Annotated in this window: 28 protein-coding genes (2 of these 28 cut by a window edge); 23 read left to right on the top strand and 5 right to left on the bottom strand. The window is 72.7% G+C overall.

Features of this window, described 5'->3' with window-relative positions; translation table 11 throughout:
* From QSK25_RS02175 to QSK25_RS02205, 7 genes are all read left to right on the top strand, one after another.
* A protein-coding gene (locus tag QSK25_RS02175; protein ID WP_285631709.1) for a roadblock/LC7 domain-containing protein crosses the window boundary here: on the top strand, window positions 1-298 show its 3' portion. The gene continues 131 nt to the left of window position 1, outside the view; 298 of the gene's 429 nt are visible here — the last part of the coding sequence; its start codon lies off the left edge, out of view; the stop codon is at window positions 296-298.
* Entirely contained in the window at window positions 295-624 is a 330-nt protein-coding gene (locus QSK25_RS02180) for a DUF742 domain-containing protein (protein WP_285631712.1), read from the top strand. Before QSK25_RS02175 ends, QSK25_RS02180 begins: the two co-directional genes overlap by 4 nt.
* Window positions 608-1,198 (top strand): GTP-binding protein, encoded by a 591-nt coding sequence (locus QSK25_RS02185; RefSeq protein ID WP_285631714.1) that lies wholly within the window; start codon window positions 608-610, stop codon window positions 1,196-1,198. Before QSK25_RS02180 ends, QSK25_RS02185 begins: the two co-directional genes overlap by 17 nt.
* 169 nt (window positions 1,199-1,367) lie before the next feature.
* The gene (locus QSK25_RS02190; RefSeq protein ID WP_285631717.1) at window positions 1,368-2,870 is read left to right on the top strand and encodes a tryptophanase; all 1,503 of its coding nucleotides are present in this window, start codon (window positions 1,368-1,370) and stop codon (window positions 2,868-2,870) included.
* A gap of 111 nt (window positions 2,871-2,981) precedes the next feature.
* On the top strand, window positions 2,982-3,989 hold the full coding sequence (locus QSK25_RS02195; RefSeq protein ID WP_285631720.1) for a beta-ketoacyl [acyl carrier protein] synthase domain-containing protein: 1,008 nt from the start codon (window positions 2,982-2,984) through the stop codon (window positions 3,987-3,989).
* Entirely contained in the window at window positions 3,905-6,010 is a 2,106-nt protein-coding gene (locus QSK25_RS02200; protein WP_352235705.1) for a cytochrome P450, read from the top strand. Before QSK25_RS02195 ends, QSK25_RS02200 begins: the two co-directional genes overlap by 85 nt.
* Before the next feature lie 333 nt (window positions 6,011-6,343).
* Window positions 6,344-6,940, top strand: a complete 597-nt coding sequence (locus QSK25_RS02205; protein WP_285631723.1) for a helix-turn-helix transcriptional regulator — start codon at window positions 6,344-6,346, stop codon at window positions 6,938-6,940.
* A gap of 81 nt (window positions 6,941-7,021) precedes the next feature.
* Here QSK25_RS02205 and shbA read toward each other — a convergent pair whose 3' ends face one another.
* Window positions 7,022-7,693, bottom strand: coding sequence for an RNA polymerase sigma factor ShbA (shbA, locus tag QSK25_RS02210; RefSeq protein ID WP_285631726.1), 672 nt, complete (start codon window positions 7,691-7,693; stop codon window positions 7,022-7,024).
* A gap of 394 nt (window positions 7,694-8,087) precedes the next feature.
* Between shbA and QSK25_RS02215 the strand changes: the two genes are divergently transcribed.
* From QSK25_RS02215 to QSK25_RS02230, 4 genes are all read left to right on the top strand, one after another.
* A complete protein-coding gene (locus tag QSK25_RS02215) occupies window positions 8,088-8,687 on the top strand; it encodes a response regulator transcription factor (protein WP_285631729.1) in 600 nt (199 codons plus the stop codon).
* Between the two features lie 17 nt (window positions 8,688-8,704).
* Window positions 8,705-9,748, top strand: coding sequence for a methyltransferase (locus QSK25_RS02220; protein WP_285631732.1), 1,044 nt, complete (start codon window positions 8,705-8,707; stop codon window positions 9,746-9,748).
* A 102-nt stretch (window positions 9,749-9,850) separates the two neighbouring features.
* On the top strand, window positions 9,851-9,961 hold the full coding sequence (locus QSK25_RS02225) for a SapB/AmfS family lanthipeptide (protein WP_285631735.1): 111 nt from the start codon (window positions 9,851-9,853) through the stop codon (window positions 9,959-9,961).
* A gap of 238 nt (window positions 9,962-10,199) precedes the next feature.
* The gene (locus tag QSK25_RS02230) at window positions 10,200-17,498 is read left to right on the top strand and encodes a WXG100-like domain-containing protein (protein WP_285631738.1); all 7,299 of its coding nucleotides are present in this window, start codon (window positions 10,200-10,202) and stop codon (window positions 17,496-17,498) included.
* Here QSK25_RS02230 and QSK25_RS02235 read toward each other — a convergent pair.
* Complete coding sequence (locus QSK25_RS02235; RefSeq protein ID WP_285631741.1) at window positions 17,476-18,717, bottom strand: FAD-dependent oxidoreductase; 1,242 nt, start codon at window positions 18,715-18,717, stop codon at window positions 17,476-17,478. The genes QSK25_RS02230 and QSK25_RS02235 overlap by 23 nt on opposite strands.
* A gap of 579 nt (window positions 18,718-19,296) precedes the next feature.
* On the opposite strand from QSK25_RS02235, the gene QSK25_RS02240 reads away from it, so the two are divergent.
* The 9 genes from QSK25_RS02240 (at window position 19,297) to QSK25_RS02280 (ending at window position 47,173) form a co-directional block, all read left to right on the top strand.
* Entirely contained in the window at window positions 19,297-41,184 is a 21,888-nt protein-coding gene (locus QSK25_RS02240) for a WXG100-like domain-containing protein (RefSeq protein ID WP_285631744.1), read from the top strand.
* Window positions 41,181-42,125 (top strand): hypothetical protein, encoded by a 945-nt coding sequence (locus tag QSK25_RS02245; RefSeq protein WP_285631747.1) that lies wholly within the window; start codon window positions 41,181-41,183, stop codon window positions 42,123-42,125. Before QSK25_RS02240 ends, QSK25_RS02245 begins: the two co-directional genes overlap by 4 nt.
* Window positions 42,122-42,727 (top strand): type VII secretion system-associated protein, encoded by a 606-nt coding sequence (locus tag QSK25_RS02250; protein WP_285631750.1) that lies wholly within the window; start codon window positions 42,122-42,124, stop codon window positions 42,725-42,727. The genes QSK25_RS02245 and QSK25_RS02250 overlap by 4 nt, the downstream gene beginning before the upstream one ends.
* 176 nt (window positions 42,728-42,903) lie before the next feature.
* A complete protein-coding gene (locus QSK25_RS02255; RefSeq protein ID WP_285631753.1) occupies window positions 42,904-44,274 on the top strand; it encodes an FNR domain-containing protein in 1,371 nt (456 codons plus the stop codon).
* Window positions 44,275-44,376: 102 nt separating this feature from the next.
* The gene (locus QSK25_RS02260; protein WP_285631756.1) at window positions 44,377-44,613 is read left to right on the top strand and encodes a hypothetical protein; all 237 of its coding nucleotides are present in this window, start codon (window positions 44,377-44,379) and stop codon (window positions 44,611-44,613) included.
* Complete coding sequence (locus QSK25_RS02265) at window positions 44,613-45,332, top strand: response regulator transcription factor (protein WP_285631759.1); 720 nt, start codon at window positions 44,613-44,615, stop codon at window positions 45,330-45,332. The genes QSK25_RS02260 and QSK25_RS02265 overlap by 1 nt, the downstream gene beginning before the upstream one ends.
* Window positions 45,333-45,378: 46 nt before the next feature.
* Window positions 45,379-45,855, top strand: a complete 477-nt coding sequence (locus tag QSK25_RS02270; protein ID WP_285631762.1) for a hypothetical protein — start codon at window positions 45,379-45,381, stop codon at window positions 45,853-45,855.
* A 98-nt stretch (window positions 45,856-45,953) separates the two neighbouring features.
* Complete coding sequence (locus tag QSK25_RS02275) at window positions 45,954-46,667, top strand: hypothetical protein (protein ID WP_285631764.1); 714 nt, start codon at window positions 45,954-45,956, stop codon at window positions 46,665-46,667.
* Window positions 46,664-47,173, top strand: coding sequence for a type VII secretion system-associated protein (locus QSK25_RS02280; RefSeq protein ID WP_285631767.1), 510 nt, complete (start codon window positions 46,664-46,666; stop codon window positions 47,171-47,173). Before QSK25_RS02275 ends, QSK25_RS02280 begins: the two co-directional genes overlap by 4 nt.
* Here QSK25_RS02280 and QSK25_RS02285 read toward each other — a convergent pair whose 3' ends face one another.
* Window positions 47,174-47,542, bottom strand: coding sequence for a cold shock domain-containing protein (locus QSK25_RS02285; RefSeq protein ID WP_285631770.1), 369 nt, complete (start codon window positions 47,540-47,542; stop codon window positions 47,174-47,176).
* Window positions 47,535-50,234, bottom strand: coding sequence for an ATP-binding protein (locus QSK25_RS02290; protein ID WP_285631773.1), 2,700 nt, complete (start codon window positions 50,232-50,234; stop codon window positions 47,535-47,537). Before QSK25_RS02290 ends, QSK25_RS02285 begins: the two co-directional genes overlap by 8 nt.
* Window positions 50,235-50,433: 199 nt before the next feature.
* Here QSK25_RS02290 and QSK25_RS02295 point away from each other — a divergent pair, with 199 nt between their 5' ends.
* From QSK25_RS02295 to mycP, 3 genes are read left to right on the top strand one after another with little or no spacing between them, the layout of a single operon-like run.
* Window positions 50,434-52,830, top strand: coding sequence for a right-handed parallel beta-helix repeat-containing protein (locus tag QSK25_RS02295; protein ID WP_285631776.1), 2,397 nt, complete (start codon window positions 50,434-50,436; stop codon window positions 52,828-52,830).
* 45 nt (window positions 52,831-52,875) lie between these two features.
* A complete protein-coding gene (locus tag QSK25_RS02300; protein ID WP_285631779.1) occupies window positions 52,876-55,557 on the top strand; it encodes a hypothetical protein in 2,682 nt (893 codons plus the stop codon).
* Window positions 55,554-56,729 carry a type VII secretion-associated serine protease mycosin gene (gene mycP / locus QSK25_RS02305; protein WP_285631782.1) on the top strand — a complete coding sequence of 392 codons (1,176 nt, stop codon included), beginning with the start codon at window positions 55,554-55,556 and terminating at the stop codon, window positions 56,727-56,729. The genes QSK25_RS02300 and mycP overlap by 4 nt, the downstream gene beginning before the upstream one ends.
* 40 nt (window positions 56,730-56,769) lie before the next feature.
* Here mycP and eccCa read toward each other — a convergent pair whose 3' ends face one another.
* A protein-coding gene (eccCa, locus tag QSK25_RS02310; RefSeq protein ID WP_285631785.1) for a type VII secretion protein EccCa crosses the window boundary here: on the bottom strand, window positions 56,770-57,671 show its 3' end. The gene runs 3,073 nt beyond the window's last position; only the last 902 of its 3,975 coding nucleotides appear in the window; the start codon falls outside the window, past its right edge — the gene reads right to left on this strand; its stop codon occupies window positions 56,770-56,772.

Genomic DNA, 57,671 nt, shown 5'->3' on the forward strand with positions numbered 1-57,671 from the left:
GGGGCTCGACCGTGCCGAGGGCGATCGGCTCGCGGCGGTCATCTCAGGGCTCGCCAGCCTCGCGCGCAGTGCCGCGCGCAGCTACGAGTTCGACGGCCTGAAGCTGATCATGGTCGAGATGCAGCGCGGGTTCCTGCTCGCCTCCGCGGTGGGGGACGGGAGCTGTCTCGGCGTCATCGCGGACGACGGCTGCGACGTCGGGACCGTCGGTTACGAGATGGCGAGCCTGGCCGAGCGCGCGGGCCGGATGCTGTCCCCGGTCCTGATCGGTGAGCTCCGCGAGAGGCTGCCGGGGTGAGCGACGCCGACGCCTTCGTCCGTCCCTTCATGGTCACCGGGGGCCGGACCCGGCCGACGGGTGCGGAGCTGCGGGTCGAAGCCCTCGTCGTCGCGTCGCCGGGGACGCCGGTGGCCTCCCTGCAGTTCGAGCACGCGGCGGCCGTCCGGTTGTGCGTGACCCCGATCTCGGTGGCGGAGCTGGGTTCCCGGCTGAACCTGCCGCTGGGGGTCGTGCGGGTGCTGGTCGGTGACCTGGTCGCCGAGGGGCACGTCCGGATCCACCAGGCGGCAGAACTCTCCATCGAACTCCTCGAAAGGATCAGGGACCGTGTCCGGGCGCTCTGAGCACCAGCCGACCTCCACCAAGATCGTCATCAGCGGCGGTTTCGGCGTGGGCAAGACCACCTTCATCGGTGCGATCTCCGAGATCGAACCGCTGGTGACCGAGGCGGCGATGACCGAGAGATCGGTCGGTGTCGACGACCGGGGTGAGCGCACTGGCAAGACCACGACCACCGTCGCCCTGGACTTCGGTCGCATCACCCTCGACCCCGGGCTCGTGCTGTACCTGTTCGGGACACCGGGTCAGGAGCGGTTCGTGTTCCTGTGGGACGACCTCGTCGACGGCGCGCTCGGCGCCGTCGTCCTGGTGGACACCGGACGCATCGAGGACTGCTTCCCGGTGATGGACTACTTCGAGCAGGCCGGGCTGCCGTTCGTGGTCGCGGTCAACCGGTTCCCGGACGAGCGGGAGTTCGACGCCGCCGAACTGCGCGAGGCGCTCGACCTCGACCCGCACGCCCCGCTCGTCTTCTGCGACGCGCGCGACCGCGCGTCGGTCAAGGACGTCCTGCTGTCCGCCGTGGAACAGGCGATCCTGCACCGCACGGGCCGGGTGGGGCACGCGGTCCCGCGGTGATCGTTCGGGTCCGATGTGGACGATCGGTCGGCGACGCTTCGTACACGGATGTTGCCCCCGCGTCCCCGAATGGGTGACCGGGGGCGAAAAGCCCTGATAGATCAGAGCGGTAACCCCCGCTGACCACGTCGTGTGGCCGGCGCCTGCCTACCGAAGTCGGGTGTGTCCGATGCTCATGGAACCGTACCGGATCAAGGTGGTCGAACCGATCACGCTGACGGATCGTCCCGAGCGCGAGAAGTTCATGGCCGCCGCCGGGTACAACCCGTTCAACCTGCGCGCCGAGCAGGTGATGATCGACCTGCTGACGGACTCCGGCACCGGCGCGCTCTCCGCCGCGCAGCAGGCGGCCGGCATGGGCGGCGACGAGACCTACGCGGGTTCGCCGTCGTTCTACCGGTTCCGGGCCGAGGTCGAGGACCTGACGTCCTACCCGCACATCTTCCCCGTCCACCAGGGGCGGGCGGCCGAACGCATCCTGTTCGGCACCCTCCTGCGGCCCGGCCAGATCTCGTTGAGCAACACGCACTTCGACACCACCAGGGCGAACGTCGAGCTGCTCGGGTGCGAGGCACGGGACATCCCGTGCGAGGAAGCCGGCGACATCCGGTCCGACCACCCGTTCAAGGGCAACATCGACCTCGCGCAGCTGGAGGCGTTCCTGCGGTGGGGCAACGTCGGCCAGGTGATCATGACGGTCACCAACAACGGTGGCGGCGGTCAGCCCGTCTCGATCGACAACATCAGGCGCGCCGGCGAGATCTGCCGTGCGCACGGCATCCCGTTCTTCCTCGACGCGGCCAGGTTCGCCGAGAACGCCTGGCTCGTCAGCCAGAACGAGCCGGAGTTCGCCGGCCTCTCACCCCGGACGGTGGCGCGGGAGATGTTCGCCCTCGCCGACGGGTGCGTGGCGAGCCTGAAGAAGGACGGCATCGTCCACATGGGAGGCGTCATCGCGCTGCGCGACGCCGGACTGGCGGCGCGGTGCGAACAGGCGCTCATCGCGGGCGAGGGGTTCAGCACCTACGGCGGGCTGTCGGGTCGTGATCTCGACATGCTGGCCCAGGGACTGCGCGAGGGCACCGACGCGGCGTACCTCCGGGGACGTGCGGCGGCCACGGCGCACCTCGCCGGGCTGCTGACGGACGCGGGTGTGCCGGTCGTGCGGCCGCCGGGCGTGCACGCCGTGTACATCGACGCGGGCGCGGTGCTGCCGCACCTGCCGGCCGAGTTGTTCCCGGCGCACTCGTTCGCGACGGAGCTGTACCTGGAAGGGGGCGTGCGGGCGGTCGAGATCGGATCGCTGATGTGCGGCAGCGTCGACGAGCACGGAGTTCTGACGAAGGCGGCGCCGCGCGAACTCGTGCGCCTCGCGCTGCCCCGCAGGGTCTACACCCAGAGTCACCTCGAGTACGTCGCCGAGACCGCGGCGTCCGTCATGAAGCGCGTGGACGAGCTGCCCGGCTACCGGCTGGTCGACAGCCCGAAGGTGTTGCGGCACTTCAAGTGCCGCCTCGAACCCGTGGAGCGGAGCTTCCGCTCTGGCGGTCTGGTCGGCCAGGCCGACCGCGAGCCGCTGGCAGGGTTCGTCGACGTCCACCGCGACGGCTTCGCGGACGCGGTGGACGGATCCGCACCTCGTGAGGGAAAGCCCTACTCCCCGGTGAGCTGACGATTTGACGTGTGGATCACTCCACTAGTTTGCGTTCACCCAGCGATCCTGGAAACCCTCCTCGTTTTCGATCGTCCGGTTCAGGTGGTTCCGTTCCTTTTCGGAGGCGTTGTGGAATCGAGAAGGAGCATCGGTGAACCCGTTGCCGTGGTGGGAATCGGGTGCCGGTTCGCAGGTGGGATCGGCTCGCCCGCCGAGTTCTGGGAGTTCCTGTCGTCCGGCGGGTCCGCGGTCAGGGCACTGTCCGAGGGGCGGTGGTCCGGCCAGGGAGAGGTCCTCGGTTCCTTCCTCGACGACATCGCGGGTTTCGACGCCGAGCTGTTCGGCATCCCGCCCCGGGAAGCGCGGCTGATCGACCCGCAGCACCGGCTGGCGCTGGAGGTCTCCTGGGAGGCGTTGGAACACGCGGGCATCTCGCCGACTTCGTTGCGGGGGAGGGACACCGGTGTGTTCGTCGGCATCGGGGCGGACGACTACGGCCGGCGCACGCTGAGCGACCTCGCGCGGATCGAGCCGTGGACGGGCATCGGTGCCTCGATGTGCGGTGCGGCCAACCGGATCTCCCACTCGCTCGACCTGCGCGGGCCGAGCGTGGCGGTGGACACGGCCTGTTCGTCGTCCCTCGTCGCTGTGCACCAGGCGATCCAGAGCCTGTGGCTGGGGGAGACGGACCTGGCGCTCGCGGGTGGCGTGCTGCTCGTCGCCGCGCCCGGTCTCGGGGCGGTGCTCGACGCGGCGGGGGCCACGTCGCCGGACGGGCGCAGCAAGCCGTTCGCCGTCGAGGCCGACGGGTACGGCCGGGGTGAGGGCTGTGCGTTCGTGGTGTTGAAGCTGCTGCGAGATGCGGTCGCGGCGGGGGATCGGGTGCTGGCCGTGCTGCGCGGTGGCGCTGTGTGCCAGGACGGGCGCACCGAGGGGATCATGGCGCCGAGCGCGTCGGCGCAGGTGCACCTGATGCGTCCGTCGGCGTGCGGTACCTCGACGGCTGGGTGCCGCACCGCGGCGCGTCGGTGCGGGCGTTCGGCGCGCGGGCCGTGCACGTCATCGCGGGCAACACCCCGATCATCGCGGCGATCACGCTGGTGCGCAACGCGATCGTGCGCGGTGACGCCATCGTGAAGCTGCCGTCCAACGACCCCGTCACGGCACTCGCGATCGCCCGCACGATGGCCGGGGTGGACCCGGCGCACCCGCTGGTGCGGCACCTCTGCGTCGCCTACTGGAAGGGCGGGGACGAGTCGGTCGAACGGGTCCTCTACCACCCCGCGCACGTCGAGAAGATCGTGGCCTGGGGCGGTTTCGACTCGATCCGGCACGTCACGCGCTACCTGCAGCCCGGTCTGGAACTGGTCGCGCTCGACCCCAAGCTCAGCGCCACGGTGATCGGGCCGGAGGCGTTCGCCGACGACCGGACGCTCGCCGAGGTCGCGAGGCTCGCGGCCGCGGACGTCGGCCTGCTCAACCAGGAGGCGTGCTTCAACGCCCGCGTGCTGTACGCGGTCGCGACACCCGAGCAGGCGCGGAGGTTCGGGGAACTCCTCTACCGGGAGGTGCAGGACATCCCGGCCGATCTGAGCACCCCGGCGAAGCGGTTCGACCCGGAACTCCGCGCGGACCTGCGGGCGTTGCGGGCGACCTCCGAGTGGTTCCACGTGATCGGCGGCCGCGACGACGAGGGCGCTGTCGTGGTGTCCGAACTGGACGATCCGGTGGAGTTCCACACGTCGTTGTCCGGTCGGGTCGCGAACGTCGTCCCCGTCGACGACGTCGCTTCGGCGTTGCGCAGGTTCAACTCGTACACGCAGACGGTCGAGGTGTGGCCCGACAGGCTCAAGACCGAGCTCCGCGACGTCGCACCGTTGTACGGCGTCCAGCGGCTCGTCTCCCTCGGCTGCGCCACCGACTTCCGGCCCGAACTGCCGCAGGACGCGCTGGAACCGACCAGACGGCTCGTGAAGTGGATCGTCGACGAGACGCGCACGGACGTCGTGCGGCACGCCGACCTGTTCGACCACCACCGCCTGGACCCCGACCTCGCCATCGAGGTGCACCGGGAGGTGCGGGAACGGGGCAGGGTGGTGCGTTCACCCGCGCACGGCGGGATGTACGTGCTGGGCCGTTACGCCGACGTGGCGGCGGCGCTCAAGGACCACGAGACGTTCAGTTCCGCCTCGGGCGTCTTCCACCCCAAGGCACCGGACGCTCCGCGCTTCGCCCCGCTGGAGTACGACCCGCCGGAGCAGGTGACGTTCCGGGCGTTGATGCGGCCGCCGTTCACCCCCGCCTCGGTTCGCGAGCTGACCCCGGCGATCACCGACCTCGTCCGCGGCCTGCTCGACCCGATCACGCGCCGGGGACGCGGCGACTTCGTCGGCGAGCTCGCCGTTCCGTTGCCGCTGGCCGTGGTGTCGCTCGCGGTCGGCTTCTCGCCGGACGCCCAGCACCGCATCCGCGAGCTCACCAGCGACACCTGGTCGAAGATGCCCGCCGGGGACAACTCTTTCTGGAAACCGTTCGAAGCGTTGTTCCGCGACGAGATCCGGCGGGCGCGGGAGGAACCGGGGGAGGACTACCTGTCGTCGCTCGTGAGGGCCGAGATCGACGGCAGGCCGGTCACCGAGGACGAGCTGCACGTGATGCTGGTGGCGTTCGCGATCGCCGGGCACGAGACGACGATGAACACGCTCTCCCACCTCCTGCTGCACCTCGCCCGGCATCCGGAGCTGCAGGACCGGTTGCGCGCTCGGCCCGACCTGATGCCGGCCGCCGTCGACGAGACCCTGCGCCTGTGGACGCCGGTCGACCACGGCACCCGTGTCACGACCCGCGAGACCACCGTCGGCGACACCCGCGTTCCCGCCGGCTCGAGGGTGCTGCTGCTGACCGGTGCGGCCAACCGCGACCCCCGGCAGTTCCCGTTCCCGGACGAGTTCCGCCTCGACCGCGGGCAGCCACGGCACCTGACGTTCGGCCAGGGGATCCACTTCTGCCTCGGTGCCCAGCTCGCGCGGGTGGAGCTGCGGGTCGTGCTGGAGGAGCTCGCCCGGCACGGGAACCACCGGCTCGTCGCACCGGCCACGCGGTACTACGAGAACGCCCGGCACATCTGCGTCGACCAGGTCGCGGTAGAGATCGGCTGAGGTTCCGGGCAGAGCTCCCACATCCGGACGGCCCCGAACGGGTCTTCGCGGTGTGGGAGCTCCGCCTGAGCGGCTCGGCCGCCGATCACCGATCCCCAGCTCGAACGGTGACGCGAACTCGTCCGGTCCGCGCGGCCGCCGCAGTCGTAGGAGAAACCCTCACCGGTTCCGGGGTCCCTCGGTCCGCACCCGGAAATGTTCTCGCCTCGTTCAGGCGAAACGCTCGTGCAAACCCGTGTCACGATTCCTTCGCATCGCCCAGGCGTAGCGGTACGCCCATCCGAGCAAAGGAAATTGATGACCGCCAGTTGCTGTGACGCACGGATCGACGCGATGGTTCGGCCGCCTTTCGCGGCAGAACGCGGGCATTCCGCGCTGATCGCCAGCACCGACGCGCGGGTCATCTCCCAGGTGACGGAGTCACTGGTCGCGATGGGCGTCGCGGTCGTCCACCACACGCCCGACGCGGCGTCACTGCACCGGCTGGTGCGTGCCGAGCCCGCCGGGTTCCTCGCGCTGGTCGACCTGGCGATGATCGGGCCGCACGCCGTGAACCTCGTCTGGAACCTGCGCGGAGCCGGGTGGCACCGGGTGCTGGCCGTGGTCTCGCGGCACGACCTGGCCGCTCGCACGCAGGTGGTGGCCGCGGGCGTGGACGGCGTGCTCGTGCGGCCCCACGTCCCGCAGAGCGGTGGCGACTGGATGACCCGCGCGCTGAACGGCGAGCTGCCCGCGAGCGACCTCACCGAGCGCGAGATCGAGGTCATGCGGCTGGTGGCGTCCGGCCACACCAACACCGAGATCGCGAAGGCCCTCGGATTGTCGCCCCTGACCGTGAAGTCGCATTTGGAACGCATCGGCCGCAAGGTGGGCGTGGGGGAGAGGGCCGCGATGGTGCTGCGATTGCTGCGGCAGGGGGTGATCTGGTGATCGCGAGAACACCGCGGCGGTTGGCGCGGAAACCTGCTCAGCGCTTTCCGAATTGAGAAGGCGGCACTCCCCGAGCGGTTTTCACCGCGTGCCTGATTTGCCGCTCCTGCTCGCCCTGGTGCGGGAGGCGCTCGTGCCCGGTGGCGCACCGCGTTGCGCGGCGCGGGGTTCGCCGGTCCGCCGCAACGCCGTGCGCAACGTGGCCAGCGCGCGGTGCTGGCTGACCCGCACCGCCCCGGGAGTGGAGCCGACCGCCCGGGCGGTCTCGTCGCTGGACAACCCGACGACGAGCCGCAGGAGCACGATCTCCCGCTGCCGTGCGGGCAGTTCTGCCAGCACCTCGTCGAGCTTCGCCGCCAGTTCGGCCTGGAGCAGCAGCCGTTCGGGCTCTTCCTCGGCGCGGCGGTCGTCCAGGGGTTCCGCGGTCGGTTCCGTCCGGTCCCGTTTCGCCGCGCGCATCGCGTCGGCGACCTTGTGGGCGGCGATGCCGTAGACGAACGGCAGGAACGGCAGGTTCTGCTCGCGCAGCCCGGGCAACGCCTTCAGGACGCCGAGGCTGATCTCCTGCGCGATGTCCTCAGGGGTGAGGAACGAGCAGCCGGGGCCGCGCACCCGTGCGCGGCAGTACCGGATCACCAACGGCTGGAGGTGCGTCAGCAGGCGCGTGACGGCCCGTTCGTCCCCTTCGGCCGCCGCCCGCACGTCGGCGTCGACATCGTCGTTCCAGTACGGGATTCCCGCGACTGAACTCATCTGTGGTGCCATGATCGTGCACTCCGGACTCGGCTCGCCGGCCGATCGCGACCTGAACGGTGAGCGTTCTCCGAACACTGGACCGCAAAGCCGCAGCGGAACAAAGGCCCTCGGGGAAAACCGGGCCGAACGGAGAAAGCCTTCGGTACGTACGGCCGCGATCTGCGCCACAGGCCGACTCGGAGTCCACTGAGGACTGATGGCGTCTCACTTGGTGGTGCCGGGGAGTGTCCGCGAGTGCAGGGTGTCCGGAAGAAAGCACAGCGCCTCACCGCACGGCCGGGACGGGGGTTGCCGCCGCTCTACAGTCCGGCTGTCGGCACCACCTCTGCTCGGTTCACCTCACCCGATCTGCCGGACCAGCCCTCGCTCCGGCAGGTGGGAGGAAGGATTCGTGTTGTTCCCCTTCCCTCTCGCGTCCCGGTCCACCGATCGCGCGCGAGGTGCGTTCTCCGCGCTGGTGGTGACGACCGATCGCGTGTTCGGCGCCCAGCAGGCAGGTGCCCTGAGGCGCGCCGGCGCGCGCCCGGTCCACGTGGTGCGGACGATCAGGGAGCCGAAAGGCACCGCGGCGTCCGAGACGCGGGACCTCGCGCTGGTCGACCTCGACCTGCCCCACGGCACCGCGACGGGGCTCATCGCCGAGTTGAGGAACCACGGCTGGCGCAACATCGTGGCCGTGCTCTCGCCCGGCTCGAGCCACCTGACCGGTGCCGCCGTGCGGAGCGGGGCGGGGTCGTTCCTGATGAAGCCCGCGGATTTCGTGGAACCCGCGGAGCCGTGGCGCCAGAACCGGATCGGTGCGCTCTCGGCCCACGAGCTGCGAGCGCTGAAGCTCCTGGCCGACGGGTCCACGGATGCCGCGATCGGCCGGGAGATCGGCGTCTCCACGGTGCGGGCCACGGGGCTCGTCCGGCGGGCGCGGGCCAAGTTCGGAGCGCGCGACCGCGCGCACCTCGTCAGCAAGGCCATCCGCGCCAACATCATCGACTGAGGCGGAGAACACTCGTCATGGACAAGCCGAAAGGTGCTCGGGCCGAGGACTCCGCGGCGCTGCTGGAACTCGCCGAGGCCTCGATCGGGTCCCGCGTGCTGCAGATCGTGGCCGAGCTGGGCATCGCCGACCACTTCCCGGAGGGACCTGCGGAACCGGGGTGGCTGGCCGCGAGGACGGGCGCCGACGAGGACACGCTCGTCAGCTTCCTGCGCCTGCTGGCCGGACACGGTGTCTTCCGCGAACTGCCCGGCGGGACGTTCGAGCTCACGTCCAGGGGCGCGTTGCTCCGCTCCGACGACCCGTCCTCGCTGCGTGACGTCGTCCGGCTGCACGGCTTCAACTACCCCGTGCTGGAACACGCCGGGTACAGCCTGCGCACCGGCGAGCCCGCTTTCCCGAGCCTCAGAGGACAGACGTTCTTCGAACACCTGCGGGACAACCCCGGGCAGGGGACCGTCTTCGGCGCAGCGATGGCCGGCCTCAGCCGTGCGGAGCGAGAGGACGTGCTCACGGGGTACGACTTCTCGCCGTACCGGCACGTCGTCGACGTCGGCGGTGGCGACGGGACGCTGCTCGCCTCGATCCTGCGTACGCATCCGGAGGCGTCCGGCACCCTGTTCGACCAGCCCCACGTCGTTCCGTCGGCCGAGCGCACGCGGGACGACCTCCGGTTGCACGGACGCATGGACGTCGTCGCCGGGGACTTCTTCACCGACGTCGTGCCGAAGGGCGATCTGCACGTCCTCAAGTCGATCATCCACGACTGGTCGCGGCCGGAGGCGGAGGTGATCCTGCGCCACTGCCGCGAAGCGATGTCCGACGGGGGCAGGCTCGTGCTCTTCGAACGCGTGCTGCTGCCGGACAACGCACCCAGCCAGACGAAGTCGTGGGACGTCCTCATGCGCGTCCTCCTGGGCGGCGCGGAACGCACCGTCGCGGAGTTCCAGGACCTCTTCGAGAGCTGCGGTCTCGCGTTCGAGCAGGCGACCAGGGTCGGCCCGGCGATGTTCGTCGTCGAAGCGGTGCGCTCAGTGAGCACCGGTCACGCGATCGAGTGATCCGTTGCCCGGCGGGTGTCGCCGACGTGGGATCTGGCAAGCCTCCACGTGAGAGCGATGATCACGTCGTTACTGAATCCCCGTCACCACAAGGAGATCAGCGTGCAGCACGTGCTCGAACTACAGGCGATGGAAGCCACGGACCAGGACCACCTGCCCGAGGTCGTCAACGGGTCGACGATCAGCCTCCTGTTGTGCCAGGACGACTTCTAGACCGATCGCATCGGGAAGGCACGTGCGGACCACCACTTCGTCGGCGGTCCGCACGTGCTTTCCTCGTGAGGGAAGACCCTTCTTTCGCGACCTGACCCGCCGTCCGTGGATCGGGTGCTGCTCAGCCAACCGTGATTCGGGCACGAAACAGTGTCGTTGGTCCAGAGCTGCTGCACCTTCTCATCCAATGTGGACTTTCGATGCGGGTTGATCCGCCGTTGGGTGGTCCCATGCAGGGGTGAGCGGTGCCGAAGACACGACCCACCTGCCTGCTGCCCTGCAGAAGTTCTTCCAGGTCGTGCTGGGCATGGAGTGGCCGGAGGCGAGCGAGGGCGGCCTGACGCGGCTGCGGCACGCCTGGTGGGACGCGGCCTCGGCGGCGGAGGACTTCGCGGACCTGGTGAGCGCGGACTCGGTCGCGCTGGCCCGGGTGCTGCACGGGGAACTGGGCGACCAGGTCGTGGACCACCTGCGCGCCGACCTCGCGACCGGAGTCGCCGAACTGGTCGCGGGCATGCGGGACCTGTCGCGTGCGGCGGAGAAGGCGGCCGCCGACGTGCGGAAGGCCAAGATCATGCTGATCGCGATGGCCGCGCTGGCGCTGGCCACGGTGATCTCGTTGCTGTACTCGCTGATCTTCTCGTTCATGATCCCGGCGGTGGAGGCGGCGGCGCAGGTCGGCCTGCGCCTCGTCCTGCGCGAGCTGGCCGCCAAGCTGTCGTCGTTGTCAGTGCGCGCGGTGGGCACGGCCGCGGCGAAGCCGGCCGTGGACGCGGCGAAGTTCGGCGCGTTCGGTGCCGCGTTCATGGGAGGGCTCGACGGCGGGATCCAGCTCGGGCAGATCGCCGCGGACCAGCGGCACGGTTTCGACTGGGAGTCGTTGAAGGGTTCCGTGATCGGTGGCGTCATCGGCGGCGCTGCCGGCGGTGTGGCACACGGGTTGTCGCGCGGTGTCGTGTCCGGGCTGTCGGCGCAGGCGCGGAGCCGGGTGACCGGCTCGGTGCGGGCGTTGGGCCACTTCGGTTACGCGTCAGCGCAGGTGGCTTCGGCCGGGGTGAGCAACCCGCTGATCAACGTCGCGACCGGGATGCGCGGCAACGTCTGGGACGGCATCATCGGCGCCGCGTCCCGGGCCGGCGGCGTGCGGACTCCGACCACCGGCGCGTCGGGCAGTCCGGACGTCTCCACGTTCAGCGTTCCCGGCATCGAGCTGGACCTGGTGCGGAACAGCGTTCTGTCGCTGGAACAAGAGGTGCGGGCCGCGGCCGACCGGGTCGGTGGCGGACCGGCTCCGGCCCTGACGTCCGACTACCACGTCGAGTCCGCCGGGGGCGCGGTCTTCGCCGCGGTGAAGCCTTCGGACGCCCCGGCACACCCCGAGATCCGCGTCGCGCGGGACGGCACGCTGGCGATCAACGGCTGGAGGTCGGTCGCCGGCGCCGGACCGGTGACCGAGGCGCGGGAGTTCTTCGCCACGCCGGAGGTGCTGGACGCCGCACGGAAGGCGTTGCAGCGCTTGGGGAGCCGCGTCGGGCTGGTCGTGGACGACACCCGGATCGTGCTCGGCGACGGCACGCGGCAGGTGCTGCACCGCGTGGTGCCGAGGACCGAGGCCCTCACGACCGATGCTTCCCACGACGTTGCCCGCGTGGTGCAGAACGGCCGTCCCGACACCCTGGTCCTCGGCAGCGGTGAGCGGACGGCGTTCGCGCCGATGAGCGTGGACGGTCGCGACGTGACCGGCGCCCAGCACCTCGCCGAAGGACTGGTGGAGACCTCTGCGAACGGCGAGGCGGCCGGTCTGACGCCCGGCAGGGCCGCCGAGTTCGCAGGCCGCGCCCAGCCCGGCACCGACGGCGCTCCGCTGCCGGGACGGCGCTACGCCGAGCTGGTCGCGAACAGGCCGTTGCTGGACCAGGTGTCGCGGAACGCGGGCGTCAACCAGCACGCCTGGGCGAAGCCGGGGCAGATGTACGTCGCTGCCTCGATCCCCGACCACGGCCGACCGCCGGTCGCGGGAGAGCGGGCCCACCACTTCGCCACCGTGATCGCCGAGAGCGCGGACGGGCGGTCCCAGATCACGCTGGAGAACCACTCCCGCGCGGGCGAGTCGCGCGAGACCGTGCGCGCGGCCATCGACGCCGAACTGCGGCACGGCAGCGGCGATCCGGCGCTCGCCGAGGCGTTGCGAGGCGTTCGGCAGACCGGCTTCGACGGCGCGGACCCGATCGCGCGAGCCCGTGCGTGGCAGGCGGTGGTGACGCACCTCGACCTCCCGCCGGCGGCGGAGCAGTGGCACTTCCGCATGTACACCAGGGAACCCGGCGAGACCTTCTTCGACCAGCACAGCACCGCCGCCGCCCCGCTCGTCACCGTGGCGGCGGGCGGTCTGTCGGACGTCTCGCCGGTGACCGTCGGATTCGACCAGGGGCAGCGCACGGCGACGGCCGACGCGCTCGCCGGGGTGCGGGCGACCGCACGTGACGTGGCCAGGGCGGCCGTCGCGAGGGCGGACCTCGGTCTGCCGCCCCCGCGGGTGACCGTCAGCGGGTTCAGCGCCGGCAGGACCGGCCTGGCCGACGCCCTCGCCAGGGGCAGGGCCGAGAACGTGCTGGCCGCGTTCCAGGAGGCGGCGGCGGGGGAGCTGCACCGGTTGCAGGGCAACGAGAAGACCGTCGAGTCCATCGCCGGACACGTCGAACTCGGCACGGGCCACGACCGCACGGCGACGCTGGAGGTCTCGTTCGACGAACCGGCGCGGGACGCACGGCACGAGGTCGCGCTGACCTACGACCGCGTCGCCCACGGCCTGCCGGAACTCGTCCTGGCACCGCACGACCTGCGGTCGAGGATCGAGGAGTTCGACGCGCTGGCGGACAGGTTCGACCACCACGCACCCTCCGCCGGCACCCGCGACCGGCTCACCGGCGTCAACAGCGCTCTCGCCGCGGTGACCGATCCGGTGCTCAGGAACGCGGTCCGCACGTTCGTCACCGACGCCCTGCTGGCCTCCACCCTGGCCCCGGTCAGGGAGACGACCCTGCGCCTGGTCCCCGCGAACCGGCTCGACCAGCTGCTCGACGACCTGACGACGGAACTGGCGAACGGCCGGGACCCGTTCACGGCACGGTCCTCCCCGCTGCACGGCCTGGCGGCACCGGAGAACGCGCCACTCCCGGTCCGGCTCGCGCACCTCGCCCTGACGAACCTCAGCCCGTCCGCACGCGACGCCGTCACCGCGAGCCCGTTGTTCACCGCGCTGGCCGCGACACCGGAGGCGCTCACCGAGTCCCTGTTCGCGGCGACCGGGTTCGAGGAGCAGCACTTCATCACGACGTGCGTCCCCGCCGCCGTGAACAGCGCGGTGCGCGCCAAGGTGCCCACCCTCGCGTCGTTGCTGCACATCGGACGGTCCGTGGCGGACACGACCGAGCACCGGATCACGCGGGCGAGCCCGGAGGCCAGGCAGAAGGCGGACCGGCTGTTCGGCCGGAGCCAGGAAACCATGGTGCGCAAGCGGATCGCGGACGCACGGGCGGAGTTCACGGCCGTCGAGGACCGGGCGTTGCGACTCGTACGAGGGGAACAGTCCCCTGCCGCGCGGCAGGAGTGGCACCACCTGACCGTGCGGTGGTCGCGGACGATGCAGAAGCTCGCCGCCGCCCAGCTGGACCTGCCCGTCGTCCCGGTGCTCACGCGGAAGGTCGTCCGCGGCGACTGGACGGCGAGCGTCGCGGTGATGTCCTCGGTGTTCCTCGACCGGCCCACCCGGCGCCTCACCGGGGTCGACCACCAGAACTACGTGGGACTGCTGCAACCCGCGCTCGCGATGGAACCGGGCGGTCACCTCTTCGGCGCGGACGAGGTCTCCACCGAGCGGTCACCGGCGGTGCCGCTGGAGGACGAGCTCACGACGCCGAACGAGGTCAACCGCTTCTGGGAGCGCGTCGCGGCGAGGGGCGGCACGGTCCTGAGCTCACCCGACCACGCCGTGCACCTCGGCACCGGGCTGGCGGACGGGAAGCGGGTGTTCGCGCTCGACGACCCCATGTACGCCCGGCCCGTGGTCCTGACCCCGGACGCGCTGCTGGCCTGGGCGGTGAAGCAGGAGGCGGCAGCGAGCCCCGCCCTGTTCGACAGGGCCCCGGACCCGGCCGGGGCGGCGCCGGAGACCACCGCGTTCCTCGGCGGCGGTACGGCCGGCGGCCCCTCGGCGCGGCACTCCACGATGCGTGGTTCCGCCGCGCGGCGGCCGGCCCGGTCCGAGACCTCGCGTGCGGCGGCCCGGTCCGAGACCTCGCGTGCGGCGGCTCGGCGGGGCACCGGCCCGGCGACGAGCCGCGCGCAGCAGTTCCCACCGCCGCCGCCGGAAGTGCTCAGGTGGTGGCCGACGGCGGACGGCCCCGCCACCTTGCGCGAGTTCCTCCAGCAGTTCGAGCTGCCACCCGGTGTCTCGCCGGAGGACACCGGCAGGGGCGGTGGCCTGACCGGCGCGATGTCGTCGTGGATCCGGGCCTGGGCGATGGGCATCGGCGCCGAGAAGCTGAAGGAGCGGGCGGTCACGCAACAGCGCCTCGTCGACCTGTCGGGCGAGCTGGTCACCACGCGTACGTTGCAGACGTGGTTGCGGGCCGAGAGGCAGGACGTCGGCGCCGACGGCAAGCCGTTGTACAGCGCTGCCGCCGCCGCAGAACTGTCCGGCGGTGTCATGCCCGCGAAGGCCGTGAGCCACATCTGGACCACGGCGTCGAAGGGAGCCCTTCTCCAAGTACCGGAGGAGGTTCTCTCGTGGCGCCCGCGACCAGACGGGGCACAGACGTTGCGCGGGGTCGTCGAGCAGCTCGGTCTCCCGCAGGGCGTCAGCCTCGGCCGCGACGCCGGCGGGCGGCTGAACCACGTGGTCGAGGCCTGGGTGCACGCGTGGGTGGACCGGCTGCGGACCCCGGAGAACGGCGGCGGCCCGGCGATCGACCCCGAGGGCGTCGCCGCCGCGTCCGGTGGCCTCATCACGGCCGAGCAGGTGCGGGATCGGGAGGTGGCGCAACGGCCGGTGAGCCATCCGGTGCCTCCGCGGGAGATCGTCGAGTGGAGGCCTTCGGACGGGACGAAGACCCTGCGCGAAGCGTTCGAACGGCTCGACCTGCCACCGGGCATCTCGCTGGAACGGGACGGCACGGGCAAGCTGAACGCGGCCACGAGGTCCTGGGTCGAGGCCTGGGTGCGCGGCTTCGGCGACCGGGTGGTCGACGGGAAGGTCATCACGACCGGGAGGATCGCCGAGCTGTCGGGTGGCCTGGTCGTGCAGAACACGGTGTCGCGCTGGCTGCGGGCGGACCGGCCGGCCGCGGCGCCGCGGGAGGTGCTCGGCTGGAGGCCGGCTCCGGACGGCACCGGACCGCGCACGCTCGAGGAGTTCCTCGGGAACCACCCCCTGCCGCAGGGAGTCACGCTGGCGCGCAAGGGGAACGGCGGTCTCGTCCCGCCCCTCGACTCGTGGGTGAAGGAGTGGTTCACCACCGGCGTTCGCGAGCGTGTCCGGTCGACCGGCTTCGACGAGGCGTTGGCGGAGGTCACCGCGCTCGCCGGTGGGCTGGTCCGCAAGGAGGCGGTCGACGGCTGGGTGCGCGACATCAGGATTTCCGCACTGCCCGCCCTGCCCCAGGACGTGGCGTCGTGGCGTCCGGCAGCGGACTCACCGCGGACCCTGCGGGCACGTCTCGACGAGCTGGGCCTGCCCGTGCACGCGCACTGGGTGCGGGACTGGGTCAAGGGCATGTGGGACCGGCTCAGCGACGACACCGGCCTGCCCCTCACCGCCGCGGAGATGGCGCGGATGTCGGGTGGGCTGGCGAACGCGGAGCAGGTCGTCCGGTGGTGGCCGCGGGTCGGCGCTGAGGTCGCTGGCGCGGCGGTGACGCCGGACGACGTGCTGCACTGGCGTCCGGCGCGGGGCGGACCCGGCACGTTGCGCGAGTACCTGGGACGGCGTCCGCTGCCGGACCGCGTCTCGTTCGAGACCGCGACGGGCCGGCTGTCGCTCGCCGCCGAGCAGTGGGTCAGGGCGTGGGCGCAGAACCTGCAGGGCGTCCTGGTGAACGGCGAGGTCCTCACACCGGCGGCGGTGGCCCGGCTCTCCGGTGACCTGGTGGTGGAGCGCACCGTGGCCTCGTGGTGGGACAAGCCGGTCGTGGTCGAACCGCCCGCGCACGTCGTCGCCTGGCGACCGGGGCCGGACGGGCCGCGGAACCTCGCCGAGTACCTGGCGGGCGTGGACCTGCCGCCCGGTATCAGCTTCGAACGCCGCGCCGCCACGGGAAACCGCGCGCCCACGCTCGTCCCCGAGGCGATGCACTGGGTCCGACGGTGGGTGGCCGACGTGTCGCGGGAGGTCGGCGTGGACGGCCGGCGCCGCACGCCCCGCACCATGTCGGAGCTGTCCGGCGGCCTCGTCGCGGGGAGCACCGTGGTGCGCTGGCTGAGGAAGGCCACCGAGCCGGTGCCGATGCCGCTGAAGCCGGTCACGGAGTCCGCCGGTCCACGTGCCGGCAAACGACACCTGTCCGACGACGGCGTGGCCGCCAAGCGCCGTGCCACGGTCGAGGCGCGACTGGACCAGGGACGGCACGAGACGCGCTGGGAGCCGGGTGACGAAGAGGTGCAGATCGTGCGGGCGGTCCGGCACGACCTGGTGCCGGACTCGGCGATGGACCACGCGTTCCCGTGGCGCGATCACCGCGATCCGGTGGGCCGGGTGTACGCGCCGTTCGCGGCGGAGGACGGCTCGCTGCACCCGGCGGTGCGGGCGGGTGCGGATCGGATCACCGCGCGCATGACCGGGGGGAAGTCGGTCCTGAAGTCGATCGCCGCTGATCTCGGCGACGGCCGGTTGCCCGACGTCGGGTCGCGGGAGATGGAACGGCTGTGGCCGCTGCTGGAAGCCGACGTGGTGCGGGAGGTGCGCCGGCTGGTCGAGGGGTCACCGCCGGACTGGCGTGCGCCGGCCCGGCCGGTGGTGCTCCGGCCCGACCAGGTCCGGCCGCACGAGCAGGTGCTGGTGGGCCGCTGGGGACTTCGACTGTCCACTCCGGACGCCGTGCCCGCTGATCGGCCGTCCGTGTCGAACGGCCGGGTTCTCGGGTTGTACCTGGGTGCGGTGTTGCGCAGTGTGGCGGACGAGGAGCGTTGGGGCGCGGAGCACGTGCAGTTCCCGAGTTACGCCATGCAGGCGGGCGGCGGGAACTTCACGATGACCGCGGAGGGGGCGGCGAACTTCACCGCCTTCGCCAACACCGGGTTGCGTGCCGATGTTCCATCACCGCGGTACGACGCCGAGGCGATCAACGCGCAGTTCGTGCGTTTCGTGGTGTCGTTGCCGGACGGCACCGGGAAGCCGCGCAAGCTCCCGGTGGCCGCGATGGTGTTGCTGGACAACGCTTTCGACCCGGTGGCGAACAGGCACGGGATCGTCACGGTGGACTACGGCGACGACTACCTGGCGATGTTCGACCAGCCGGTCAAGCGGGAAGCCGAGGACTGAGCGGTTCGGTGCGGCGGGCCCACGCCGGGGCGCGTTCGGGACGGACACCGATCCCGAGCAGCCGGGCGGGGCCGCGTTGCAGCCACGGGTGGCGGCCCAGCAGGCGCATCGGCGGCGGCAGCTCGGAGTGTTCGCTCGACTCGTCCTGGTTGTGCATGAACCGTTGCAGCCCTTGGGTCACGGCGGTCGGCCACTGCCGCCGCCGTTGCACGCGGCGTGCGGCGCGGTCGATCGCGCGTGGCCGTCCGGCGAGCAGCGGGCCCGCGAGGTAGCGGGCGGCGGCCACGGCGTCCTGCACCGCGAGGTTGATGCCGATGCCGCCGATCGGGGACATGGCGTGCGCGGCGTCGCCGATGCACAGCAGACCGGGCCTGCTCCAGCGGCGCAGCCGGTTCAGTCTGACGTGCAACAGCTTCACGTCGTCCCACGAGACGATGTCGCCGACGCGGTCCGCCAGCCACGGGTGCAGCTCGGTCAGCTGGTCGTGCAGCGTGCTGACCGGGCCCTGGCGCAACGTGCTGTCGGCGCCTCGGGGGATCAGGTAGTTCATCTGGTAGAAGTCGCCCCGGTCCAGCATGACCAGCAAACGCTTGCCGCTGCGCCGGATCGTGCCGCCGGCGTCCTGGTCGTGCGGCAGGTGCGGCAGCCGCATCCACCAGGAGTCGACGGGCACGTCGAACTCCCGCAGCGGCAGACCGGACCGCAGCACCGAGTCCCGGCCGTCGCAGCCGACGACCAGGTCCGCCCACAGCTTGCGGTCGTCCTGCAGTCCCGCTGTGCGGTCGGTCCAGCGGACGCCGGCGACGCGGCCGTCCTTCATCAGCGGTGACAGGACTTCGGCGTTGCGGACCAGGCGGAACGTGGGTTCGCGTTCAGCGGCCTCGGCGATCGTGTTCAGCAGGTGCCATTGGGGGACCATCGCGACGAACGGGTACGGGGCGCGCAGCCGGGAGAAGTCGGCGACGGTCGCCTCGCCCGAGTCGAACACCATCCGCATGCGGCGCATCGGGTGCCACGGCAGCTTCTCCACCTCGCCCCACAGCCCGAGCTCGTCGAGCAGCGTCAGGGTGGAGGGGTGCACGGTGTCGCCGCGGAAGTCGCGCAGGAAGTCCGCGTGCTTCTCCAGCACGGTCACCTGGACGCCCGCGCGGGCGAGCAGCAGGCCGAGGAAGAGCCCCGCGGGCCCACCTCCGGCGATCACGCAGCCGGTTCGCTCCATCGTGGACCTCTTCTCGATCTGTTTCAGGGCAACGGTGTCCGGGGTCAACTCGGCAACCCTCGAACCGCACGACGGGCGAACCCACGACGGCGCCGCTCGTCAGTGTCGTCTCGGGTTCGAAGGGGAGCCCCCGGAGATCGGACGGGCTGCACGGCTGGAGCACGATCCTGCCCTGCCGTCCTGGGGTTGCAGGGGAACTCCCTTGGCGACGCCCGGCCGTAGAGGCTGAACAGTCCATGCGAGTCCTGCCTGACGTCAGGGAATTCTGAATGGCAGTGGCGCCCGCAGGAGGCTTTTCGGGAGTCAAACAGTGGGGGACTTTCGGCGAGATTTGTTGCCTGTTCGTGGAAAGGCCTGTTCAGGGTTAGGTGTGAACGGGTGTTTCCGGTCGGTCAACGTGCCCTGACGTCCTTCGGCCCGCCTTTGGGTTGAGGAGTAGAGGTTTACTTGAGTTGTTCCTGGTGTTCTGCACACGTCCGCCGGTGTGGTCGAGACCGGAGTGGCCGTTGAGGAGAACTGCGTCGTGATTCGAATCGTCGTCGAGGCGGCCGTGTGCGCCGCGGCCGGGGTGGGGCGGCGATGAGCGGCGAGGACCAGGTGACGCACCTGCCGCCGGCACTGCAGAAGTTCTTCAACGTGGTGCTGGGCCTGGAGTGGCCCGAGGCGAGCGAAGGCGGCCTCAAAACCCTCGCCGGAGCCTGGACGGACGTCGCGGACTCCCTGGAGGTCTTCGGCGAGCACATCGGCTCGAGCACCACGCAGATCGACGAAGCCCTGGACGGCGCACTGGGCGAAGCGGTGACGCGCGTCCTGCGCGGCGACCTAGAAGGCGGCGTCGAGGCCCTCGTGGGTGGCGCCCGCGACCTGGCGAAGGCCGCGAAGACCACGGCCGCCGACGTCCAGAAGACCAAGATCATGCTGATCGCGATGGCGGCACTGGCCCTGGCGACCGTGATCTCCCTGCTGTGGTCGCTGATCTTCGCGTGGATGGTGCCCGCCGTCGAAGCCGCGGCACAGGTGGGCCTGAGGCTGTTGCTGCGGGAGTTGGCCGCGCGCGTCTCCGCCCTGACGGTGCGGGACGTCGGCGTCGCGATCGCCCGGGTCGGCATGGACGCGGCGAAGTTCGGTGCCATCGGCGGCGCCTTCATGGGAGGCCTCGACGGCGGCATCCAGCTGGGCCAGATCGCGGCGGGCGTGCGGGACGAGTTCGACCTGGAGTCGTTGAAGGGCTCGGTGATCGGCGGTGTCGTGGGCGGCGCGGTCGCCGGCGTGGCGCACTCGGCGGCACGAGGCGTGGTAGCCGGTCTGACGGCACCGACACGTGCCCAGATGCCGGGGTACATCCGCGCGATGGGACACCTGGGCTACGCCGGTGCCCAGATGGCGGCGACGGCGGTGGGCAACCCGCTGGTCAACATCGCCACGGGGATGCGCGGCAACGTGTGGGACGGCATCATCAGCGCGGCGTCCCGCGCCGAGGGGATCCACGGTGGCTCCCGCGCGAAGACCGCTGACGTGAAGCCGGTCGGTGAACTGTCCATTCCGGACAAGCTCGACTTCTCGGTGGACGCGCCGGTCAAGGGCGATGGCAAGGCTTCGGTCGGCGTGCCCGCCGAGGGCGACGGGAACACTGTGTCGGTCGACGTGCGGTCCACGGGCGATGGCAAGACCACTTCGGTCGAGACGCCCGTGACGGGTGGTGGGAAGAAGTCGGCGAGCGGCGCCGGTCGCGTCGTCGCGGACAGGTCCCAGGACGATGCGAGCGAGGCGCTGCCGCCCTACTCCGCACTGGATCAGCGCGTGTCGGTGGAGGGCGAGGCGCCTCCGGGCTACGCCGAGGCCGTCGCGGCGGGCGTGGAAGGGCGTCCGGCGGGGACGGCCGGCCCTGGGGAGCCCAGTGCTTCCTCCGACGCCGCCCGTGGCGGTCGCGGGGCCGAATCCTCCGTGGACGGCACGGTCGCGTCGCAGGCGACCCGGGGTGCCGCGGCACCCCGGGGCTCCGCCGGGACGACGCGAGCCGACGCCGGTACAACGGAGCGGGAGAACGTGCGCGGCCCGGTGATGGCGTCGCGGGAAAGCGGTGTTCCGGCGGGCAGCGCCGGAGGACCTGGTCGCGCCGGCGGAGCCGGAGGCATCGCGGCGGGTGGTTCCGCTGTGTCCGGCAACGCCTCGCCTGCGGGGGAGGGCCGGGCCGGGGGAGTGGGCGCGAAGAACGCGGGCGATGTCCGTGTGGGCACCGGGGACGCCGTGCGCGGCGGTCCGCAGGTGGTGTCGGCTGGTCCGAGCGTGCGCGCTTCCGGAACGGCCGGTGGGCCGTCCTCCGTGGCTGCTCCGCAGGCGGCGACGGTTGTCGGTGACACCCGCACTGGTGTGGCCGCCGGGATGCCTGCGTCCGCCGCGACCGCGTCGACCTTGCCTGCAGCCACCGCAGCCACCGCCGCCCACGCCGCCACCGCAGCGCCCGCCACCGCAGCGCCCGCCACCGCAGCGCCCGCCACCGCGACCGCGTCGGCCGTGCCCGCAGCCCCCGCCGCGACCGCCGCCGCCGCGACCTCGGCCGCCACCGCCGCGACCTCGGCCGCCACGGCCACCGTCGGTGCCGCGGCGGCCGAGGTGCGGACGGCGGACGGTGCGTCACCGCGGCTTCACCGTGTCGGCTCTGCGGAGTTGTCGTTCACACCCGACGCGCTGACGCCCGCCCCGGCACCGCGGCCCGTGCTGGAGGTCGAGAGCTGGCGGCATTCGCCCGCCTCGGACGCGGCGTGGTTCTCCCCGGCGGCCGAACCCCTGCGGCCGGCGGACTGGGCGAGTCTGCGGGACCAGGCCGAGGTGCGCACGGTCGACACCGAGCTCTTCGACCCCGCCCGTGCTGCGGGCACCGATCCGGGGCGGCTGGCCGGGTTCGAGCAGTTGGTGCGGTACGACGTGCGGCGCATGGAGGTCGAGCCGGGGCGGTTCGTGCAGGAGTTCACCGTCCGGCTGCGGCTGGACGACTCGGCGGTCGGGGCTGCGGCCCGGCAGCAGGTCGAGGCCGCCTTGCCGGCGCGCGTGGACCGGTTGTGGAACAACGGGTTCCGGCTGCCCGGTGGGGACCAGTTCCACCTGCGGGTCGACTTCGTGGGGCCGCGCGAGCCCGCGCACGCTCAGATCCAGCTGGTGACGGCGGCCGCGTCCAGCGACCAGCTCCGCTGGCGGGTGGGCGATGTGAACGCGCTCTCGCACGAGATCGCGCATTTCACGGGTCTGGTCGACGAACACCGTGACACCAGGCGGACTTTCCTCACCGGCGGCAACCGCGTCCAGACCGACGACGGGCCGATGGGCACGGCGATCCACCGCGACGCCCAGGTGAAGCCCCGGCACCTGTGGCAGGTCGAACGCACCATGGTCGACCAGCTCGGTCCGGTGCGGTCGTGGAACCCGGTGCGCGCCACGGCCGAACTGCCCGACTTCACCGTGCCCGCGGCGGAACCGGCCGCCTTCCACAATCCCGCGGTACCGATGCCGCCCGCCACGAGGGACCAGGTCGCCCAGCTGCGCCGGCACATCGCGGCGATGCCGGAGGAACACCGGGAAGGCTTCGGCGATCAGCTCGACCGGTGGGAACGGGAGAGCGACGGCGCCCGGACCGAGGAACTGGCACAGCTCCTCGACGACGTGCGTGAGGAACGGCTCACGTTCGTGAACGCGCTGTTGTCCGAAGCACAGGCCGACATCGCCGCGGGCCGCACCCCGCTGGTCCTGCACCCGGACGGCATTCCCGGTGGCTCGACCGCGCGCCCGGACGTGCGGTTCGGGTTCGAGGTGGGGTTCGAGTTCGACTTCCCGGGGAACATCGGCGACGAGCTCGAAAGCCGGGGTTTCCTGGAGTGGAACGACGCACGCGACTTCGACGACCCCGGCCACGAGGCGCCGCCCGGCAAGTGGAAGCTGGTCGGGAAACCCGGCGACCCGTCCGCGGCCGAGCTGGTCTCGCCGGTGCTGCGCGGTGGAACGGAAGCCTGGCGCGCCGTGGCCGAGGTGCTGGAGGTCGCGCGGGCGCAGCGGGACGACGACGGCGCCGCACCGGACGCGACGGTGGCGGGCGGGCACGTCAACGTCAGCCTCGACCGGCCGTTGACCGACGCCGAGGCATGGCACCTCAGCGCGCTCTTCAAGGGCCTCGAAGCCGTCTTCTATTGGCTCGGCAACGGGATCGGCCCCGGCTCGGACCACAGCGTCCTCGACGGAGCGCGGCCGAACCCCCACCCGCCGGCGCCGGAGGCGTTCGCGGAGGCCGACTCGTACGAGATGCTGAACCACGGCGAGCACGACGGCATCAACTTCGCGCACCTCGAAGAGGACGGTCCCGGCGAGCGGGTCGAGTTCCGGTTCTGGACCGGCTCGACCGACCCGGCCGTCTGGCAGGCGCACGCCGAGATCAGCGGCGCGATGCTGCAGGCGGCCGCCGACCCTTCGATCCGGACGCGGCTGAACGCACTGCTGCGCGACCCGCTGCTCTTGGGGGCTCCCGGCCGCCCGAACACCCGGGAGTTCTGGGCCGGCAAGCTCCTCGACGTCCTGGAACTGCTGCCGCTCAGCCCGCAGGCGCAGCGGACCGTGATCAGCCGCGCCGCGCTGAGCAGGCCGTGGGCGCCGAACGAGCACAGCGATCCCGAGTGGCGTTCCCGGACCGTCACCAGCGCCGGCGTCGAGATCTTCCCCGCACCCGAGGTGTCCGCGCCGAACGCAACCGCGTACGTGCAGCGGATCAAGCCCCACGACACGGCCCAGGTGCTCACGCTCACCCTCACCCCGGACGGGCAACAGGTGCGGCTGTGGGACGGTGCGGTCGTCCCGGTCGAGGCCTTCCTGGACATGATGCGGAACCGGCGGCAGGACACCGCGGAGGAGGACGGCGCGGCCCTGCCGCAGTGGATCGGGCTCGCGGTGGCAGGCGGCGCCCGCACCCTCGCCCAGCGGCTGGCCGACGCGCGTGAGGTGCCGGTGCTGGCCGCCGAAGGCGAAGTGCGCGTCGACCACGACGGAGACCTGATCGCGACGGTCGACGGCGGTGAGGGCCAGTGGGTCGAGTTCAGCCCCGGCCGGCCCCCGTTCCCGACCGAGGAGGAGTCCTTCGCCGACGCGCTCGCCGTCGTGGAGGACCGGCACCAGGCCCACACCCTCCAGCCGGATTCCTCCAGGGAGGCCCTGGACGCCGTCACCGCACAGGAGGTGGCCGACGTCGACGGGAACCGGAACCTGGTCAGCTACCTGACCGCCGACCGCGCCCGTGCGGCGGGTGTCCGCCACTGGCCCCTGACCCTCGACCAGACCCAGCGGGTCATCTGGCCGGGCGGGCGGCCGACCACCGTGCCGCGGATCGACGCACCCTGGGCGGTCGACGACGAACGCGTGCCGCCGCGGTTCGTGTTCCTGCAGGCCGACGGTGAGCGGTTCGTCTTCGGAGCGGGTGACGGCGAGGTGACCCTCGACGTCACCGGTGCGGTCGAGCGGGTGGCCACCGACGAGAGGACGAGGCAGCACAGCGACGGAGGGGTCGTGCCACCCCTCGTGGTCCTGGTGCACGACGACAGCGGCTCCGGCGGTGGGCGCCTGGCCGAGGCGTTCGTGGGAGGACTCGTCACCGCTGGTGGCTGGAGGGAGACCCACTACCGCCAGGGGCCCTTCCACGTCAGCCCCGTGGGCGATCTCGTCTTCACCGGTGACGTGTCGGTCACCCGCGGCCCCGGGATCGAACCGGGCTGGTTCACGGTGCCGCCCGACGGGCACGTCTACGACTTCCCCGGCCGCCTCGGGCCGGTGACGGTGGAGCAGAGCCAGTCGGTGCTGGTCCGCGCGGGCGTTCCCGCCGGCCCCTCGGTGGTCGTCGTCTTCGAAGGAGGCCCGAACCACGCCCTGGTGCGACGTCAGGACGGCGCCCGGGTGCAGCTCGACGGCACCCGCTTCGGTGAGCTGCTGCTGGCGGTCCCCGAGTTCCGCCGACGGGTGGTCGACGGACACACCGTGGTGGTGTTCGGCGACCGGGTGGAGCCGGGAGCCGCCGAGAACGGCGTCGGCTTCGACGTGGCCGGGGCGTTGCACACCGCCGGGTACTTCAACCCCGTCCACGCGCTCGGCCGGACCGAGGACGGGACCTGGGGCGCGTCGTTCGTGGCGGGCCTGCGACCGGGTGACATCGCTGTCGACAGGATCGAGAACGGTGACGGGCAACCGGTGGGGCTGCTCGCGCGGCATCCCGGCGACGAGGAACTGCGGCAGCGCGTCGCCGACTGGGCGGCCGGGCTGGAGCAGTCGTCGTTCACCACCTACACCGGTGCGGACGGCCGGCCGCACCCAAGCCCCTGGTCCCGCCGGCCGGTGTTGCTGTTCGCCCGCGCCGGTGGCCACGTGTACCACGTCACCCGTTCCGACGGAGCGCACCTCCAGGTGGGAGCGCGCGACTTCGCCCGTGCGGTGGGCGGCGGGCAACTCCTGCGCGACCTCCTCGGCACCACCGGCCACTCCGCGAGCGGCACCGTCCAGTCCAGGCCGATCCTCCTGGTGCCCGTCGGCGCCCCCCTGCCGGACCCGCGCGTCGTGGCCGGTGAGCTGAGCCGGGCACTCGTGCCGCAGGGCTACTCCCGCAAGGTGTTCGTGCCTGATGGCAACATCGCCATGACACCGAGCGGACTGACCGTCGGGGGCGCTGGTCTGCTGCACGCCGACCCGCCCGCGCTGGGACCGGACGACTTCGTCACCAGCCCGGTACCGCCCAGGGGCGATCGGGTGTACGGCCAGTTCTTCCCGGCCGAGCGGGACGACTGGATCATGATGTCCCAGAGCTCCCGGGGATACGGTTCGCAGCGGCTGTACTTCTCGATGCCCGCCGGTGCCACCCACGGCGGCGAGCCCCACCTGCTGCCCGCTCCGAACTACACCTGGATCGTCGACGGGCACAGCACCGCGAGCACCGGTCTGCACGTGGCGATGGCGACGGGCCGGAAGTACCGCCTGGGCGACCGGCTGGACCTCAACGGGTCGGCCGCCGTCGCGGCCGTCGCGGGGAGCAGGCTGTTCCAGCACAACCACCCGGCTTCGCCCGTCCACCTGCTCATGCTCCAGTGCGACTTCGACGCGGCGCTCCTGAACGGACGGGCGAGCGCGGCAGCCGCGATGCGCGAAGCCTGGGAACGGGAGATCTCCCCGCTGGGCAGCATGGTCGCGGCCGGCCGGACCGTGACCGTCGGCGGCGACGGCACCTTGTCCGCCAAGGACTACGGGCACTTCACCGACCTGGTCGGGCCCGCGCACGAACCCATCCCGCTCGACGACCTCGCCGGCACCGGCCAGTTGCGGGCCGACGGGCCAGAGGAGGTGCCGGCGTTGGCCAGGGAGACGGCCAGGGCCGCTGCCTGGAGGCGGGTCAGGGCGGTGCACCCGCCGGTCGTGCGGACCTTCGGCTCGGCCGAGGAGCAGGCCCGGGCACGGGCCGAGTTCGCCGCGGCCTTCGACGCCGAAGCCGCGGTGCTCACCCGCGCCGAACTGCCGGTGGGACGCCCGGACGTCGAACTGCACGACGGAGGGCCGCGCCAGGCGAACTACCCGCTGGTCCACGTCACCCTGCCGGCCGCGGAACTCGGCGAGATCGCGCTGTCGGGCGGCGATCGGATGGAGATCAGGCGCGCGTTCGCCGCACTGGACCCGCGACTGCGACCGGGCACCACGTCCTCCGACGGAGCCCGGCGGCCCGTTCCGATGCCGCCTGCGAGCGTTCGCCCGGCACGGAGGGCGGACCTGCCGGCCGCGTTCGGCGCCCTGCCGCCGGCGCCGGTCCGGCGGCCCGTGCTGGAGGTCGAGAGCTGGCGGCATTCGCCCGCCTCGGACGCGCCGTGGTTCTCCCCGGCGGCGGAACCGTTGCGGCCGGAGAGCTGGGCGCACCTGCGGGACACGGCCGAGGTGCGCACCGTCGACACCGAACTCTTCGAACCCGCCCGCATCGCAGGCGCCGAGCCGGGCCAGCTGTCCGGGTTCGACCAGGTCGTGCGGTACGACGTGCGCCGCGTGGAGGTCGAGCCGGGCCGGTTCGTGCAGGAGTTCACCGTCCGGCTGCGGCTGGACGACTCGGCGGTCGGGCCGTCCGCGCGGCAGGCGGTCGAGGCCGAGGTGCCCGCGCACCTGGACCGTTTGTGGAACAAGGGTTTCCGGTTGCCCGGCGGGGACCAGTTCCACCTCCGCGTCGACTTCGTCGGCCCGCGCGATCCCGCCCACGCCGGCATCACCCTGCTGTCCGGCACCGCTGCGGACCGCAGCACCCAGTTCCGGTGGCGCGTCGACGAAACCGCGGCGCTGTCGCACGAGGTCGCGCACTTCGTCGGTCTGGTCGACGAGTACGCCGACACCGGGCGACCGTTCCTCACTCCCGGACGCACCCGCTTCCAGACCGACGACGGCCCGATGGGCACGGCGATCCACTTCGGCGCCCAGGTGAAGCCCCGGCACCTGTGGCAGATCGAACGCGCGCTGGTCGGCCAGCTCGGCCCGGTGGAGTCGTGGAACCCGGTGCGCACCACGAACGGCCTGCCCGACTTCACCGGGAACGTGCTCGCGCCGCCGCGAGCCGACGCCCTGGTCGCCACGCTGACCGACCGGATCGCCCAGCTGCGCCGGCACCTGGCGGCGATGCCCGACGGGTTCGAACCGGCGCTGCGCGACCGGATCGAGGTGTGGGAGCGCTCGGCCGAGGTGCTCCGCAACACGCGGCCGGACGCCGTCGACGCGTCACGCCTGGCCGAACAGGTCAGGAGCCTGGAGCAACTCGTCCAGAAGGTGCGCGACGAACGGCTGATGTTCGTGAACACCGTGCTGTCCCAAGCACGTGCGGAAGTCGAAGCGGGCGGCAACCCGCTGGGCTGGCATCCGGGCGGTGTGCCGGGCGGGGTCACCGCCCGCCCCGACGCCCGGTTCGGCTTCGAGATCGAGTTCGTCCACCCCGCTCCCGGCCGGATCGGGAACGCGCTGGAGGAGGGCGGGTTCCTCGAGTGGGCGGACGGGGCGAAGTTCGACGACATCGCGCAGGAGGTGCCTGACGACAAGTGGAAGCTGGTCGAGGAACCCGCCCACCTCGACGGGGCCGAGCTGGTCTCACCGGTGCTGCGGGGCGGCCCGCACACCTGGAGCGTGGTGGAACAGGTGCTCGGCGTCATCAGGACACAGCACGACCGGGGTGACGTCCTGCCGAGCTCGGAGCGCACGGGCGGGCACATCAACCTCAGCTTCGACCAGCCGCTGAGCCGGGCCGACGCGTGGGCGTTGAGCGCGCTGGGAAAGGCGTTCGAAGGCGTGCTCTTCTGGCTGGGCAACAGGGTGGGCGCGGACTCGGACCACCGCGCCATCCAGGTGGTCGGGCCGAACCCGCTGCCGCCGCCGTTCGAGTCGTTCACGGCGGGGCACTCGTTCGAACAGCTGAACCACGACAAGCACGTTGCGATCAACTTCGCGCACCTCGAGGAGGACGGGTCCGGCGCGCGGGTCGAGTTCCGCTTCTGGGCCGGTTCGCTCGACCCGGAGGTCTGGCAGGCCAACGCGGAGATCAGCGGCGCGATGCTGCAGGCGGCCACGGACCCGTCGATCCGCCCTAGGCTGGACGAGCTGCTGCGCGACCCGTTCGTGCTCGGAGCTCCCGGACGCCCTGACTCGGAGGCGTTCTGGAACGGCAAGCTGCTGGACTTCATGGAGTTGCTGCCGCTCGGCCCCGAGGCGCAGCGGACGTTGATCCAGCGCGCCTCGGTGAGCCGGCCCTGGTCGGCGAGCGAGCAGAGCGACGCGCAGTGGCGTTCCCAGATGATCACGCGCGCAGGCCTCGACCTGTTCCCGGGACCCGGGGTGTCCACGGCGAACGCTGTCTCGGTCGTGCGGCGGATCCGGTCGCACCAGGCGGCCCACCTGATCTCGGTGTCGCTGACCCCGGACGGCCAGGGGGTGCGGTTGTGGGACGGGACCACCGAGCCGTTGAGGAAGTTCCTGCAGGTCATGAGGACCAGGCGGATCGGCGGGCTGGACGACGACCGGGCCGCGGTGGTCCTACCGGACTGGCTCGGTCTGGCCGTCGCCGGTGGTGCCCGGGTCCTCGCCCAGCAACTGGCGGACGTGCGCGAGATACCGGTGCTCGCCACCGCCGGCGAAGTCCGCATCGACGCCGACGGTGACCTGGTCGCCGACCGCGCAGCGGGCGGGTGGATCGAGTTCCGGCACGGCACCGATCCCCTCCCGACCGGCGAGGACTCCTTCGCGAGTGCGCTGGCCGTGGCCGAGGACCGGCGAGCGCTCTCCGCGCGGCCGGACGTCACCCGGTACGAGGCGGCCGACATCGACGGGCGTCCCACGCTGGTGACGTACCTGCCGGACGAGACGATGCGCTCGACCGGTGTCCAGAACTGGCTCGGCAGCACCGACCAGGCGCAGCGCCTCTTCAGTCGCCGCACCGAGGAGGACGAGGCGGAGACCGTGGTGGCTCCGTGGGCCGCGGCGCTGGACAACGGACGCGTGCGGCCGCAGTTCGTCCTGGTGCAGGCGAAGGACGACCGGATCGTCTTCGGGTCCGGCGGCGGTGTCGTGGAACTGGACGTCGTGGCGGCCGCGCAGTGGCTGGCGTCGGACGTGCGGTTGCGGCCGGAGACCGCGGGCACCGCCGTGCCGCCGCTGGTGTTGCTGGTGCACGACGGAACCGGCGCCGCCGCGCTGGGCGAGGTCCTGGTGCGCGAGTTCCTCGGCCTCGGGGGCTGGCGCGAGACGTACCACCACCAGGGTTCCTTCGAGATCAACAGCACGGGTGTGCTGACCCTCGAACCGGACGGTTCCTTCACCGAGGGGCCCGCGCCGGCACCGGACCAGGTGCGCTGGCAGTCCGACGGACGGCTCTACGACTTCACCCTGCAGGCCGGGCCGGGCGTTGCCGACGTCCTGCGCGCCGCCGTGCCCGGACTCGGCACCGTGGGCCCAGATCTGATCGTCAACGCTCACGGCGGCGCCGGGCACACGTTGCTGCAGCGCAACGACGGCACGCTGGTCGAGCTGGACGGAGCACGAACCGCCCGGCTGCTGCTCGACATCCCGCAGTTCCGCCGGCGGCTCGCCGCCGACCCCGGGCTGCCGGTGATCGTCGCCGGGGGAGGGACGGGCGTGCCCGCCGGTCACGGCGGACTCGCGTTCGACCTGGCCGGGGCCTTCCACCGGGCGCACCACTTCAACCCGGTGCACGCACTCGGGCAACTGCCCGGCGGGTCCGCGGTGTCGGCGCTCGTGTCCGGTCTGCGCGAAGGCGATCTGGCCCTGCGCGAAGTCGAGGGCCGCGACGGCGCGAGGGTGGGAATGGTCGTGCGCCGTCCCGGCGACGACGAGGTCCTGCAGCACATCAGCGACTGGGCGGCCGGGTTCACGAACGACGACTTCGCCACCTACTTCGACGCGCAGGGGCGGTGGCACCGGAGTCCCTGGCAGGACCCGCCCGCGCTGGTGTTCGCGCACGTCTACGAGACGGGCTACCTGGCGTGGCGGGTGGACGGAGCGCCCCAGAGGCTGAACACCGGGGAACTCGCCGCGGTCCTCGGCGGCGAGGAGGCCTTCCGCGACCTGCTCGGCCCCGCCGGTGAGAGCCGGGGCAGCGCCCAGACCTCGATACCGATCGTGCTGGTGCCGGTGGGCGGTGCCGTCGCGGACCCGAGGCTGCTGGCCGCGGAACTCGCGCACGCGCTGGTACCGCACGGATACGCCCGCTCGGTGTTCGTCCCGGACGGCGTCCTGCACCTGTCCCCGGCCGGTCTGGGGTTGAACGGCAACGGCTTCGTGCGGGTTCAGGCGCCGGAACCGTTCCCGGACCAACTCGTGAGCCACCCGTTGCCCGGGACCGGCACCGTCCCGTATGGACAGTTCTTCCCGCGGGAGACCGTGGACGTGGCCGACATGGCGCGCAGTGGTCGCGGCTACGGATCACAGCGGGTGTACTTCTCCAGCGCGGCGGTGACCGAGGTCGAGACGCCCTACCTCATCCCCGCGCCGAACCGGACCTGGGTCGTGGACGGCCACGGTGCGGAGGACGCGGGCATGCTGGTGACGATGTCCACCGGCAGGCCGCACCGGCTCGGCGACCAGCTGGACCTGCACGGCCCGGCGGCGGCCGCGGCCATCGCGGGCAGCAGGCTGTTCCAGCGGTACCACGGTGCCCGGCCCGCAGACCTCTTGATGCTGTTGTGCTCCTACGACCGGCCGTTCCCGGACGGAGGCCCCACCGCGGCCCAGGCGCTGCGCGATGCGTGGGACCACGGCGTCTCGCCGTTGAACAGCCTGGTGGCCGCGAACACGGACGCGTCGGCGTCCTTGCTGGGTGCGTTGATCGCCGAGGACGGCGGTCACTTCACCGACCTCGTCCGGCCGGGTGTGGATCCCGTTCCCCTGGCCGACTTCGCGGTGTCGGGCACCTACCGGGCAGGCCGGCTCGACGAGCTGTCCCCGCTCGCCAGGACGGTGGCGCACGCGGCAGCCTGGCGGCGGATCAACAACGCGCCGAAACCGGTGCTGCGGATCTTCGGCGAGGGCACCGACCAGGCCAGGACCCTCGCGGCGTTCGGCGCGGCCCTCACCGCGGCGGGCACGGCGCTCGCCCGCTTCGCACTGCCGCTGGACCACACCGACCTCCGGGTGGAGCACAGCGGGCCGCGTCACAACGGCGGACCCCTGGCGGAGGCCGTGTTCCCGGCGGCGGACCTCGGCACGCTCGCCCTGGCGAGCCGGAACCGCCAGACCATCCAGCAGGCGTTCGCCGCACTGGACCCCCGGTTCCGGGCGGCACCGGCACGGGGCTTCGTCCCGATGCCGCCCGCCTCCGCCGACGCCGGACCGTCGCTGGGCGGCCCACTGGTGCTGACCGATCGGACCGGCGACCCCAACCTCGTCAGTCTCGTGTCCGAGGACGTGCGTGAGCAGCTCAACGTGGATGCCTGGCAGTGGTCCACCGAGCACAGCAGGCGGGTGCTGTCCGTGCGGGATTCCGAGGGCCTGGCGACCGAGTGGCCCGCCGACTGGGCGTCCACAGTGGACGCGACCCGGACGCCGCCGCGTTTCGTCGTGCTGCAGGCCGAACCCGGCGGGTTCGCGGTCGACCTCGGCGAGGGGACCACCCGTGCCTTGACGCCGGAGGAGACGGCGCACCTCCTGCTCTCCGATCCCCGGACCGGAGGCGCGCTCGCACCCCTCGTCGTGCTCGTCGACGATCCCGATCCCTTGCGGGACAAGCCGGAGAGCGAGGAGCTGGTCGGCCACCTCCTCGACCTCGGCGGGTGGCGCGAGATCTACCACCACCAGGGCGAGTTCGCCTTCGAGAGCTCCGGGGTGCCGGCCCTGCCCGAGGACGGGCACGTCTCCGCCGGTCGTGATCCGGCACCGGACGAGCTCGTCTGGCGGCACGACGGTGCGACCTTCGACTTCACCGCGGGGACCTCGCCGGCGGCGAACGTCCTCCGCGAGGACCGGCCGACGGTCGTCGTCGCGGTCAGCGGTGGGCCGGGGCACGCCTCGATCGCCCGCCCGGGAGGACGCGCGGTCGAGCTGGACGGCGCGCGACTGGGCCGGTTCCTGTTGTCCCTGCCGGAGTTCCGCGAACGGCTCGGCGCCGCGGACACCCGGCTGGTGATCCAGACCGACCACCCGCAGGTGCGCAACGTCCGCGGTGGTTTCGGCCACGACCTCGCGGGTGCCCTGCACGCGGCGGGACTGTTCCACGACGTCCACGTGCTGCCACCCGCCACCGGCGCCTCACCGGTGCTCGTCTCCGGACTGCGCGACGGAGACGTGCGGACGAAGCTGGTCCTCAACAACGACGGCGTGCCCGCCGCGCTCCTGGTCCGCTCACCGGGTGACGACCAGTTGCTCGCCGACCTGCGGGGGTGGGCCAAGGGGAGCGGGGCGGACCTCGGCGGGTTCACCGGCGGTGGGACACGGCTCCCCGCGCCCTGGGCGGTCACGCCCGGCGTGGTCGTCGCCCGGCATGGAGAAGGCGGTTTCCAGGCCGTGCGGTCCGACGGGCAGCCGCTGTCGCTGCCCGCGGGCGAACTCGCGGGCGTTCTCGGCGACGGCGCACAGCTGCGCGACCTGCTGGGACCGGGCCAGGCGGAAGCGCACCGCCACCAGGCCAAGCCGGTCCTGCTGGTGGCCGCGGACGGGCTGACCCGTGACGCGGACGCCACCGAGTTCGCCGCGGGGCTGGTTCCGGGCGGGTACGCGCGGCCGGTGTACACGGCCGACGGGACCCTCGCCTTCACCCCCGGCGGCATCGAGACCTCCGGCCAGAGGTTCTCCCTCGCCGAGGCACCCGAACCGGGAGCCAACCGCTTCCTCGCCTACGACTGGCCCGACGCGGGGCTGGGCGTTCGCGGTCAGTTCTTCCCCAGTTCGGCCTTCGACGCGGTGCAGATGGGTGCCTTCGCGTTCTCCTCGGACGGTGGCCGTGCGTACCTGTCCTCGGACGGGCGAGGAGGGGAGTCACTCCACCTCCTCCCCGCTCCGCGCCAGACGTGGACGACCCTGGGGCACGGTTCGCGCTCCGCGGGACTGATCGCGGCGTTGGCGTCCTCCCGGACGCACGGCCGTGGGGACGCCCTGTTCCTCGACGGAGCCGCAGCCGCCAAGCTGATTCAGGGCACCGACGTGTTCCAGCGCAGTCATCCGGCTTCCCCCGTGAACCTGCTCGTGCTCGCCTGCAACTTCGGAGCCGAGCGGAACGACGGCGCGGACAGCGGTGCGGCGACTCTGGCGGGAGCGTGGTCCTCGGAGCGCTTCCCCTTGCGCAGCCTGCTGGCCGCGACGGCGAAGGCCGATCTCCACTACGGCGGGAAGGTGGTCGTCCACGACGGTGGTCACTTCGCGGAGTTCGCGGGTCCCGCCGAGCGCCCCGTTCCGCTGGCCGACTTCACAGAAACCGGCGTTTACCGGGTGGAAGCCGGGAACCCGGCGCGTCCCGGCAGCCTCGGCGCGATCAGCGAACTGGCCCGGCGCACTGCCCGTGGCGCGGCCTGGCGCACGATCCTGTCCGCGCTACGTCCGTCCGTGCGGATCACCGGTCACGGCACCACGACGGCGGACGCGACCGGGGCGGCCCAGCGGGCCGCTGCCGCGTTCAACCGGGCCTACGACGACGAAGCCGAACTGCTGGCCGGGTACGACGTGCCGGCCGATCGCGCGCAGGTGGACCTGCTGGTGCTCACCGAGATCGGTCCGGACACGGGTGGGCGCCCGGCGGCCGTGGAGGTCACCTTCCCGAAGGCGGACCTGGGCCGGGACGCTGTCGCGCAGGGCGAGTGGGAGTCGATCCGGGCGGCGTTCGCCCATCTCGACCCCGAGGTCCGGGCGGGTGCCCTCGACCGCGCCGAGCCGGTCACCGCCGAGCAGGGGCCGACGGTGACGGTGGGGCCGCCCGAGCCCGCCGCGGCACGGGTGCTGGCCGACTCCCGCGGCGAGGTCAGCCTGCTGGCGTTCGCGACCACGAGCACCCAGCAGCGCGTCGAGGCGGCGAACTGGGGACGTTTCTCCGAGCACTCGCACCGGGCGTTGCGGCTCAAGGGGAACGACGAGCTGGAGGTTCCCTCCGGCTGGCGGAACGTCTTCGACGGGAACCGGACTCCGCCGAGGTTCGTGCTGCTGGAGTTCGGCGGCGGTGCGTTCCGCTACACCGGGGCCGACGGTGCCGTTGCCACGGCGGGCGTGCGGCAGATGGCCGAGCTGGTGGCGGGGCACGAGGAGTTCCGCAGGCCGGGTGCGGGCGGGGTGCGGGCGCCGGCGGTCCTGCTCGTCTTCGACGATTCCGCCGCCACCGCACCGCCTTCGCTGACCGACGACCTGGTCGCGGCCGTGCGGGCACTCGCCGGGTGGCGTCCGATGTGGACGTACCACGGGGCGTTCCGGTTCGCCACGCGCGGGAACGTCCAGATCCGGGGTGTCGACGGACTCGGCAGCGGGCCGGGCGTCGACCTTCCCGTGCGCCGCACCGACGCGGGATTCGTCGTGGCCGGGCCGCAGTCCGTGCTGCGACTGGACTCCCGGTACGGCGACGCCGTTCGCGAGATCTCCCGGCGGTCCGAGGACGAACCGCTGGTGGTGTTCGCGAGCACGGCCGAGACGCACGCCGTGGTCGACCTGCCCGGCGGGTCCCGGGCCGAGTTCGACGGGGCGGACCTCGGCCGCGCGCTGGTGGCGGACCCGGCTTTCCGCGCCGGGCTCGACGAAGGCCGTCCGGTGCTGCTGGTGGGTGAGGACGCGGGGAAGCGGGCCGACCACGGTGGTGTCGGGTTCGAGCTGGCCGGTGTGCTGCACCGGCACGGCTACTTCCAGGACGTGCTCGCCGCGACCGCGGGCGGGCGGGAGTTCGCCGTGGTGTCCGGGCTGCGCGACGGGGACGTGGCCGTCGAGCGGCTGACCACGGCCGGTGGCGACCCGGCCGGGGTGTTCGTCCGGTTCCCCGGTGACGAGAACTTCCTGCGGCAGGCCAGGAACTGGGCGTCCGGGCAGGAGATGCCGTTGCCCGTCCCGGTGTTGCTGAGGCCGGCGGACGACGGCTACCACGCGCTGCGTTCGGACGGCTCCGCGCTGCGGATGCCGTTGCGGGAACTGGCCTGGCAGCTCGGGGACACGGAGTTGCTGCGCGGAGTCCTCTCGGCGTACGACGCTGCCGGGTCCTCGCGCGCGCCGCTGTGCCTGGTACCGCTGGCGGGCAGGCACGGCGAGCCGCACCCCGCCGACGACTTCACCGCCGGAATCCTCGGGCGGGGATACGCGCGCGAGGTCCTCACGACCTCTCTCGAGGTGCCCTGGAAGGGGTCGCACGGCCCCGTGATCGAACCCGGCTCGTTCCGGCCGGCTCAGCGGGTCGGCCCCGGACCGGACCAGCTGCTGTCCTACCCGGTCCTCGGCCCTGGACGGGAGGTGCGCGGGCAGTCGTTCCCGATGAGCACCTTCGAGGCGGCCTGGCGGTCACCCGACGCGGACCGGGCCGCGGGGCGGCGCACCTACCACCACCTCGACCTGAACCGGTCGTACCTGCTGCCGGTGGCGGGTACCTGGCACCTCCAGCTGCACGGCGGCGGGAGCTCACTCGGAGCGTCGCTGCGGACGGGCAGGCCCCACCGGTTCGGTGACTCAGTGGCGTTCGAAGGCGGTGCCGCGATGGCGGCGCTCGCGGGTGGCCGGTTGTTCGGGGCGCACCACCCGCCGGGGCCCGCCCGGCTGGTGCTGGCCAGCTGTCACGCCGCGACACCGGTCAACGGTGGTGAGAGCGCCGCGGCACGGTTGCGGGACGCCTGGCGCGACGGCAGGTCGCCGCTCGCGGCGCTGGCGGCCGCGGACACCGAGGTCTACGTGTCCACGCAAGGCGCCCTGCAGACCGAGGACGGAGGTCGCTTCGTCGACGTCGTCTCCGGGCGGACCGACCTCGTGCCGCTGGAGGACCTCGCCGCGGAGGTAATCCCGCCGGTCAGCGTGGCGGCGGACCGCTTCGCCGGGGTGGGGAAGACCGCCGCACGGGTGGCGCGGGCCGCCGCGTGGCGCCGGGCCGTCGGCGCGGGGTTGCCCGAGGTCGACATCGCCGGTGCGGGTCCCGACGCGGCGTGGGTGGTGGCGGAGTTCACGAGGGCGTTCACCGCGGAGGCGCGGCACCTGGCGCGTGCGGACCTGCCGATCGCCCTCACCGACGTCGTGGTGCGGGTGAGCCCGGATGCCTCGGCAAGCGTTGCGGCACAGGGAATTTCCGTAGCCCATCAGCTGAGCCGACGGGCGGGCGACATCGCCACGATCGCAGTCGCCCTGCCTCGCGGCGACGTCGGCGGACGGGCGCTGGCCACCCGTGACCCCGAGACCGTCGACCAGGCGTTCGGCGCGCTCGATCCGGCCCGCCGTCCTGTGCGAAACCCGCAGCCCTTCGGTGGGGACCTCGCGGTGGAGCCGTTGCGGAACGTGGACGGCGTCGCGATCGGGGCCGCGTTCCTCGCACCGGCCGAGGCGGCCCGCGCCAGGGCGGCGTTCTCGGCGAGCACCGGCACCCGGACCTACACGGCCGCCGTGCACCACGACGAGCGCGGTTTCCGGCTGCCGCTGCGCTCCGGTGGCGAGGTCGTCGTCGGCGTCCAGGACATGGCCGGTGTGCTCGCCGGGCTCGATGCGACGCGGTTCGGTGACTGGCGCGGCGGTTCGGTCCTGCAGTTCGCGAGCTGCCGCCTGGGGGCACCGGAGTACGCGCCGCGGCTGGCGGCGCTGTCCGCGCTCGCCCGCGGTGCCGGGTTCAGCGGGCGTGTGTGGGGGCCGGAAGGGCGGTTGGAGCTGACGCCGTCCGGTCTGTTGCGAGAACTGCCCGACGGCGACCTGCCCTCGCCCGGGGCGACGGTGCTGGGTGCGCCCGAACCGCGGGTGAGCAGGTGGACCGACGCCCACGGCCGGGAGAGCCTGCTCTCGTTCGCGACGGCCACGGCCCACAAGAACGTGGGAGCCGACCACTGGAGGCTGATCTCCGAGCACTCGCACCAGGCCCTGTCCCTGCTGGGCCGTGCTCCGGCGGAAGCCAGGCCGGGGTGGGCGGCCGCGTTCGACGGCACGCGGACGCCGCCGCGGTTCGTGCTGCTCGAGTTCGCCGGCGGTGCGTTCCGCTACACCGGTCCGGACGGCGCCGACGCCACGGCGACCGTGCGGCAGATGGCCGAGTTGATGGCGGCGCACAACGGGTTCCGGCAGCCGGACGCCCGTGGGATCCTGCCGCCGGCGGTCCTGCTGATCGCCGACCACTCCGCCGCCGCGACGCCTTCGCTCGCGCCCCAACTGGCTCAGGCCGTGCAGGCGCTCGCCGGCTGGCGTCCGATGTGGACCTACCACGGTGCTCTCCAGGTGATGAACACCGGGCAGATCCGCATCGAGGACGCCCGCGGCCTCGCCGCCGGCCCTGCCGCGCGGCCGCCGCTGCGCTCCGACGACGCCGGGTTCGTCGTGGACGGCCCGGAGCCGGTGGCGGAGTTGAAGAAGCGGTACGCCACTGCGGTTCGCGACGTCTTCCAGCGGCACGAGGGCAATCCGCCGCTGGTGGTGTTCGTGAACTCCGCCGAGACGCATGCGGTGGTGACCACGGCCGGCGGGTACCGCGTCGAACTCGACGGTGCCGACCTGGGTCGCGCTCTCGTTGCCGAGCCGGAGTTCCGCGCCGAACTCGACGAGGGCCGTCCGGTGGTGCTCGTCGGTGACGACGCCGGAAAACGGGCCGACCACGGGGGTTTCGGTTTCGAGCTGGCCGGCGTGCTGCACCGACGTGGCTACTTCCAGGACGTGTACGCCCCTGTTGCGGGACGGTTCGACGTGGTGTCCGGACTGCGGGACGGTGACGTGGCGGTCGAGCCCCTGGTGGGCCCCGACGGTGGCACGGTCGGCGTGTTCGTCCGGTTCGCCGGTGACGCGGACTTCCTCCGGCAGGCCCGGGAATGGGCTGCCTCCGAACGGGACGCGGCCGCGGTGTCGGTGCTGATGCGGCCGGCCGATGGCGGTTACCAGGCGCTGCGGTCGGACGGAGCCGCGCTGCGGCTGTCCCTCGCGGAGGTGGCGTGGCAGGTCGGGGACACCGGTCTCCTGCGCGACGCCCTGGCGGCCAGGGACCGCGTCCTCGACCCCGACAGGATGACGCCGACTCCGCTGCGGCTGATCCCCGTCGCGGGCAAGCTCGACGGTGCCAAGCCCGCCGAGCGGTTCGCTGAGGGCGTGCTGGCACGCGGCTACTCGCGCGAGGTGCTCGCCACGACCTCGGCGGTGCGGTGGACCGGATCGAGCGGACCAGAACTCCGTTCCAAGACGTACTACCGGGCCAAGCGGCCCGCGCCGCCGCTGGACCGGCTCGTCACCTATCCGGTGGTCGGCTCGGATCTCGCCGTGCGGGGTCAGTTCTTCCCCCTGGCCGCGGTCGACGCCGCCCGCTGGCACTTCCTCGCCGGGAGCCGGACCCGGCAGCGCGTCTACCACACCGCCGCCGACACCCGCTCCGCGATCGGAGCTGATCACTCGTACCTCCTGCCGGCGTCGAGCACCTGGCAACTGCAGGCGCACGGCAGTGCCAGGGGACTGAACGCCGTCCTGAGCAGCGGACGGCCTCACGCGCTCGGCGACGTCGTGGCCCTCGACGGTGCCGATGCGGTCTCGGCGGTGGCGGGCGGCCGGCTCTTCGGACAGCACCACCCGGCGGGGCCGGCACGGTTGCTGGTCGTCGCCTGTGACCAGGCGGCGAGCGAAGGCAGGTCCGACAGCCCGGCGATGCGGCTCCGGGACGCCTGGCGCAGGAGCGGGCCGCCGCTGGACGCCCTGGTCGCGGCACAACGCGAGGTCTGGCCGCTCGCCGAGGGTGGACTGGTGGTCGAGGAGGGAGGCCACTTCGTCGACGTCCTGCGGCAGGGCGATCCGGTGCCGTTGCGGGACCTCGCGGTGGAGACCATCGCTCCGGTGAGCGTGACGTCACGCGGGTCGGACCGGTTCGCCGGAGTCGTCAGGACCGCCGAGCGGGTCGCCCGTGCCGCCGCGTGGCGCAAGGTCCGCGGTGTGAGGATGCCGGAGGTCGAGATCGTCGGCGTCGGGTCGAACGCAGTGGAGGAGGCCGCGAGAACGGCGCGGGAGTTCGACAGGGCGTTCCGTCGGGAGGCTGACCGGCTGGCGCGCGCGGACCTGCGCGTCGACGCGGCCGACATCACCCGGACCGTCCATCCGAGCGCGGACAAGAACGTTGCCGCACAACGAATCCGTTCACTCGGGCACCGCCTGAGCCACCGGACCCACGACGTCGCCACGATGACGGTCACCCTGCCGCCCGGCGACGTCGGTGCACGGGCGCTCGGCAGCGGCGACGAGCGGGCCATCGACGCCGCGTTCGCCGCGCTCGACCCCGTTCGCAGGCACGGGCCGGTGGCGGAGGGCGACGGAGCGGTCTTCCACGCCGCCAGGGCCGCGCTGGCGACCGGTGCGCGGGCCGTCGACTTCCACCCGGGCGGGATCCCCGGCGGGATCAGCTCACGGCCCGACGCGCGGTTCGGGTTCGAGGTCGAGGTGCAGCTCGCCGGGCAGGACGCGATCGAGCGGGTGAGCGAGAACGCTCAGGAGCAGGAACTCGTCGAGCGGACCGATGACAGCGGTCTCACGGATCCCTCGGGCGAGCTCACCGGGAACCTGTGGCACTTCGTCGAGGAGTCGTCGCACCCGAACGGTGCCGAGATGGTCTCGCCGCTCTACACCGCCGGGACGGACCCGTGGGGGGAGACCGACCGGATGCTGGCCCTGCTGCGGGACGAGGGCGCGCGGGCGGACGAGATGGGCGGCCACGTCAACATCAGCTTCGCCGGCCACACCCCGCCGTCGGACTACGCCTGGTTGGTCCACCTCGTGAAGGCGTTCGGCGCCACCTGGTTCCGGCTGGGCAACCCGCCGGGTTCCGCGGTGCAGCGCGATCTGTGGCCTGCCGGGCCGAACCCGTGGCCGTCGGCCCCGGAGGCGGTCCGCACGCCCGCCGACGTGCGGCAGCTGAGCCTGGGCAAGTTCGACGCGGTGAACCTGCAGCACGTGCACGGGCAGGACGCGCTCGACCGGGTGGAGTTCCGGCTGTGGAGCGGAAGCCTGGACCCCGGGGTGTGGCAGATCCGCACCGAACTGTCGCTGGCCGCGTTGCGGGCGGCCGGTGATCCGGCCCGGCACGACCGGATCCGGGCCGCGATGGCGGACCCGGACCTGTTGTGGGACCCGGACTCGCCGGCGCCGGACGACGCCGCGCGGTGGGCGAGGTTCCAGTCGTTGCTGGACGTCCTCCAGCTCGCCCCGGCGGCCCGCGCCCAGGCCGTTCAGCTGTACGCGACGACGAGGCCGTGGGCGCCGACCGGGAGCAACGACGGGCACGGACGCCTGCTGTCGTTCGAATCCCCCGGCAACGGCCTGGTGTACCCCGGTCCCGCCGAGAGCGCGCGGGCGGCGATCGAACGCGCGCGGACGCTGCCCCGGTTCACCGGGGTGAGCGTGGTGGCGGCGGACCTCGCCGCCGCGACGGGCGAGGTCAGGCTGTGGGACGGCAGCGAACGCCCGTACCCCGAGTTCGCGCGGCTGATCTCGAACCGCCTCAACGAGCTCGACGACCTGAAGGTGGTCCTCCTCGCCGACGGTGCCTCGGCGGTGCCCGCGTCCGGTGCGCCGCTGGCGTCGGTGCTCTCGGAGGCCACCGGAGCCCGCGTGCTGGCACCGGCGGCGAACGTGGTGACGCTCGCGGACGGCCGGACCCTGTCCGCCGGCGTCACGAGGGCCGCCGACGGCACCGCCTGGCCCGGACCGGGCGGATGGGTGCTCTACGAACGAGGCCGGGAGATCGCCCGCGTCGCCGAACCCGATCTCGTGGACGCCGTCGCCGCGGCCGGGCTCGTCGGACGGACGAGGGCGGTGCCGCGATGAGCACTGTGCAGGATTCCTTGCACGCACTGGTGTTGCGGCTCACCGGTCACGTTTCCGACGAACTCGTGGCGCGGGCGCGGTGTGTGCTCGACGTGGACGGGCCGTCGCGCGCGGCCGCCGTGATCGCGTCCGGGTGCGCGGGGGCGACGCTGACCGAGCGGGACCTGAGCGTGCTGGCGGCAGCCGGGGCGTCGGTGCCCGGCGCCCGGATCGGTCCGCGGCCGGAACCCAGGTGGCGGTTTCGCCCGGACTCCGGGACCTTCGACGAGCCGCGGATCGCGCTCCTGGTCGTCTCGCTGGGCGAGGTGGACGGGGCGATCGGTCTGTGGCGGGCGTGGCGGGACGCCGCCGTGCCCGTCTACCTGGTCGCCGTCCGGGGCGGCGATCCCGCCGCGGTGGCGGGACGGCTTTCGCGGGCGTTGCTGACGTCCGGGGACACCACTCCGAGGGTCGAGGTGCTCGTCGAGGGCGAGCGGCCTCCCGAGTACCAGCGCCGGGCACTGGCCGCGGCGACGCTGCTGTGGTCGGCCAGGCCGGTGCGGCCGCTCTCGTTCGCCCGCGTGTACGACGGCTTCGACGACGCGGGCGTGCCCCGCCTGGATCCGGCACGCCCGCGGCTCGACGCCGAGCGCACGGCGTTCCTGCTCGACCGGTTGCGCGCCGGACATCCCCTGCTCACCACCGCGCTCACCGAACCGGACGTGCTCCAGCCGGACAGCGGCAGCGTGGTGCCGCTCGGCCTGCGCACCGACGGCGTCTGGATCTGGTCCGAGGCGGTGACCCACTACGTCGAGCGGCACCGGGTGGCCCCCGAACCTGGGCTGCTCCGGCACCTGGAGGCGGCGGAACCCGTCCGGGCCCTGGACAGCGTGAGCATCTACCACGCCCTCGCAGCACTGGGGCGATTCCGCCCCGAACCCATGACGGAAGGAAGAGCATGACCACCGAACAGTCCGATGTGGAGCAGGCGGACGAGAACTGGCTGCTGCTCATGGACCCGGCCTGGCAGCCGTCCGAGGAGAACGAGGCACCGCCGCTGCACGCGGTGGTCGGGTTGTGGCCGGTCGAGGAGGACGGCGCCGTAGGCCGGTTCCGCGCGAACCCGGACTACCGCCCGGTGGACGCCGACTCGCCGTCCGACCCGATCGACGCGGGCCTGCGGCTGGTGCTGCGCGGTGACGCCGAGATCGGCCAGGTCCAGGCGCTGCTGCGGGACTCGCTCGTCGACGTCGCGATGAACGGGGACGGCCGTCCGCTCGTCCTGAAGTCGCCCGACGAGATCCCGTGCGTCGTGGTCTGCACGAGCGAACCGCACCGGGCCCGGATGTTCGCCCCTGACTGGCGGCGCACCGACCTGGCCGAGGTCGTCGCCCTGCTCGCCGACGGGGTGGACGCGCTGATCAACCCCGGTGGGCCCGCGTCGGTGCGCCTGTCCGGGGACTTCCTGCGGGAGACGGTGAACCTCAGCGAGGAGGAGGCGAGGCAGTTGCTCAAGACCGAGGTCGATCCGGGCGAGCTGCGGATGGACACGTGGGCGGGATGACCGTCCTCCCCGCTTTCCGCCCGCGGCAACCACGATGTGAGCCAGGTCGCGCGATCGAGCGCGCATTCGTCCAATGATGCCGGACCAACGTCCCTGAACTGCATCGATCGTCCATTGATCCGTCCGCGGCGGGATATACCTCTGACTGCGTGGAGCTCAACGGACGGGACGGGACGATGACTTCGACCTTGGACAGGCCCGCCCGCCCCTCCGGGGGCCGGCACCGCCTGCGGGAACCGGAACCGCCGCCGCTGCCCGCGGTGCCGGCCTGGCAGCGGTTCGCGAAGCAGTCGTTGTTCGTCCACTACTACCGGCTCATGGCCGTGGTCTTCGTCGTCAACCTGGCGCTCGTGCCCGGCAGCGACGTGGAGTTCGCGCGGAACGCCGTGCTGGTCAACCTGACGGTCGCGATCCTGATCCGGCAGCGGCGGGTGCTGAACCTCGCCTTCTCGCTGGTGCGGTGCACGCCGAGGTCGTGGCCGACGCCCGTCCGCCGCACACTGTCCAAAGTGCACCACCTCGGGGGTGTGCACGTGGGCGCCGCGATGGCGGCACTGGTCTGGTACCTCGTGCTGCTGGTCCAGCTCGTCCAGGCCGCCGCGGGTGACACGGCGTTGCTCGGTTCTCCGTTGTACCTCTTCACCTACGCGATCGCCGCGTTGCTCGTGACCATCTGCGTCTGCGCACATCCGTTCATGCGCCGCAAGTTCCACAACCTCTTCGAACGCACGCACCGGTTCGCGGGCTGGCTGCTGCTCGGGTTGTTCTGGCTGCAGACTGTGCTGCTGGGCGCCACGACGCCGGACGGTTCGGTGAACTGGGTCGAGCTGACCGGCGACCCGCAGGTGTGGGCGCTGCTGGTGGCCAGCCTGTGTTCACTGGTCCCGTGGCGGAACCTGCGCCGGGTCAGCATCACCGTCACGCGTCCGTCGGCCCACGTCGCGGTCGTCGGGTTCGACCACGACGGCGGCTGGGCACCGTTCAACAGCTCGACCACCGCGATGAGCCTGAGTCCGTTGCGGGAGTGGCACAAGTTCGCCGCCGTCGACGCTCCACTCGGGACTGATCGCGGCTACCGGGTCTTCCTGTCCAGAGCGGGGGACTGGACTGGTGCGTTCATCGACGACCCGCCGGAACGGGTGTGGATCAGGAAGGCGCCCACGAGCGGCCCCGGCCGGGTGGACGGCCTGTTCGAACGCGTCCTGTACGTCGCCACCGGCAGCGGCATCGGCCCGGTGCTCACGTCGATGATCGGCCGGGCCAAGGAGCGGAAGGGGCCGATGGCGTTGCTGTGGGTGGCCCGCGATCCGTTCCACACCTTCGGCGCCGAGGTCATCAAGGAGGTGCTCTCCCTCGTGCCCGACGCGCACATCGTCGACACCCTGCACGACGCCAAGCCCGATCTCGCCACCCTGACGTACCACCTCGCCACCCGCTTTCGCGCCGATGCCGTCTACATCACCGCGAACCAGCGGGCGACCGTGAACGTCATCAACGCGATGGAGAGCCGCGGAATCGTCGCGAACGGCGCCCTGTTCGACTCGTGATCGTGACCGGGGCGACGGACCGGAGGGCAACCGGCCCGGAAGGAAGTCCTCCGGCGTCGATCTCCGACCGGATCGGCTGCAACCTCCGTGCAGGATGCACAGATGGCGAGCGGCGAAACCACACACCTCCCGCCGGGCCCGCAGAAGTTCTTCCTCGTCACGTCGGGCGTGCAGTGGCCGGAAGGCGTCGAGGCCGGTCTCACGGACATCAAGAAGGCACTGAACGCCTACGCGGAGGTGGAGCGGCACACGGCACGTCCACCCGCCACCCCGCGGTTCGTGAAGGGCACCGGCCCGACGACCGTCGAGGCCCGCGTCCGGCGACCGGAGCGTGACTGATGCGCGTTCTCCTCGTGGACCACGACAGGACCTCCACCGAGCAGGTCGTCCCGGCGTTGACCGGCCGCGGTTTCACCGTCACCTGGTCGCCGTCCCGCTACGGCGTCCTCGACCTGCTCGCCCGGCACGACGTGGTCCTGCTCGGGTCGGGCGTGCGGGACGTGGCGGGCGCGGACCTGTGCCGCCGCATCCGGAACGCGAGCATCGTGCCGATCGTGGTGGCCTCGGCGTGCGGGGCGGTCAGCGACTGGATCGCCGCCTTCCAGCACGGAGCCGACGACCACGTCCTGAAGCCCTACGACGTGGACGACCTCATCAGCCGGTTGCAGGCGGTCCGGCTGAGACCCGCCAGACCGGCGGCATCGGCGTTCGACCCGGTCATCGTCATCGGTGACGTCCGGATCGACCTGGTCCTCAACGAGGTCCGCGTGGGCGGCGACCTGATCCCGTTGCCGCGCCTGCAGTTCCAGGTGCTCGTCATGGTGGCGCGGGCACGGGGCGTGATCTGCCCGCGCGACCGGCTCCTGGCGCGGTTGTGGCACGGCCGGCGGGGCCCGGCGGAGCACCGGGCGCTCGACGTCCACGTCTCGGTGCTGCGCAAGCGACTCGGCCGTCCCGAGCTGCTGGAGACCGTGCGCGGAGTGGGGTTCCGGCTCAACGCACCGGCTCGTGAGGGAAGTCCCGCGCATCGGACGCCATCGCCTGGAGGGGCACCGTGAGTTCAGGACACTGTGGACGCGGCCGTCGCGGAGGAGGGAACACATCGTGATCCACACCAGCCGGCCGGTGGCGAACCGCCGGGTCGAATGGCTGCTGCGCGGCGTCCTGGCGCTGGCGTCGCTGGTGTCGGCGGCGCTGCACGGCATCCTCTGGGTGGTGGTCGGCTCGAGCCCGGTCGGGCCGCTCTTCGCGCTCAACGCGATGTCCGGACTCGCGATCGCCGCCGCCGTGCTCTCCTGGCGGCACCGGCTGCCGGTGTGGTTCGCGATCGACTTCGGTGTGGCGACCTTCGCCTCCTACGTCCTCGCGACGGTGCAGGGCGTCGGCAGGCAGTACAACCAGGTGTGGACGCCGCCGGAGATCGCCGGGATGGTCACCGACGTGCTGTGCGTCGTGGTGGGCTTGCTGCTGCTGACCAGGTACCCGCCGGTGTTCGGCGCCCGGCCCCGGGAAGAGCCCGGCGAGGAGCCGGCGAGCTGCGACTGCGCCCGCTGCACCGGCCTGACCGCGGGCGGCCGGTGATGGGCGCACCGGACGAGTCGTGGAGCGGCGGATTTCCCTTGCTCAGCAGCCTGTTGGACCCGCGTGACGTTCCGGCGCCACTCCCGCGCGACGTTCCGATGGCGCCACCCTCGCACGACGTCCGGGTGCCGCCACCCCCACCTGCCGGGCCGGCGTTCACACTGCAACTCACTCCGGCTCCTGCCGCCTGCGGCCGTCCGCCGGCCGGCGGGATCGACGCGGAACGCGCGGAGTTCCGCCGCATCCACAACTCCAGCCCCGAGGACGACGCCGACCTGGACGCCCTGGCCCTGCGGCTCTACCTGGACGGACGAGCCCCCGGCCTCGACACGGACCTGCGCAGGGGCGCGTCCGGTCCGCACGTCGCGTTCGCCCGGTGCGCCGCGGCCGCGCTGGCGAGGCTCGCCCCGCACCGGGGACCGGCGGTGGCGCGGTGCACGCCGTCGGCCTCGGAGTGGGACTTCTGCGCCCCCGGCACCGAACTGACCGAACGGGGCTTCCTGAGCCTCGGCGCCGACAGCCACCCGATGTCCGGACTCGCCGTCTGGTCGATGTCCGGTCGCCGGATCGGGGACCGGGTCGTCTTCGCGCCGGGCACGAGCTTCCGCGTGCTGGGGCTGCGGGAGCGCGGTCTGCTGCTCCTGCGCGAACTGGCCGCCGCCGAGGTCGGACGGCCACCGGCGCACATCGAACTCGACGACCTCACCCGCCGCGCGCTGGTGCGCTTCGCCGACGCACCGAGCCAGACCGACGAGTGGCCCCCGGCCAGCCACGTGCCGGGCTTCGTCACGAACCGAGGAGCACCCCGATGACCGAAGAGCATGCCGAACCGCAGCTGCTGCTGCTCATCGACCCGGCCCAGGACCCCGAACAGGAACCGCCGTGGGAGTCCGTGCTGGGCGCTTGGCCGGTGGACGCCGACGGCGTGCGCGGCCGGTTCCAGCCCAACCCGATCTACCAGCCCTCCGTGCCGGACGGGCCGCTCGACCCGGTCGACGCGGTGCTGCGCGCGATGCTCTCCGACGACGAGGCGGTGCAGGAGCTGAAGCCCGCACTGCGAGATGTGCTGCTGTCCATCGCCGTGGACGAGACCTCGACGGCGCTGGTCCGGCCCGGCCCGGACGGCGGGGCGGTGGTGCTCGTCGCGACCGCGCACGGGCACCGCGCACACGTGGAATCGCCCGCGTGGCTGGACGTCACGGTCGAGGAGCTCGCGAAGGCGTTGCCCGCAGGCGGGGTCGACGTGCTGATCAACTCGGGCTCCCCGGCGTCGCTGCGGCTGAGCGCCGACGCGATCCGCGACGCCGCCGGGGAGTGATCAGTCCCGCACCCAGCCTGCCGACCTCGCCAGAGCCACCACCGTGCGCCGCACCTCGAGGAGTTGCTGGGCGGTCAGCGTCGGGATCGCCACGAGAAGCCGTTCGGTGAGCTCGGTCGTCAGCGCCGGCTCCGTCGACACGCGCGAGTCGCAGATGCTGACCTGGGTCGCTTTCGGCCCGCGTTCCCCCTTCGCCGCGACGAACTCGACGCGCAGCCCGTTCGCCACCAGCCGTTTGTCGAAGGTGAGGTCGTTGACGTGGACGAAGACGTCCTCGCCGCCGTCATCGGGTGCGAGGAAGCCGAAGCCCCGCAACTCGTCGTAACTGATGACCCTCCCGGTCAGCGGCAACACTGCCTCCTCAGCCACGCCCGGTTCCCCGGGCGGTCAGCGCCTCGTCCAGGATCGCCTGGGAGAGCTCGATCCTGGACGTCAGGCCGTGTCGGGCGAACAACCGGCTCAACCGGCCTTCGACGCTCTTGTCGCTCGTGCGGAGCGTCGCCGCGATCTGCTTGTTGCTGAGTCCTTCGGCGGCCAGCACGGTCAGCAGGTACTCGTTCTCGGCGACGGCCTCCTGCCGTCCGGGGACGGTTACGCCGAGTTCGCGCATCAGGTTGCGGGCTCGTGCCCGGTAGAGGAACGCGCCCAGCTCACCCAGTTCGGCGTAGACCGGGCCGAGCAACGTGGCCGGTGCGGCGCCGTGCTTGACGAGCCTGGCGCGGATGACAGCGCTCTCACCGGGGTGGTCGCGGTCCTGGACGCGCCGCAGGCACTCCTGGGCCGCTGCGGCGTCCCTGCCGACGACGGCGCGGACGAACGCCGCGTGCATGAGCACCCGGCTCGTGGGCATGGTGGCCGCGAGTTCTTCCACGGCGCGCAGGCCTTCTTCGGCCGTGCCGGCGGCACCGGTGTCGAGGGCGAGGTCGACGAGCTCCGCCCAGCCCAGGTCGGCGCCCACCAGCAGAGCTCGGCCGGCGGCGTCGTGCAGGGTGGTGCGCAGGCGTGAGATCGCTCCCTCGGTGTCACCCAGCGCCCGGTCGACCAGTCCCTCTGCCAGGTCGAGCAGGTGCGCCAGCACCGGGGTCGTGGTCCGCGCGGCGGCCAGCAGCTTCCTGGCCGTCAGCACTTTTCCCTGCGCCACCAACGCGGAGACGGTCGCGTGGTGCATCCCGGCGGTGCCCACGTCGAAGCTGCACGCGGACCCGTCCGCCACCCCGCGCCGCGCGGTCTCGGCCGCCACGTCGAACTGCCCGCGCAACGCCGCGGCCATCGCCTGGTCGCTGCTCTGCATCCGGTGCCAGTCAAGGCCTTCCTCGATCAGCAGCTTGTCGGCCCGGTCGAGGTCACCCATGACCAGCAACGCGGTGACGTGTGCGGTGACGTGGTCGAGGCGGTGGTGCGAGCTGGTGCGCGGCGGCCAGCCCGCCCTGCTCTCCAGGCTCTGCTCGAACTCCTGCGGGCGGCCCTGCCAGAGTTCGGTCATGGTGCGCAGCAACTGGCTCAGCGTGCCGCCGGACGAGCCGGACACCAGCACGCCCGCCTCCTGCCAGCGGTCGAGCATGCCGAACGCCAGCGCGCTGGTGACGGCCGTCGGCGGGAACGGTTCCGTCGTGGTGCGTTCGGCCAGGCCCCGCAGCACTTCGACGTCGCCCAGGCTGCTCAACGCGTAGACGGCCATCGCCTGCAGGTCCTGCACGGTGTCGGCGGTCAGCTGGTCGCGGTACTCGGTGAGCAGCAGCTGTGCGCCCCGCAGGCTGCGTTCGTGGTCGCCGTGGACGTGGCAGGCGGAGGTGTGCCGCAGCAGCACCGCCGAGCGCTGGGCGCGGTCGTCCGACAGTTCGGTCGCGGCGCTCAGCCAGCGTTGCGCGAGGTCGGCGCGGGCCGTCTCCGACCTGCTCAGCAGCTCACCGAGAGCCCGCCGCGCGTCGACGAGCCTGCCCGCGTCGGCCACGAGGTTCGTGAAGTGGTCCTCGTCCGTGCACGTGGCGGTGCCGTTCCAGACCGACGTCACGGCTTGGGCGGCGAGGTGCCGCCGTTCGAACGGGCCTCGCGCGGCGACGAGCGCCTCGGCGACCAGGGGGATCTGGAACCGCCACGACGCACCGTTCAGACCGCGGTGCAGGACGCCCTCGGCGCGCAGGACGTCGATCAGCCGTTCGACCTGGGGCAGCGGGAGGTTCAGCGCGGCACCGGCGAGTGCGGGCACGGCGGTGCCGAACGGGGCGAGCGTGGCGACCGCCTTCGCCACGGCCCACGCGTCGGGGCCGAGTTCGCGGACGGCGCGCAGCAGCGGCCCGCAGGGGAGCGCGCCGCTGGGGCTCGGCGCGGCCACCAGGTACGCCCGCTGGTCGACCACGCGGATCGCCCGGTCGGCGCTGAGCTGGTCGAGCGTCTCGCCCACCGCGGCGGGAATCCCGCGGCTGAGCCTGCGCACGTGGGCCGCGAGCGCGTCGTCCGGCACGGCCTGCAGCGCGAGTGCCGTCGTGCGGCGGACCTCGTCGGGGCGCAGTGGCCGCAGCCGGACGGACTCCACCAGTCCGGCCCGCCGCAGCCGGGCGGCAGCGGCACCGCCCGCCATGCCCGGGGCGGGGGTGCGGGTGGTGATCACGCAGTTCAGCGGGCTGTCCGCGAGCTGGTGGACCAACGCCTCCAGCACGGCGAGCGAATCGGGGTCGATCCACTGCACGTCGTCGATCAGCAGCACCGGTCTCGGTCCGGATCTCCTCAACGCGGCCGCCGCCGAGGTGGCCGCGCTCCGCGCGACGTCGGGTTTGCCGGCGGCGCCGACGACCGGGCCGAGCGAGGCCCAGAGCGACTCGGAGCGCACAGGCCCGCGCAGGCCGACCGTCGAGTCGTGGGGTGATGTCGCGTCGGGGAGGGTGAACCGCGCGGGCATCGCGTTGCCGTCGCTGGTGAACCGCATGGCGGTGACGTGGCGGCCGTCGGCGGTCAGCAGGGCGCTCAGCCGGGCGAGCAGCTGGGTGCGGCCGACGCCCGCCGGCCCGGTGACGGACACCAGGGGCGTGCGCGCGGCACGGATGGTGTCGAGGATCTCGTCCACATCCCGATCATCGGCAAGGCTGCGGCCCTGTCGAGGGACTCGCCCGGGGCAGGGCGTTTTGAGTCGGCCACTGTGCCCTAAGTGCTTTTGTCCCGGCGTTCCCGCAGTGGCGTAGAGGTTTTGTGGAGTCTGGCTTGATCACCTGGACGCGGGCCTGGTCGTGCGCGGTCTTGGCCCGCGGACTGCTGAGGAGCCGGAAGTGAGCCAGAACGTCATCAGGGTCACCCAGACGCCGGGACACGGACATGCCCGTGTCGGCGACGCGGTGGCCGGTGCGCCGCCGGGAGCGCTCATCCTCGTCGGCCCGGGGCGCTACACCGAGAACATCGTGCTGTCGAAACCGGTGACCATCACCGCGGAGGAAGGGCCGGGCACGGTCCACCTCGTCGCGTCGTCCGGTCCTGTGGTGGCGTTGAACGCCGAGTCCGCGTCGCTCAACGGCGTGACCGTGACGTGCTCGGACGTGGAGAGCCCGGCGGTGGTCGTCGCGCGCGGCCAGCTCGGCCTGAACGAGTGCGTGCTCGCCTCCGACGGCTGGACGACGGTGTTCGCGGCGGGGGAGGGAACCCTGCTGATGCGCGACTGCGCGGTGAGCAACGGAGCAGGGGCGGGCGTCGTGGTGACCTCGCCGCAGGGCAGCGTGCTGGAGTCGTGCCGGATCGAGGACCTGGGCACGTCGGGTGTCGTCGTCGCCGACGAAGGCGCGGTGCGGCTGCGGTTCTGCAGCGTCCGCAACGCCGTGGGCAACGGGATCTGCCTCAACGGGCGCGGCCGGTTGGCCGCCGAGGACACCACGATCTCGGTGACCGGCAAGCCCGCCGTGGCGGTGGAGCAGGAAGCGGGGTTGACGGCGACGCGGCTGACCGTCTCCGGGTCGGACAGCGTCGGGTTCTACCTGGCGGGCACCGGTCCGATCGCGCTCGAGGAGTGCGTGGTCGAGGGGTCCGGCGCCGACGGCTTCTTCGTCGACGAGCAGGCCGCTCCCTCGTTGCGCGGGTGCCGGGTGCAGGGGGCGCGGGGAGGCGGCATGCACTTCACCGCGCGCTCGACCGGAACCGTCAGCGGGTGCGAGGTGTCCGAAGTGGACGGCGCCGGGCTGGTGGTGGTCGACCGGAGCAGTCCCGAGTTCGACCAGCTGACCGTCTCGGGCTGCGGGTCGGCAGGGGTGAGCGTGGCGGAGAGCGCGGAGCCGTTCTTCCGGCGGTTGCGGGTCGTCGGCAGCGACGGGGCGGCCGTCGAGTTCCACGGAGCAGCCCGCGGCACCGTCGAGAACCTCGAGATCGACGGCAGCGGCTACGCCGGTCTGGTGGTGGCGGACGGGGCCCGCCTGACCGCGAGCGGTGTGAGCGTGCGCGGTACCGCCGACGCCGGGGTCAAGGTCGTCGGAGCGGCGCTCTCGCTGGCCGACAGCGCGATCGTCGGTGCCGGTGCCGAGGGCGTGCACGCCGGTGAGGGCGCCGACCTGTCCCTGGTGCGGTGCCGCGTGCAGAACAGCGCCGGTGCCGGATGTCTTTTCACCGCGGGGTCTTCCGGCACGGTGACCGAGTCGGAGTTCTCCTCCGGCAGCTCCGACGGCATCCGCATCGACACCGACGAGGCCGTGCGCATCTCCGGCTGCACCGTGCGGGACAACCACGGCAGCGGCGTCCGGCAGATCCGGCCGGGCACCGGGATCGAGGTCCTGGACCTGATCTCCGGCGGCAACCTCACCCCCGACGCGTTCGGCACCGCCGCGACCGCCGATCCCGGACCGTCCGCTCCCGTCGCCGCCGCGCCGCGTTCCTCCGCCGGAGATCCTCTCGCGGACCTGCAGGAACTGGTCGGGCTCGCGGGCGTCAAGCGCGAGGTGACCTCGCTGATCAACCTGAACAAGATGGCGAAGCGCCGCGAGGACGCCGGGCTGTCGGTGCCGCCGATGGCCCGCCACCTCGTCTTCGCCGGAGCGCCGGGCACGGGCAAGACGACCGTCGCCCGCCTCTACGGCCAGGTGCTGGCGCAGCTGGGCGTGCTGCGCAAGGGACATCTCGTCGAGGTGGCCCGCGCGGACCTCGTCGCGCAGATCATCGGCGGCACGGCGATCAAGACCACGGAGGCGTTCAACACCGCGCTGGGCGGCGTGCTGTTCATCGACGAGGCCTACACGCTCAGCAACAGCAAGGGCGGCAACGGACCCGACTTCGGCCGCGAGGCGATCGACACGCTGGTCAAGCTGATGGAGGACCACCGCGAGGACGTCGTCGTCATCGCCGCGGGCTACTCCGCCGACATGTCGCGCTTCCTGGAGTCCAACCCCGGTATGGAGTCCCGCTTCAGCCGCACCATCGAGTTCGCCAACTACACCGCCGACGAGCTCGTCACGATCGTCCGCTCGCAGTGCTCGAGGCACGACTACCGGCTCGACGGCGCCGCCGCCGACGTGCTGCTGCAGTACTTCGAGGAGATCCCCAAGGACGGGACCTTCGGCAACGGCCGCACGGCCAGGCGGGTCTTCGAGCGCATGGTCGACCGCCAGGCCTCGCGCCTGGCCGAGTCCGCCGAGGCGACAGCGGCCGAGTTGAGCCTGCTGACCGCCGCCGACCTGGAGACCATCAGCTGACCCTCCGGCGCGGGCTGCGCCCGTGCCGGACAGCGGGAGACAACGATGAACGCAACAGGCGCGGGACGGCCTGGTGACCTGGTCACCCGGCAGTCCGGGCCGCACGTCCTGGTCCACCTGCGCGGCGAGGACCCCGCTGTGCCGGGGCTTCCCGCGCCGGCGCCGGGGGAGGTCCTGGTCCGCGTGACGGACGCGGCCGCCCGGGAACCCGCGCTGCGCGCTTCACTGCCGCGCCTGCTGCCGGTGCGGGGCGCGCGCGTGGTGCGGATCTGCCTCGACGGGCTGGGTCGCGACCAGGCCGTTGCCCAGGGCCTCGCGGACCTGTTAGGGGCAGCCGTGATCGTGCCGGAAGGCGGTGTGTCCGGGCAGTCCGTGCTCTACTCCGGCCACGGCACCGGCAGTGCGGGCTGGTGCTGCTTCCAGCCTGGCCGTCCGGTGTCGTTCGCCGGCGTCCGGTATCCGGCACCCGAGTGGGAGTCCTCCCTGCCGACCACGCCGGTCCGCATCGGCGACGTCGTCGCCGAACCCGTGCCCGCCGGTTTGGTGCTGCGCCGTGACGGGGCGCCCGCCGCCTCCCCGGCCGATTCCGGTTTCGCGGTCGGCGTGCACCTGCAGCGCCCGAAGGTCGTCCTCACCGATTCCGCGCTCTGGCCGGCCGAAGCGGCCGCCCTCGTCGGCCGGATCGTGCCGGGTCCCCTGACGATCGTGCCGCAGGCACCGGTGACCGCCACACCGGCCTGGCTCGCCGAGTTCGCCCACCACCTGGGCCGCGACTTCCTGATCTCACCCGAGAACCCCTGCGGGTTCGCCACCGTCCTGCGCCAGAACGCCGCGGGCCACCGCACCGCCGACGTGGCACCACCCCCGCCGGGCTGGCAGCGCACCGGCCCCGCGACCTACGCCCGCGGCTCTGTCGTCGCCGACGTCGTGCCGTCCGGACTGGTGCTGCGCCACGCCGCCACCCGGCCGGTCCCGTCCCCGCAGGCGTGGGACCCGGTCCGGTGGACGTTGTGGCTCGGCGTGCCCGGCGAGGAGGTGAGCCACGACCTGATGGTGGCGGCCGAACAGTTGCTGTCCGGTGTGGACGAACGACGGCGTGGCCTGGCTCGGGTGCGGGTGGGCGGGGTGCTCGGCGAACGGTCCGCGGCGTTGCTCGCGGGCCACGCGCCACCACCGGTTCCCGTGCCGTCGGTTCCCGTGCCGCCGCCGGTTCGCGTGCCGTCGGTTGCCGTGCCGCCGCCGGTTCGCGTGCCGTCGGTTGCCGTGCCGCCGCCGGTTCGCGTGCCGTCGGTTGCCGTGCCGCCGCCGGTTCGCGTGCCGTCGGTTGCCGTGCCGCCGCCCGTTCCCGTTGAGCAGCCAACGGAACGGTTCGCTCCGGTGCGGGACGAACGCCCGACCGAGGTGTTCCCGGCGGTGGTCGAGGACGGTCCGGCCGACCGGCTCGGCCGTCCGGCGCCGATCACACCTCCTGCTCCGGTGTCCGAGGAGCCAGCTGGGCCGGCGCTCTCCGAAGAGCCTCCGGCCGCGGCACCGCCGATGCCCGCTGTCGCCCGTCCGGCGTTCCTCACGACGTCTTCCTCCGTACCGACTGCGTCCGGCCCGACCCGCGCACCGGCACCCACCCCACCCCCAGCACTCGACGCACCGCCGGCCCCCACCTCCGCACCCGAGCCCGCCCCGGCGCCGGGCTCCGAGCCGGCACCCGGCCCCGCTGCCAAGCCGGTTCCTCCCGCGCCACCGCTCACCTCGAGCCCGTCCAGGCACAGCCCGCCGAGCCCCGCCCCCTCACCGGCACCCGGTGGCACGGCTCCCACACCATCGCCGCCGCCCGCCCCGATCCCATCGCCCGCCCCGATCTCACCTCCCGCCCCTATCCCACCGCCGGTCCCGGCCCCGGCGCCCGGCCCACCGAAACGGCCCCTGGTGGTCCCCGACCGCCCCAGCACCGCCGCCGAACAGGCCAGGTTCACCGCCGCCGCGGGCGAGGCGTTCGGCGAGGCCCTCGCCACGGTCAACGCGGCGCTCGCCACGTGGCCCGCCATGCGGCAGGGCGAAGGGCCGGGTGTGAAGGCCGATTACGTGGCCGTGTGCCTGTACCTGGCGCGCGGCACCACGGCGGCCGAGCTGAACCAGACCGTCCGCGACGGGCACGGCACCACGCTCGACGGTCTGGTGGAGTGCCTGGCGTCGGGCATCCGCAGGCTTCCCACCCACAGGAGGGCCGTGTTGCGCCAGGGCAAGGTCGGGCAGTCGCTGGAGCACACGAGCGAGCCGGGCACGGTGCTGACCGAGCCGGGGTTCCTCACCGGCAGCACCGAACTCGACATCGCGGTGCCCGACGCCGATCTCGACGTGCTGATCTGGCCGTCGACGGCGCGGCGCACCGCCGAGCTCGCGGACGGGGCCGCCGTGAACCACGCGATCTTCTACGCCGGGGCGCGGTTCAAGGCGCTCGCGGTCCGCACCCCCGAACCGTCCGATGAGGACGGTGTGCCCAGGGTGGCCGCGCTGTTCCGGGAACTGGGGCCTGGCGAGGCCGTGCCGGAGAACGGGGAGCTCGACGAACGGGACCTGGCGGTGCTGGCGAAGCTCGACCAGGTGCTGGTGCGCCGACACTCGGCGGCGTTGCGGCTGGTGGAGGACGAGGACGCGGTCATCCGGCTGACGAACTCGATGGTCCGGTGGCACGACAGCGCGGCGGGTGCCACCGCCACCCTCGCCTCGTGAAGCGCGCGGTCTGCGGGTGCGCCCTGCTGTTCACCCTGGTAGCGGCGCCGCCCGCGTTCGCCGACGAGGCCACGCCGTTGCCGGCCGACCTGAAGGGGTGCCTGCCGCCGCCCCAGACCATCCAGGGGCCGGTGCCGTGGGCGCAGAAACAGCTGGTGCCCCAGCAGGTCTGGCCCGTCACGAAGGGCGCCGGGGTGGTGGTCGGCGTGGTTGACACCGGTGTCGACGCGAAGACGCCGCAACTCGCCGGGCGGGTGCGGCCCGGCACGGACGTGGCGGGCAAGGGCAAGCCCGCGGACACCGACTGCAACGGGCACGGCACGTTCGTCGCCGGGATCATCGCGGCGGCACCGGGGGACACGGGCTTCGCGGGGGTCGCACCGGACGTGACGGTGCTGCCGGTGCGCTGCGCCACGATCGGGCCGGACGGCAAGCCCGCGCTGACCGCGGCGACCATCGCCGACGGGCTGCGCGCGGCGGTGGACGGCGGGGCGAAGGTCGTCAACATCTCGGCCAGTGTGTCCACTCCGGACGACAAGCTGGCCCAGGCGGTCCAGCACGCGGTGCAGCAGGACGTCGTCGTGGTCGCTTCGGCCGCGAACAGCGCCCAGCAGGGTGATCCGGTCACCTACCCGGCCGCGTACCCCGGCGTGATCGCCGTCGGCGCGATCGACGCGAACGGCGGCCGTGCGGACTTCTCGCAGACCGGCGCGTTCCTGTCCCTCGTCGCACCGGGCGTGGACGTCGCGAGCACCGGTCCCGGCGGCGCCGGGCACTGGCGCGGCAGCGGAACGAGCTACTCGGCCCCGTTCGTGACGGGTGTCGCGGCGCTGGTCCGTGCCTACCGGCCGGAACTCACGGCGGCGCAGGTGAAGCACCGCCTCGAAGCCACGGCGGTGCGCCCGGCCACCACCGAGCTACCGGACCCGGGAATGGGCTGGGGCACGGTGGACCCGGTTGCCGCCGTGACGGCGATGCTGCCCGAGGAGAACGCCCCGGTGGTCACGCCGCCGCCGGCTCCCGCGCCGGCACCGGATCGCGGCGACGAGGCCGGCCCGCTGTTCGCCCTCACCGCCGCGGTGCTCGTCGTCGTGTTCGCCGCCGGCCTCGCCGCCGTGTCCCGCCTGGTCCGTTCGGGCCGTGCCCGCAACTGGGCACCGCCGGAGCGCTGAGCGGTCCACTTCGGACATCCGAAGTGGACCGCCCGGCGACTCAGTCCTCGACCAGCGGGGTCTGCACCAGCCGAACGGTCCGCCGGCGGTTGATGAACTGGGCACGTCCCGGTGGCAACGTCCGCGGCTTGAGGTTGCCCAGGAACGCCCCCTCGGTCTTGGGGCAGGACAACAGCAGCGCGGGCGTTCCGAGCTCCCACATCCTCCGGATCGCCGGGTTGGACATCGACCGGCTGGCACCGGCCGTGCTGCGCGCGATGATCACGTGGACACCCACGTCCGACGCCTGCGCGAGGATCGGCAGCAGCGGTTGCAGCGGTCCCGCGCTGCCCGACGTCTCCGCCAGCTCGAAGTCGTCGATGATGATGTACAGCCTGCCGCCGCCCCACCAGTCGCGCAGCGGCAACCGGCTCGGGCTGATCTCCGGCCCGGGGATCCGCTTCTCCAGCACGGACGCCGCCCCGGCGATCGACTTCGTCAACGCCTCGGCGCCGACCGCGTACTCCAGCTGGTGCTCGGCCGGGATCGAACTGCCGAGTTCGCGCCGGAAGTCGCCGAACATGATCCGAGCCTCGTCGGTGGTGTGGTGCGCGACGATGGAGCGGGCGATGTGCTTCAACAGGTTCGTCTTGCCGCTCTCCGCGTCCCCGTAGATCAGCAGATGTGGGCTGGCGTCGAAGTCGTGCCACTCGGGCCCGAGGTTCACGTCCTCCAGCCCCAGCGCCATCCGCATCTCCGCCGACGGCGACGGTGCCTGGGGCGCCGGCAGTTCCCGGACCGACAGCGTGTGGGGGAGCAGCCGGACCTTCGGCGCCACCGGGGCGCCGGGAACCGCCAGCGCCTCCGCCAGTTCGACGGTGGCCTCGGCGAGGTCCTCGGTGCCGGTGTCCCCGTCGATGCGCGGCAGTGCGGCCAGGAAGTGCAGGCGGTCGGGCGTGATCC

Source organism: Lentzea sp. NBRC 102530, assembly GCF_030269365.1.
Lineage (GTDB): Bacteria > Actinomycetota > Actinomycetes > Mycobacteriales > Pseudonocardiaceae > Lentzea.

What these genes read in the sequence shown, in the direction of transcription:
- QSK25_RS02190 (WP_285631717.1), top strand. Translation starts at nt 1,368, where the DNA reads ATGCTCATGGAACCGTACCGGATCAAGGTGGTCGAACCGATCACGCTG.
- QSK25_RS02205 (WP_285631723.1), top strand. Translation starts at nt 6,344, where the DNA reads ATGGTTCGGCCGCCTTTCGCGGCAGAACGCGGGCATTCCGCGCTGATC.
- shbA (WP_285631726.1), bottom strand. Translation starts at nt 7,693, where the DNA reads ATGAGTTCAGTCGCGGGAATCCCGTACTGGAACGACGATGTCGACGCC.
- QSK25_RS02220 (WP_285631732.1), top strand. Translation starts at nt 8,705, where the DNA reads ATGGACAAGCCGAAAGGTGCTCGGGCCGAGGACTCCGCGGCGCTGCTG.
- QSK25_RS02235 (WP_285631741.1), bottom strand. Translation starts at nt 18,717, where the DNA reads ATGGAGCGAACCGGCTGCGTGATCGCCGGAGGTGGGCCCGCGGGGCTC.
- QSK25_RS02240 (WP_285631744.1), top strand. Translation starts at nt 19,297, where the DNA reads ATGAGCGGCGAGGACCAGGTGACGCACCTGCCGCCGGCACTGCAGAAG.
- QSK25_RS02245 (WP_285631747.1), top strand. Translation starts at nt 41,181, where the DNA reads ATGAGCACTGTGCAGGATTCCTTGCACGCACTGGTGTTGCGGCTCACC.
- QSK25_RS02250 (WP_285631750.1), top strand. Translation starts at nt 42,122, where the DNA reads ATGACCACCGAACAGTCCGATGTGGAGCAGGCGGACGAGAACTGGCTG.
- QSK25_RS02255 (WP_285631753.1), top strand. Translation starts at nt 42,904, where the DNA reads ATGACTTCGACCTTGGACAGGCCCGCCCGCCCCTCCGGGGGCCGGCAC.
- QSK25_RS02260 (WP_285631756.1), top strand. Translation starts at nt 44,377, where the DNA reads ATGGCGAGCGGCGAAACCACACACCTCCCGCCGGGCCCGCAGAAGTTC.
- QSK25_RS02265 (WP_285631759.1), top strand. Translation starts at nt 44,613, where the DNA reads ATGCGCGTTCTCCTCGTGGACCACGACAGGACCTCCACCGAGCAGGTC.
- QSK25_RS02275 (WP_285631764.1), top strand. Translation starts at nt 45,954, where the DNA reads ATGGCGCCACCCTCGCACGACGTCCGGGTGCCGCCACCCCCACCTGCC.
- QSK25_RS02280 (WP_285631767.1), top strand. Translation starts at nt 46,664, where the DNA reads ATGACCGAAGAGCATGCCGAACCGCAGCTGCTGCTGCTCATCGACCCG.
- QSK25_RS02300 (WP_285631779.1), top strand. Translation starts at nt 52,876, where the DNA reads ATGAACGCAACAGGCGCGGGACGGCCTGGTGACCTGGTCACCCGGCAG.